Annotated in this window: 51 protein-coding genes (1 of these 51 running past the window's edge); 21 read left to right on the top strand and 30 right to left on the bottom strand. The window is 60.0% G+C overall.

From position 1 onward, the window contains the following. From ACIPV6_RS10355 to ACIPV6_RS10340, 4 genes are all read right to left on the bottom strand, one after another. Positions 1-108 carry the 5' end (the start) of a DUF5605 domain-containing protein gene (locus tag ACIPV6_RS10355; protein WP_400270790.1) on the bottom strand. Its footprint begins 1,638 nt before the window's first position, so 108 of the gene's 1,746 nt are visible here — the first part of the coding sequence; it begins with the start codon at positions 106-108; its stop codon lies off the left edge, out of view. A 4-nt stretch (positions 109-112) separates the two neighbouring features. Then, positions 113-1,612, bottom strand: coding sequence for a glycoside hydrolase family 43 protein (locus ACIPV6_RS10350; protein ID WP_400270789.1), 1,500 nt, complete (start codon positions 1,610-1,612; stop codon positions 113-115). Beyond that, entirely contained in the window at positions 1,609-4,425 is a 2,817-nt protein-coding gene (locus ACIPV6_RS10345) for a family 78 glycoside hydrolase catalytic domain (protein WP_400270788.1), read from the bottom strand. Before ACIPV6_RS10345 ends, ACIPV6_RS10350 begins: the two co-directional genes overlap by 4 nt. Positions 4,426-5,314: 889 nt before the next feature. Further along, complete coding sequence (locus ACIPV6_RS10340; protein WP_400270787.1) at positions 5,315-6,346, bottom strand: LacI family DNA-binding transcriptional regulator; 1,032 nt, start codon at positions 6,344-6,346, stop codon at positions 5,315-5,317. 283 nt (positions 6,347-6,629) lie between these two features. Between ACIPV6_RS10340 and ACIPV6_RS10335 the strand changes: the two genes are divergently transcribed. The 3 genes from ACIPV6_RS10335 to ACIPV6_RS10325 are packed head-to-tail and all read left to right on the top strand — an operon-like array spanning position 6,630 to position 10,892. Continuing rightward, positions 6,630-8,339 carry a glycoside hydrolase family 43 protein gene (locus ACIPV6_RS10335; RefSeq protein ID WP_400270786.1) on the top strand — a complete coding sequence of 570 codons (1,710 nt, stop codon included), beginning with the start codon at positions 6,630-6,632 and terminating at the stop codon, positions 8,337-8,339. 38 nt (positions 8,340-8,377) lie between these two features. Beyond that, the gene (locus ACIPV6_RS10330; protein WP_400270785.1) at positions 8,378-8,545 is read left to right on the top strand and encodes a hypothetical protein; all 168 of its coding nucleotides are present in this window, start codon (positions 8,378-8,380) and stop codon (positions 8,543-8,545) included. 7 nt (positions 8,546-8,552) lie between these two features. After that, positions 8,553-10,892, top strand: coding sequence for a family 78 glycoside hydrolase catalytic domain (locus ACIPV6_RS10325; protein WP_400270784.1), 2,340 nt, complete (start codon positions 8,553-8,555; stop codon positions 10,890-10,892). Between the two features lie 821 nt (positions 10,893-11,713). Here the strand turns inward: ACIPV6_RS10325 and ACIPV6_RS10320 are convergent. The 4 genes from ACIPV6_RS10320 to ACIPV6_RS10305 all read right to left on the bottom strand — a co-directional run bounded on the left by ACIPV6_RS10320 (position 11,714) and on the right by ACIPV6_RS10305 (position 14,897). Beyond that, positions 11,714-12,817: an FtsX-like permease family protein gene (locus tag ACIPV6_RS10320; protein ID WP_400270783.1), complete on the bottom strand. Its 1,104-nt coding sequence runs from the start codon at positions 12,815-12,817 to the stop codon at positions 11,714-11,716. Beyond that, positions 12,814-13,446, bottom strand: coding sequence for an ABC transporter ATP-binding protein (locus tag ACIPV6_RS10315; protein WP_400270782.1), 633 nt, complete (start codon positions 13,444-13,446; stop codon positions 12,814-12,816). Before ACIPV6_RS10315 ends, ACIPV6_RS10320 begins: the two co-directional genes overlap by 4 nt. Beyond that, positions 13,447-14,490, bottom strand: coding sequence for a peptidoglycan-binding protein (locus ACIPV6_RS10310; RefSeq protein WP_400270781.1), 1,044 nt, complete (start codon positions 14,488-14,490; stop codon positions 13,447-13,449). A 71-nt stretch (positions 14,491-14,561) separates the two neighbouring features. After that, positions 14,562-14,897 (bottom strand): hypothetical protein, encoded by a 336-nt coding sequence (locus ACIPV6_RS10305; protein ID WP_400270780.1) that lies wholly within the window; start codon positions 14,895-14,897, stop codon positions 14,562-14,564. A 1,712-nt stretch (positions 14,898-16,609) separates the two neighbouring features. Here ACIPV6_RS10305 and ACIPV6_RS10300 point away from each other — a divergent pair. Further along, on the top strand, positions 16,610-17,446 hold the full coding sequence (locus ACIPV6_RS10300) for a hypothetical protein (RefSeq protein WP_400270779.1): 837 nt from the start codon (positions 16,610-16,612) through the stop codon (positions 17,444-17,446). 443 nt (positions 17,447-17,889) lie between these two features. Here the strand turns inward: ACIPV6_RS10300 and ACIPV6_RS10295 are convergent, their stop codons facing one another. The 13 genes from ACIPV6_RS10295 to ACIPV6_RS10235 form a co-directional block, all read right to left on the bottom strand. Continuing rightward, the gene (locus ACIPV6_RS10295; RefSeq protein ID WP_400270778.1) at positions 17,890-18,183 is read right to left on the bottom strand and encodes a hypothetical protein; all 294 of its coding nucleotides are present in this window, start codon (positions 18,181-18,183) and stop codon (positions 17,890-17,892) included. 521 nt (positions 18,184-18,704) lie between these two features. Further along, the gene (locus tag ACIPV6_RS10290) at positions 18,705-18,968 is read right to left on the bottom strand and encodes a hypothetical protein (protein ID WP_400270777.1); all 264 of its coding nucleotides are present in this window, start codon (positions 18,966-18,968) and stop codon (positions 18,705-18,707) included. Positions 18,969-19,235: 267 nt separating this feature from the next. After that, positions 19,236-19,616, bottom strand: a complete 381-nt coding sequence (locus tag ACIPV6_RS10285) for a DUF4913 domain-containing protein (protein ID WP_400270776.1) — start codon at positions 19,614-19,616, stop codon at positions 19,236-19,238. Then, entirely contained in the window at positions 19,613-21,337 is a 1,725-nt protein-coding gene (locus tag ACIPV6_RS10280) for a type IV secretory system conjugative DNA transfer family protein (RefSeq protein WP_400270775.1), read from the bottom strand. The genes ACIPV6_RS10285 and ACIPV6_RS10280 overlap by 4 nt, the downstream gene beginning before the upstream one ends. After that, positions 21,334-23,001 (bottom strand): ATP/GTP-binding protein, encoded by a 1,668-nt coding sequence (locus ACIPV6_RS10275; protein ID WP_400270774.1) that lies wholly within the window; start codon positions 22,999-23,001, stop codon positions 21,334-21,336. Before ACIPV6_RS10275 ends, ACIPV6_RS10280 begins: the two co-directional genes overlap by 4 nt. Further along, a complete protein-coding gene (locus tag ACIPV6_RS10270) occupies positions 22,998-24,560 on the bottom strand; it encodes a hypothetical protein (RefSeq protein ID WP_400270773.1) in 1,563 nt (520 codons plus the stop codon). Before ACIPV6_RS10270 ends, ACIPV6_RS10275 begins: the two co-directional genes overlap by 4 nt. 34 nt (positions 24,561-24,594) lie before the next feature. After that, positions 24,595-26,421, bottom strand: a complete 1,827-nt coding sequence (locus ACIPV6_RS10265; protein WP_400270772.1) for a hypothetical protein — start codon at positions 26,419-26,421, stop codon at positions 24,595-24,597. Positions 26,422-26,455: 34 nt separating this feature from the next. Further along, positions 26,456-27,238, bottom strand: coding sequence for a hypothetical protein (locus ACIPV6_RS10260; protein WP_400270771.1), 783 nt, complete (start codon positions 27,236-27,238; stop codon positions 26,456-26,458). A 3-nt stretch (positions 27,239-27,241) separates the two neighbouring features. Continuing rightward, a complete protein-coding gene (locus ACIPV6_RS10255; RefSeq protein ID WP_400270770.1) occupies positions 27,242-27,586 on the bottom strand; it encodes a hypothetical protein in 345 nt (114 codons plus the stop codon). Between the two features lie 14 nt (positions 27,587-27,600). Continuing rightward, positions 27,601-28,773 (bottom strand): MinD/ParA family protein, encoded by a 1,173-nt coding sequence (locus tag ACIPV6_RS10250; protein ID WP_400270769.1) that lies wholly within the window; start codon positions 28,771-28,773, stop codon positions 27,601-27,603. Between the two features lie 41 nt (positions 28,774-28,814). Beyond that, on the bottom strand, positions 28,815-29,351 hold the full coding sequence (locus ACIPV6_RS10245; protein ID WP_400270768.1) for a hypothetical protein: 537 nt from the start codon (positions 29,349-29,351) through the stop codon (positions 28,815-28,817). Further along, the gene (locus ACIPV6_RS10240) at positions 29,351-30,427 is read right to left on the bottom strand and encodes a M23 family metallopeptidase (RefSeq protein ID WP_400270767.1); all 1,077 of its coding nucleotides are present in this window, start codon (positions 30,425-30,427) and stop codon (positions 29,351-29,353) included. Before ACIPV6_RS10240 ends, ACIPV6_RS10245 begins: the two co-directional genes overlap by 1 nt. After that, positions 30,424-30,642 carry a hypothetical protein gene (locus ACIPV6_RS10235; protein WP_400270766.1) on the bottom strand — a complete coding sequence of 73 codons (219 nt, stop codon included), beginning with the start codon at positions 30,640-30,642 and terminating at the stop codon, positions 30,424-30,426. The genes ACIPV6_RS10240 and ACIPV6_RS10235 overlap by 4 nt, the downstream gene beginning before the upstream one ends. A gap of 327 nt (positions 30,643-30,969) precedes the next feature. On the opposite strand from ACIPV6_RS10235, the gene ACIPV6_RS10230 reads away from it, so the two are divergent. Further along, positions 30,970-32,037: an alpha/beta hydrolase family protein gene (locus ACIPV6_RS10230; RefSeq protein WP_400270765.1), complete on the top strand. Its 1,068-nt coding sequence runs from the start codon at positions 30,970-30,972 to the stop codon at positions 32,035-32,037. Here the strand turns inward: ACIPV6_RS10230 and ACIPV6_RS10225 are convergent. The 3 genes from ACIPV6_RS10225 to ACIPV6_RS10215 are packed head-to-tail and all read right to left on the bottom strand — an operon-like array spanning position 32,034 to position 33,845. Next, positions 32,034-32,948: a hypothetical protein gene (locus ACIPV6_RS10225; protein WP_400270764.1), complete on the bottom strand. Its 915-nt coding sequence runs from the start codon at positions 32,946-32,948 to the stop codon at positions 32,034-32,036. The two genes, ACIPV6_RS10230 and ACIPV6_RS10225, sit on opposite strands and share 4 nt — an antisense overlap. A 6-nt stretch (positions 32,949-32,954) precedes the next feature. After that, the gene (locus ACIPV6_RS10220) at positions 32,955-33,398 is read right to left on the bottom strand and encodes a hypothetical protein (protein ID WP_400270763.1); all 444 of its coding nucleotides are present in this window, start codon (positions 33,396-33,398) and stop codon (positions 32,955-32,957) included. Continuing rightward, positions 33,399-33,845, bottom strand: coding sequence for a hypothetical protein (locus ACIPV6_RS10215; RefSeq protein WP_400270762.1), 447 nt, complete (start codon positions 33,843-33,845; stop codon positions 33,399-33,401). 680 nt (positions 33,846-34,525) lie between these two features. Between ACIPV6_RS10215 and ACIPV6_RS10210 the strand changes: the two genes are divergently transcribed. The 7 genes from ACIPV6_RS10210 to ACIPV6_RS10180 all read left to right on the top strand — a co-directional run bounded on the left by ACIPV6_RS10210 (position 34,526) and on the right by ACIPV6_RS10180 (position 40,959). Further along, positions 34,526-34,771, top strand: coding sequence for a hypothetical protein (locus ACIPV6_RS10210; RefSeq protein ID WP_216926695.1), 246 nt, complete (start codon positions 34,526-34,528; stop codon positions 34,769-34,771). 338 nt (positions 34,772-35,109) lie between these two features. Further along, on the top strand, positions 35,110-36,861 hold the full coding sequence (locus ACIPV6_RS10205; protein ID WP_400270761.1) for a hypothetical protein: 1,752 nt from the start codon (positions 35,110-35,112) through the stop codon (positions 36,859-36,861). 867 nt (positions 36,862-37,728) lie between these two features. Further along, on the top strand, positions 37,729-37,860 hold the full coding sequence (locus tag ACIPV6_RS10200; protein ID WP_400270760.1) for a hypothetical protein: 132 nt from the start codon (positions 37,729-37,731) through the stop codon (positions 37,858-37,860). An 84-nt stretch (positions 37,861-37,944) separates the two neighbouring features. Continuing rightward, positions 37,945-38,715: a ParA family protein gene (locus tag ACIPV6_RS10195; RefSeq protein ID WP_216926697.1), complete on the top strand. Its 771-nt coding sequence runs from the start codon at positions 37,945-37,947 to the stop codon at positions 38,713-38,715. A 1-nt stretch (position 38,716) separates the two neighbouring features. Beyond that, entirely contained in the window at positions 38,717-39,070 is a 354-nt protein-coding gene (locus tag ACIPV6_RS10190; protein WP_400270759.1) for a hypothetical protein, read from the top strand. Between the two features lie 237 nt (positions 39,071-39,307). Continuing rightward, the gene (locus tag ACIPV6_RS10185; RefSeq protein WP_400270758.1) at positions 39,308-39,757 is read left to right on the top strand and encodes a peptidase inhibitor family I36 protein; all 450 of its coding nucleotides are present in this window, start codon (positions 39,308-39,310) and stop codon (positions 39,755-39,757) included. Positions 39,758-40,611: 854 nt separating this feature from the next. Next, the gene (locus tag ACIPV6_RS10180) at positions 40,612-40,959 is read left to right on the top strand and encodes a hypothetical protein (protein ID WP_400270757.1); all 348 of its coding nucleotides are present in this window, start codon (positions 40,612-40,614) and stop codon (positions 40,957-40,959) included. Positions 40,960-41,058: 99 nt separating this feature from the next. Here the strand turns inward: ACIPV6_RS10180 and ACIPV6_RS10175 are convergent, their stop codons facing one another. Continuing rightward, on the bottom strand, positions 41,059-41,295 hold the full coding sequence (locus ACIPV6_RS10175; RefSeq protein WP_400270756.1) for a hypothetical protein: 237 nt from the start codon (positions 41,293-41,295) through the stop codon (positions 41,059-41,061). A gap of 645 nt (positions 41,296-41,940) precedes the next feature. Between ACIPV6_RS10175 and ACIPV6_RS10170 the strand changes: the two genes are divergently transcribed. Together ACIPV6_RS10170 and ACIPV6_RS10165 are read left to right on the top strand one after the other, a co-directional pair. After that, complete coding sequence (locus ACIPV6_RS10170) at positions 41,941-42,252, top strand: hypothetical protein (protein WP_400270755.1); 312 nt, start codon at positions 41,941-41,943, stop codon at positions 42,250-42,252. Positions 42,253-42,468: 216 nt separating this feature from the next. Beyond that, entirely contained in the window at positions 42,469-42,936 is a 468-nt protein-coding gene (locus ACIPV6_RS10165; RefSeq protein ID WP_400270754.1) for an ankyrin repeat domain-containing protein, read from the top strand. Positions 42,937-43,148: 212 nt separating this feature from the next. Here the strand turns inward: ACIPV6_RS10165 and ACIPV6_RS10160 are convergent, their stop codons facing one another. After that, positions 43,149-43,727: a recombinase family protein gene (locus tag ACIPV6_RS10160; RefSeq protein ID WP_400270753.1), complete on the bottom strand. Its 579-nt coding sequence runs from the start codon at positions 43,725-43,727 to the stop codon at positions 43,149-43,151. A gap of 759 nt (positions 43,728-44,486) precedes the next feature. On the opposite strand from ACIPV6_RS10160, the gene ACIPV6_RS10155 reads away from it, so the two are divergent. Further along, complete coding sequence (locus tag ACIPV6_RS10155; protein ID WP_400270752.1) at positions 44,487-45,614, top strand: EcsC family protein; 1,128 nt, start codon at positions 44,487-44,489, stop codon at positions 45,612-45,614. A gap of 104 nt (positions 45,615-45,718) precedes the next feature. Here ACIPV6_RS10155 and ACIPV6_RS10150 read toward each other — a convergent pair whose 3' ends face one another. Beyond that, the gene (locus tag ACIPV6_RS10150) at positions 45,719-46,345 is read right to left on the bottom strand and encodes a hypothetical protein (RefSeq protein ID WP_400270751.1); all 627 of its coding nucleotides are present in this window, start codon (positions 46,343-46,345) and stop codon (positions 45,719-45,721) included. Positions 46,346-46,892: 547 nt separating this feature from the next. Here ACIPV6_RS10150 and ACIPV6_RS10145 point away from each other — a divergent pair. The 3 genes from ACIPV6_RS10145 (at position 46,893) to ACIPV6_RS10135 (ending at position 48,813) form a co-directional block, all read left to right on the top strand. Beyond that, the gene (locus tag ACIPV6_RS10145; protein WP_400270750.1) at positions 46,893-47,360 is read left to right on the top strand and encodes a hypothetical protein; all 468 of its coding nucleotides are present in this window, start codon (positions 46,893-46,895) and stop codon (positions 47,358-47,360) included. A 344-nt stretch (positions 47,361-47,704) separates the two neighbouring features. After that, complete coding sequence (locus ACIPV6_RS10140; RefSeq protein ID WP_400270749.1) at positions 47,705-48,037, top strand: hypothetical protein; 333 nt, start codon at positions 47,705-47,707, stop codon at positions 48,035-48,037. A gap of 113 nt (positions 48,038-48,150) precedes the next feature. Then, the gene (locus ACIPV6_RS10135) at positions 48,151-48,813 is read left to right on the top strand and encodes a hypothetical protein (RefSeq protein WP_400270748.1); all 663 of its coding nucleotides are present in this window, start codon (positions 48,151-48,153) and stop codon (positions 48,811-48,813) included. A 141-nt stretch (positions 48,814-48,954) separates the two neighbouring features. Here ACIPV6_RS10135 and ACIPV6_RS10130 read toward each other — a convergent pair whose 3' ends face one another. The 3 genes from ACIPV6_RS10130 to ACIPV6_RS10120 all read right to left on the bottom strand — a co-directional run bounded on the left by ACIPV6_RS10130 (position 48,955) and on the right by ACIPV6_RS10120 (position 51,789). Beyond that, a complete protein-coding gene (locus ACIPV6_RS10130) occupies positions 48,955-49,857 on the bottom strand; it encodes a hypothetical protein (protein ID WP_400270747.1) in 903 nt (300 codons plus the stop codon). Positions 49,858-49,952: 95 nt separating this feature from the next. Further along, positions 49,953-50,744, bottom strand: coding sequence for a DUF262 domain-containing protein (locus ACIPV6_RS10125; protein WP_400270746.1), 792 nt, complete (start codon positions 50,742-50,744; stop codon positions 49,953-49,955). Positions 50,745-50,964: 220 nt separating this feature from the next. Then, entirely contained in the window at positions 50,965-51,789 is an 825-nt protein-coding gene (locus ACIPV6_RS10120; RefSeq protein ID WP_400270745.1) for a GIY-YIG nuclease family protein, read from the bottom strand. A 242-nt stretch (positions 51,790-52,031) separates the two neighbouring features. On the opposite strand from ACIPV6_RS10120, the gene ACIPV6_RS10115 reads away from it, so the two are divergent. From ACIPV6_RS10115 to ACIPV6_RS10105, 3 genes are all read left to right on the top strand, one after another. Continuing rightward, positions 52,032-52,352, top strand: coding sequence for a hypothetical protein (locus ACIPV6_RS10115; protein WP_400270744.1), 321 nt, complete (start codon positions 52,032-52,034; stop codon positions 52,350-52,352). A 155-nt stretch (positions 52,353-52,507) separates the two neighbouring features. Continuing rightward, the gene (locus ACIPV6_RS10110) at positions 52,508-54,607 is read left to right on the top strand and encodes a site-specific DNA-methyltransferase (protein WP_400270743.1); all 2,100 of its coding nucleotides are present in this window, start codon (positions 52,508-52,510) and stop codon (positions 54,605-54,607) included. An 8-nt stretch (positions 54,608-54,615) separates the two neighbouring features. After that, the gene (locus tag ACIPV6_RS10105) at positions 54,616-57,414 is read left to right on the top strand and encodes a DEAD/DEAH box helicase (protein WP_400270742.1); all 2,799 of its coding nucleotides are present in this window, start codon (positions 54,616-54,618) and stop codon (positions 57,412-57,414) included. Positions 57,415-57,671 lie beyond the last annotated feature (257 nt).

Raw genomic sequence — 57,671 nt, 5'->3', positions numbered from 1 at the left:
TGACCAGTCGTTCCAGGTCAGGAAACCGGGAAAGTGCCGGTCGAGAATAGCCGACGCTTCAGGATCGGCCAGGATGTCTGCCAGGGTTGCCTGGCGCGTGAATGGCATCGACTCAATTCCGCGTGATTGGTGTGTATTTGACGGGCCGGAAGGTGCCCGTGCCGTCGACAGCCTGCAGGGCAAGCATGCGGCCTGTGAATCCGGATGCCACTTCCGTGGAGAGGTGGCGCCCATCCAGTCTTCCGAGCTCAACAGGTCCGGACCCTTCCATGACGGAGAGGACAACGTCGTCCGGACCCCCGTGCCCGAGTGGAACAGGAGGTGAAGACGCCGGAACGCTTTTCAAACTGAGGACCACCGGCCCGTCCGCGGGAACGGACCGTTGCCCTGTCGAATGCCGCATGTCCCCCAGCTGGGCCCAGGCCGAGACCTGTCCACCATCGAGCGTCAGCCCGAAACAGTATCGGTCGTCGATCCGCAGCACTAAGCTGCCGGCGTCCTCTACTGTGGCTTCGGCGGCCCAGCTGAGATCGCGGATCCGTGCGCATAGCAGCCCAGGCGATCCGTCCGGCAGCGGCTTTAACTGGATGCCGCCACCAGTATCCCGGACGACCACGTTCTCAGGTTCACCGGCAGGCACCACCCACCTGGCGTCCAGGACGTCTGACGCAAAATCCTCCTCGAAGGCGGTGTCAGTGACGGGAACTTCGAAGCGTGCCTCATTAAAGACTGGCCACCCGTCCACCCAGTCAACACCGGCAAGGAAGGTTTCCCGGCCGAGGACATGGAATCCCGGGGTTGACCCCCGGGGCCGGACGCCGAGATAGACGGCTGCCCAGTTTCCGCTGGCTGTCTGGACGAGGTCGGCGTGGCCGACGTTTTGTACGGGATGGATGAGGCTTCGGTGCGTGAACACGGGGTTGTTCGGACATGGCTCAAATGGACCGGATGGATGGGCGCTCCGGGCCGCGGTTACGCAGTGCCCCCGTTCAGTGCCTCCCTCGGCCAACAGCAGGTACCAGTACTCACCGATGCGGTACAGGTGCGGAGCCTCAACAGCGCCCAGGCCACTGCCCTGCCAAATGGGGTACGGTTCACCGATCAGGTTGCCGTTGTCGGTGTCCAGGCGCGCCTGCAGAATGCCGACTTCGCCTTCGGATAAACTCATGGCCTTCCAGCTCAGGTAGCAGGTGCCCTCGTCGTCCCAGCATAAGTCCGGGTCGATGCCCACGGCGCCGCTCACAAAAACAGGGTCGCTCCAGGGACCGGCCAGGTTCTCGGCGTGCACAAGGACCTGGCCGGCTTCGTAGTCGCTGACGTTTGTCGTGACGAACCAGAACGTGCCGTTGTGGTGGCGCAGCGTTGAACCGTAGATGCCCGTGGACGGCAGCGCATTGCCCAGACGGAACTGGCTCCTGCGGTCCAGCGCATGGCCGATCTGAGCCCACGAAACGAGGTCACGGCTGTGAAAGACGGGGGCGCCCGGAAAATACTCGAAGCTCGACGTGGACAGATAGTAGTCCTCCCCGACCCTGCAGATTGTCGGGTCTGGGTAGAAGCCGGGCAGGACCGGCTGCAGAGCAGAGCTGGCAGTCAGGTTCGGTCCGCTCATGACGTCGATGCTGCCAGGATTTCGGCCACACGTTCCCGCAGGGGCACCTTGGCGCTGATCCAGGGTTCGGGCACCAGCGCCGTTCCGAGTTTGCTGGCCGGCTCATCCAGGTACCGGCTGATCTTGTCCGCTGCCTGCGCTTCACCTTCAGGGGTGATGCCGGTTTCAACGGCGGCAGCCACCACAGCAGACCAGGTGTCGGGCAGGTAGTCCAGCACATCACGAATGGTGGCGGCCGAACGGTTCCCGGCGCCCGCAGTCGGGTCCGCGACATCCCAGGTGTGCACGCCGTGGCTCACGGTCTCCGTCTCGGATGAACCTGGAACGTGCACGGCCGCCGTGGCACCCACGGGTACTTTGACCCTCAGTGCGAGCCGACCGCCGGCGCGTTCCCACTTGACCTCTGCCTCCCCGTACGGGGTGAGGTGCCGGGCGGATGCGTAAGTAAGGGCGGCTGTCGGGAAAGGCCGAACCTCCAGCGCGCGGTACCCGGGTGCGGCAGGAGCGAGGCCGGCCAGGCTGCGGTGCATCCAGTCAGCGACCGCACCCAAAGCGTAGTGGTTGAACGATGTCATGCCGCCCGGGTTGACGCTGCCGTCCGGCCGCATGCTGTCCCAGCGTTCCCAGATAGTGGTTGCACCCATGGTCACCGGGTACAGCCACGACGGGCAGCCTGTTTGCAGCAGGAGCCGGTAGGCGGTGTCCACGTGGCCGGCCGAAGTGAGGGCGTCACAAACCAGCGGCGTGCCAACGAAACCTGTGCTGATACGGAAACCGCTCACCCGCACCAGGTCAGCCAACCTCCTGCCTGCTTCCTGCCGCTGGTTTTCACTTGGCAGCAACGCCCATTCGAGGGCCATCGCATAAGCGGTTTGCGTATCCGAAAGGATCCGTCCGGCCGGCGTAACATAGGTCCGGGCAAACGCGGCACGGATTTCGCTTGCCAGCTTGGTGTAGCGGGCGGAGTCGTCATCACGGCCCAGGACCGCGGCAGCTTTGCCCAGAACCTCGGCGGAACGGGCAAAATGGGCTGTCGCGACCACGTCGGGATCTGTCTGGGCGCGGGCGGCGTCCTCCGGCGGTGCGCTGGGGTCCAGCCAGTCACCATACTGGAAACCGCCGGTCCACAGCCTGTCGTTGCCCGCCAGTTCCGAGACCTTATCCACCCACGCGCACATGCTGCTGTACTGCCGTTCGAGGATCTGCTGGTCCCCCGCCCGCTGGTAGAGCGTCCAAGGAATGAGCACGGCGGCGTCTCCCCAAGCCGCCGTGGGGGTGTTGGTCAGGTCTGAATGGACGACATCGGGTATGACGTGCGGGACCGAGCCGTCGGGCAACTGTTCGCTTACCAGGTCGGCAAGCCAGGTGTTGAGGAAGCCTGCTGTGTCGAACAGGAAAGAGGCCGTGGGCGCGAAGACCTGGATGTCACCGGTCCAGCCGAGTCGTTCATCGCGTTGAGGGCAGTCAGTGGGAACGTCGACGAAGTTGCCCCGAATGCTCCACACAACGTTCTCGTGAAGCCTATTGAGCAGTTCGTTCGATGATGTAAACCAGCCTGTGCGCCGAAGGTCGGAGCCGATCACGACAGCGTCAATATCTTCGGCCTTGAGATCCGGGACACCGTTGACCTGTGCGTAGCGGAACCCGTGGAGGGTGAGGGACGGCTCCAGCGTTTCCTGCTCAGCGCCGGAAACGAGGTAGGTGTCTGTTGCCTGCGCCGAGCGCAGGGGTTCTGTGCAGAGTTCGCTGTTTTCCAGGACCTCGGCGTGCCGGATGATGACTTCGCAACCAGCTGGCAGGTTATGTGTTCGAAGGCGGACCCAGCCGACGAGATTCTGGCCAAAATCCACCAATGTCTGCCCTGCGGGGGACGTGAAGACTGAGACCGCGGGGATAACTTCCGTAGGCCGCACGGCCGGACCTTCCGGGGCGACGAAACGGGAAGGATCCACCTTGATCGTTTCGACCCCTCCTGTCGCTGGGGCACTGGCAATGGAGATTCTTAGGTCGGTCCGCTGGCCGTCGTAGAGGTCGTCGGCCAGAATGTTGCTGTTCGTGGCCGTCCACGAACCGTCCGATAGCAGGACATATGCTGCCCCGTCGGTTGTGATGACCTCGAGCTGGACGAGCACGGCGAGCCGGTCGCCGTAGAGTGCTTTCTTGTTTTCGAAGCCAAGCCGACCCCGGAACCAGCCGTTGCCCAGCAGCATGTCCAGCGTATTGATGCCCTTGCGCACCAGGGCCGTGACGTCATAGGTGTGGTACCGGAGTCGGTTCTCGTAGGATGTCCAGCCCGGAGCCAGGACGCTGTCGTCGATCGGTTTCCCGTTCAAGGTGCCGCTGTAGATTCCGTGGGCAGTGGCATAGAGGCGCGCCTTGCTGACTTCGCCGGGAATGTCGATGGACCCGGAGAGGATCGGCGCGGGCATGTCGGGTTTGCCCAGATCAGTCGGGGTGATGAAATCGGCGATCCAGTCGCTTGCTTCAAGCAGCCCCGCTTCAACGATGGCGTGTTCACTCCATCCGCTCCAGTTCCCGGCGTGGGCAACACGAACCCTTACTTTGGCCTGCTCCCGGGAACTCAGTGCGCGGGCCGGCCATGGCACAAGAACCTGCTCAGGACTCTCCACTGTGAACACCTCGGAAACCCCGTCACGCGTCACCTCGAGCTGGTAAGCAGTCTGCGCATATCCTGGCTCAGCCTCGGTGACCGCCCACGACAGGCGCGGAGCGCCGGTTCCTATGCCAAGGACAATGTCCGTTTCGGTGCGGTGCTCAAACCGGGGTGCGTCGGGAGCGTAAGCCAGCGCCATAAGTGTGTCTCCGTAGGGTTTAATCCGGGCGGACCCCCGGCCAGATGGTCCGCAGAGACGTCGTCCGTGAAACGTTATTTAGAAAATGGTATGACGTGCGGGATTCGACGTCAATGGTGGGGCTTGCCCAAGCATCCCAGGGGTCGCCCCCTCCAGGCGTCGAGATAAATGCATAAACAAATCAACCGGTTGACCAAAATTGTTAGCGCTCATATTCTTGTTCTACCCTGCGGATGTTGCTGCAGATCTCGCTACAGCCCGCCTCGAGCAGAGTCGCTATCCATGCGGATCTTCTCCCCTCCCCCGCTGGTCCACGCACCTCCCCGGAGAGAGGTCGAGACGACAAATAAAGGAGGAAAACATTGACAGAGGGCGTATGGGCTCCTTGGAAACCAGCTGACGACTGGACCGCATTACGGGGCTGCGATGTGGAATTTTATGATGGCGGAAGACTCCTTGACCGTGGAAGGGTCGAGACCGTTGCTGCAGATGGCAGCATTCTCTGGCTTATGCAGGACGGAGCACTGCCCCGACGAATAGTCGAGAAAAGTCCGGATCTTCATGCCCGGATCGTTTCACCCTCCTTACTTGGCCTATAGGTTGAGCACCTCAAGCCACATACACACACGCTGCACGGGGGTCCCCGTTGGCGTCTACTACAACGGCGGCGCCCGGTCGCTTGGTGGCATCCCGGGAACGTCACTGTTGCCCGATCGGGCCGGAAGAAACTAGTCCGAACGCATGGCCTGGGCTACTCGTCCTGAGGACTGTGAGCCCCTTCCGCCGGAGGACATCCATGCGCCAGAACCCCGTCGAAACATCAGGCAGCAGCTAGCTACCCCGAGAAATTTGGCGATTCCGACTCGGGTGCTCGTGCGGTAGGCGGGTACTACTGGGGTGGGGCTGCCGTTGACGCTCGGATTTCCAACGAGGTGGAGAGTTGGATGTGCCTGAATTCCAGGGGATCACCTTTGTGTAGCTGCAGCACAGTTCGAAGCGCCATGCGCCCCATGGCTTCCAACGGCTGTCGGACCGTAGTTAACTGCGGCGATGACCATGACGCAAGCTGGGTATCGTCAAAACCGACGATACTCAGCTCGTCGGGCACAGCGAGACTAAGCGATCTCGCCGCCTCAATTACGCCAAGGGCTATCGTGTCCGAACCGGCGAAAATTGCCGTTGGCGGATTGTCTAGCTGAAGCTGCCTACTGCCCCACTTTATACCTGACTCGTAGGTAAAGGTTCCCCAAGAGGCCAAAACAGGATCAAGCTCAAGACCGGCACTCTCCAGAGCTGCCCGAAACCCGTGGTAGCGCTCCTGGTTGGAACCCGAAGTCCTCGGGCCGCCGATGAATCCCATCCGCTGGTGACCAAGGTCAATGAGATGTTTCCCCGCTTCAAGACCACCGGCCCAGTTTGTCGCACCTACGCTGACAACATCTGGTCGAGCGAAATTTATTGGGTCAACTACTACCAGTGGAACTGAAGCGCGGGCCAGTGCGCGCAGGTGCTGACTAGTCATCTGCGACGTCACGACAATCAGGCCCATACGGCCTTTAGCTCGCACCTCGCGACCCCAGCCGGCATCCTCGCTTGCCCCAGGGGGAATGATCCTGACCACCACATCAACGTCTTTGTCGGTGGCCCCGGCAACGACGCCTTCGAGGATCTGAGTGGAGTAGGGGTTGGTAATGCTGTCGAAAACGACGTCAACTGCAGGGATTTGGGAGTTCGAACGAAAAGTGGTCGGGGAGTATTCGAGCGCCTTTGCAGCTTCCATCACCCGCTGACGCGTCTCTTCCGACACGTCATGACGCAAGTTGAGAACCTTGGATACCGTGCTAACGGAAACCCCCGCCAGTCCAGCGACTTCGTTCAGGGTCGCACGCCCCGGGCTGCTCGCCGGCTTAGCTTTCCTCAAGCCTGCCTCCAATTCTTTCCAACAGTCCCGCAACAGTTTCGTAATGACGGCCAAGGATATCACTCACGCTTAATGCTCTGTTTGCTACTCAATGTTCCCCTGTTGACCGATTCGCCTACGCCGACTAACCTTCTGGCGGCAAAATGAGCAGCAATTTCGAAAAAGTTTCGAAAACTTCGGCACGCAGAAGGAGAATCATGGAGTGCGCAGAAGATCCCCACAACACGGCGGTCGCTGGTGTCCGGCGGTCCGTCGGTCTGGTCAGCAAGGGAGTGATCGGAGCATGAGCCGGACCGCAGCGGAGGAAACGGCGGTTCTGACCGCCGGAACGGGCGCACTGCACAGAACGGCAGCCGCAGCGAAGATCCAGAATCCCGTGCTCCGTGGCTTTAACCCAGACCCGTCGATCGTCCGTCGTGGAAATGACTATTACATGGCCACCTCGACGTTCGAGTGGTTTCCGGCCGTCCAGATCCATCACTCGAAGGACCTCGCCAACTGGGAGCTTGTGGGCCACGCGGTAGAAGACGACCGGATTGATCTGCGGGGGGTGCCCGCGTCGGGAGGCGTCTGGGCGCCCTGCTTGAGCGTAGACCCTACGACGGGCCGTTTCTATCTTGTCTTCTCCATCATGAAGAGCCAGGTAGCCGAAGTCTTCGATGTCGACAACTACGTCATATGGGCAGATGATATTTCCGGCCCTTGGTCGGAACCGCTATATCTGACGAGTGTGGGCTTCGATGCTTCACTTTTCCACGATGACGACGGATCTAAATGGTTGGTCACCCTGGAGTGGGAGACCCGCGATGGACGCGAGCATCCGGGCTGGATCGTCATCCAGTCATTCGATGCAGCCAGCGGACACGTGGGAGACCCCATCCGCATCAACCACGGCGTAACGGACCGCGGAGCGGCCGAGGGCCCGCACCTGTACAAGAAGGATGAGTACTACTACCTGATGACTGCTGAAGGAGGAACCGGATTTGGGCACGGAGTCTGCCTGGCGAGGTCAAAGGTCGTCGAGGGACCATATGAACCCGACCCGAAGAGTCCCTTCATCACCAGCTGGCCACTGCCGTACTTCGGCCGAGACAACCGGGCCTATCTGCGGGAGGAGTACTTCAACCCGGCCACACGCCTGCAGAAGGCAGGACATGGGAGCCTGGTGGAAACCCCCGACGGCGACTGGTACGTTGCACACCTCTCCTCGCGAACCCTTCCGGGCACCAAGCTTTCCCCGCTGGGTCGGGAAACCTCGCTTCAAAACGTCACATGGACCGACGACGGATGGCTGAGGCTCCAAGCTGAGGGAAACCTCGCCTCGGAAACTTACACAGTCCGGGAAACCGCTCCCGGAAACCCGTCCGGAAACCTGGCGACGACGTTTGACGGCGGCCTCACCCGGCAGTTTGCTTCACTGCGTGGCCCAGCGTCCCCTTTGTGGTGCCAAACCGGAAAGGACGGTCTACAGCTCGTGGGCCGGGACTCACTATTTTCAAGGTTTGATCCTTCCCTCATCGCCACGAGGCTGTGCGAGTTCAACGCCGACGCGGAGACGCTGTTGCGGTTTAACCCGATTCATTTTTCCCAGACGGCCGGCCTGACTATTTACTACGACAACCTGAACTTCGCCTATGCCCGCTTGACCTGGGACGAAGCACGAGGCAGCCATGTTGTTGGCGTCGTGCTGGCCAGGGGGGGCCAGAAATTTGAGTTTCCCCTCGAAGAGAAGACTGTTGAATCGAAGCAGGACATCCGCCTACGCGCCGAAATCAGGGCCGGCAACGTCCAGTTCTGGTTTGCCCCGGAGGGACAGTCGTGGGCGACGCTGGGCTCGCCCATCGATATCTCCCACCTCTCTGACGAGATGGCAGGAGGATTCACCGGAACTTTCGTGGGCATGGCAGCAACAGACGGTGTAAGGAAAACACGGACCGCCACTTTCCGCGCCTTTTCCCTCATACACCACGATACGGAACGTGAACAGCGCTAGGACCGGTAGCACGTGTCCGGCCGGGAGACTACCGACTCGTGGCTCGTCCGGCGGACCGGCGCCCGGTCCGTGAACCACCCACTGTAACCAGCAACCGGCTGCTCACCCTCTGCGTCGCCCCGCAATCCGTGGCACACCTGATCACCCCCGCACCCAACTACAAGTGCACCCCCACCCACATCGTCGTCACCAAGGTCGGAAGCTAGAAGAACCATGAATCAAATACAAACTGCCTACAGCTCACCATCACGGGCTGCTGCCGCACGTCGCCTGCAAGGTGCCGCGTGGATCAGCTTTCCCGAAGAGGTGGTGCCACCGGCGGGGAAACGGCCCGCCTACGTCTTCCGCAAAAACTTCACGCTTGTGGATGTTCCTTCGTCCGCCGAGATTCATGCCACCGCGCATGGCCTATACGAGCTGTTCATTAACGGCGTGCGGGTGGGCGATGAAGAATTGAGTCCCGGTTTCACCAGCTACCACTCAACACTGCATGTTCAGTCTTTTCTCGTGACAGACCTTCTGACGAGAGGCGACAACGAAGTGCGCGTGGTCCTTTCCGATGGATGGTTCCGGGGACGCCACGGCTACAACAGAGTTCCGGATTCCTACGGCGAGCGAACCGCGGTAGTTGCCCGTCTTGACGCTGGAAGCACCGTCTTGTTGACCGACGGCAGCTGGGAGACGGCCGCCAGTGAGATTGTCGCTGCCGACCTCATGGATGGCCAGACCGTGGACTTCCGCCGTATTGGTGCCGAACAATGGAAGAGCGCCGTTGTATCGTATGACCCTCTAACGGCAAACACCGCCCGGCTCGCCATCAGCCCGGCGCCTCCCGTGCGTTGCACAGAGCGCGTCGCTCCCAAATCGATATCCCGTCTCTCCTCCGGCCGTCAGATCGTGGACTTCGGAGTCATGCTGAACGGCTGGGTCCGCCTTACGGACCTTGGCCCGGCAGGCACATCCACCACGCTGACGCACGGCGAAAGCCTTGATGTGCACGGCGACCTGACCATGGGTCACCTTGCCGCGTTGACCTTCCCTGACCGTGACCCTTTGCCAACCGGACAAATCGACCGCGCGATATCCCGCGGCGTTTCTGGTGATGTTTTCGAGCCGCGGCATACAACGCACGGTTTTCGCTATGTTGCCCTAGACGGTCGGCAGGACGATGTGGATCCAGGAGCCATCGAGGGCGTGATGGTGCGGAGCGACCTGCGTCAAACGGCATCATTCGCCTGCAGTAATCCTGACCTTAACCGCCTCCACGAGATAGCCGTTCAAACCTGGCGGACAAATTCGTGCGACGTACCCACCGACTGCCCAACGCGTGAGCGCTATGGCTACACCGGAGACTTCCAAATTTATGCGCACACTGCCGCCTTTCTGGAAGACACTGCAGGCTTCTCCGCGAAGTGGCTGCGGTCCCTCGCCGACGACCAGTTTGCGTCAGGGTGCATTCCGAACGTCGCTCCGAATGCCGGCCAACTGAAGGACGGCGCGTTCAGTGTGGACGGCGCCTCCGGTTGGGGCGATGCGGCGACGGTAGTGCCATGGGAAATGTATCTTGCCTACGGTGACCCGGGAGTGCTCGCAGATTCGTTGCCCATGATGATGAGATGGGTTGACTACGCGGCCGACATCGCGGCAACCCAGCGTGATCCTGAGAGGGAGGCCCTACGTCCGGAGCCGCTTCCGCACGAGCGCTACCTCTGGGACACGGGATTCCATTGGGGAGAGTGGGCTGAGCCCGGGGTTGACGCAGCCTTCGGCCCGAGTGGGGACCAGGCCATTGTTGCATCGGCGTATCTGGCGCGATCAGCCCGCATCGTGGCAGAGGCCGCGGCGCTACTTTCTGATGACGAGACCGCCGGACGGTATTCGCAGATCGCGGAGGGCGCCGCGGCGGCATGGCGCCTCGAGTTCTGGCACAACGGCCGGCTCAATATCGAAACGCAGGCCACGTATACCCGAGGCCTTGCGTTTGGGCTATTCTCCCCCGAGGATGTTCCGGCCGCTGTCGCGAGGCTTGTAGAGCTGATTCATGGCGCTGATGAACACCTGGCCACAGGATTCCTTTCGACGCCAATGCTGTTGCCGGTCCTTGCAGATCACGGCCACGCGGATCTCGCCTACCGCGTCCTGCTTGCGGAAGAGGAACCCGGATGGATGGTCATGCTACGCCGCGGGGCTACCGCCGTATGGGAGGCCTGGGACGGGATAGCAGAGGACGGAACGCCCAAAGACTCCCTCAATCACTACAGCAAAGGTGCGGTTATTTCATTTCTCCATGAGTACATCGCGGGTCTCAGGCTCGTCGAGCCGGGCTGGCGGCGGTTCCGGGTACAGCCAGTCCCCGGTGGAGGGCTTACTTGGGCCACGGTAACCCACGAGTCGCCGGAAGGCACGATCAACGTCGCATGGCAGCTCAACCGTGATCGCTTCTCAGTCAAAGTTGTTGTGCCGTCCCAAGCAACTGTGGAGGTCATTCTTCCCAACGGTCGTATTAGTGAAGTGGGTGGAGGTACCCACACATTGGAGTGCACCTTCAAATAAGCCGCCCAGCCAAGCGGTGGCACAACATGGTGTTCGGTGAAGCCCCGGCTCTCAACGCCGTGTGGGAAGAGCACTGGTACGCAAGGCCAAGCCCCCTCCTGCCCCTTGGAAGAGGGCTCCAGTGTCCTCCCGATGCCGTCGTCATGCGACAGTCATCCAGCCGCCCTAGGATGTTCTCGATGCGGGGAGTCGATTCTGCATCGGCAGGGTTGAGTCAGTCACTGTCGATGCCGAACTTCTTTGGCGCAGCATGAAGGCTGCCTCGCGCCGATCACAGGATAAAGGCCTGCATACCACGGGAAGTTCTAGGTTGACTGACACTCTTTGCTCGCTTTGCATAGGTCGACCATGGTCTATGGCTTTATCCGGGCGACAGTCGTCCGTGTCTCGTGTCAAGATCACTTTGACAAAGGATCTCGCTCCTGCGAACTGTACTCAGGTACGAAGTTGCGTACAACCATGGTTCTGGACGATACATTCATAACCTAATGGCTAGCCAAGATGCGTCAGAACCCCGGAAATTCCTTGGGTCTCGTGCCGCCTCGTTGTAATGGACGCGAACCTGCTTCCCGGGGACCCTGCGTTCACATCGAATACACCCGTTACTGTGGGTGCAACGCCATTTGAGGGCAGCGCGTAGATGTGGGGTACACCCCAACCTGACGTCAGGCGCTAGCTCAGATCGTGTCAGGTTAGAGCCGAAATGGTGTTTACTGCACATGGTGGGGTGAGGGTCTTGGACTTCAACCTGACAGGCCTGAATGGCTGGCCGAGTCGGGCTCACAACGGTGCGCTTTATCGGTATGCGGTCGACAAAGGTGTCAGGGAATTCGGAGCTCTTTGACAGGATCGCGTCTTGCGGCCACTGATGCCGGAAGAAGGGCCGATGTAATGGCGATCAGAACTGAGAGGATGCTCAGTGCAACTGTAAACTTCCAGTCAGGGAGCGTATCTCGATTCAAGAGTAGAGCGATCACTGCAATTCCCGTCCCGACGAGCACTCCGATGGTGGCGACTAGGGATACCTGCAGGAGTTGGAGCGTCATGATCAACCCGCGGGTGGCTCCCAAGGCTCGACGCCGACCGAAATCCCTCCTGCGGAGAATGACGAAGGCGAACAGCAGCGTAGCCATCAGCGTTGCGGTGATTCCGAACAGAAGCCCTACAAGTTCGCGGCCGTACGACCCTAATTGTCCGCTAACTACAGAGCGTAATTTCGTGAGGTTCTCACTGGTCTCCATCTTCACTTTTCTCGGATCGTCCAAGTACAAGGTCGACTTAACTCCCGAGGACACGCGAGCGACTGAGCCCGGTGAGTCAGCAACAACTACAATGAGGCCAACGTCCTGACCCTCTGATCCTGCCTGAGGAGAAACGAGGATTGGCTCGAGAAAGTCCAGAGACGCGTTGGCCCGCAGTAGTCCGAGCACGCTGTATTCCGAGCCCTTCCCATCGGTGGCGCCACCGCTTCCTTTTGGTGATCCCAGCAACGTTAGCGCCAAGCGTGAACCGTAGATGTGCTTTGCCGCCGTTGTTCGAGTGTCGATACCCAGGTAAGAAGGTTTAGAGGTCCAGAGTTTCCTGAGAGGTACGAGCGTTCCTGCGGGTGTTGAGGCGTTCCGCACATCTTCCGCACGTCCAAACGCACCGACCCATTCAACGCCGGCGATGCGTTCAAGGTGCCTGACGACGCTGCTGTCGATTCCCGCTCCCGCATCGAGCCGCACGATGATTGACCTTGTGCCAGCCGTGTCAATGGAGTTGAGAACGGCCTTCTCGGCGCTTACTGTCCGACCTGTCGTTAGAAGCACCGCTGCGCACACGGCTGCAATGATGACAATTGTCGTTATCGAAATGACTGGCTGGTTAAGGGCTGAAACCCATGCTTCACGTGTTAAGGATTTGATCCGGTGGAAGGTGTTCAAATCTGAACCTGCCGATCACAGTGGTCGGTGACAGATTGATCATGGGTAACGACTATGACTGCTGAACCGGCTAAAGCGCGGCTCCTCAGGGCTCGCAGGACCACGTCGGCTGATTCTTTATCCAAGTTTCCGGTCGGCTCGTCGGCGAGCAGGATCTGTGGTTCGTTGAGAAGCGCCCGACAAAGCGCGATCCTTTGAGCCTGCCCGCCCGATACTTGGCCGGGTCGCGCGTTGGCCCTGAGCAAGACACCGAACTCATCTAATAAGGAGTTGGCTCTCTTAGCGGCGAGGTGCCTCTCGATCCCTGCATAGAGAGCTGTTTCCATAACGTTGTCGAGAACTGTTCGTGAAGGATCCAGCGACGCATCTTGGAACACAAAGCCGAATACCCTCGATCTAAGCTGAGATTTCTTTCTGTCAGTCATTGCGGCTGTCGGTGCCCCATCTAATTCAACGAGCCCCGATGTCGGTGTGAGCATTAGACCGAGCAGGTACATCAGTGTCGATTTCCCACGTCCTGACGGACCAGTGATTGCAACGAGTTCGCCTGGCAAGAAGGTTTCGTTCCAGTCGCTGATGATCTCCGGTCCGGAGGGATACTGAAAGCTCAGGTGAGAAGCGCGCAGCATTTATGGACCAGAACTAGGGAGTTTTACTGACAACCCAGCCTCAACTCCTTCGACGACCGAGAAGCCCCGGGCGGAAGCTAGAACCCTAACAGCGTGTTCCGTCGAGTTTGAATCTATGAGTGCTACGCCACCATTTGAAGTTGCTACGAGGGCTGCATTGGGCACGACAAGCCCTCGGACTGTTTCGACAATCACGACGTTTGCGGGAATCAGAGTTTTCTCTCCTACCGAGAGCGCGTCGCACTCCGTACCGCAGATGGAGGTATCGCCCGAAGGAACTAGGTTGACGAGAACTTGCTGCTGGTCATTTCTGCTGCGTTCTCCCACTACAGCAAGCCACGGGTCTCCGTCGGTTGCTTGCAACTTTACGGTGACGCCCTCGGCCATGGATGTGCCTTGAGCCTCAGTCACGTCCATGGAGAACACCGGCGCATCGCTGACTTGACGGAGGACTGCTTCTCCACCGGTTAGAATCCGGCCTCGTTCCACAAAAGTGGGGTCGAGTGACACTCGTGCAGGCAGTTTTGGGACGAAAATGATGTCCTCAGTCCGTACGTGCCCGTCAGCTGGAAGCCCTGTGCTGCGCTGCCAATTCATGACAGCCAGGCGCGTCTGCTCTCCAAAAAACCCGTCATTAGCGCCTCTGAAGTAACCTCCAGAACTCAAGAAGGTCTGAAGCTGAGCCACTACCTGGCTCTTCATTCCGTATTCCAACGTACTGAAGGCAGGCAGGGCTCCCTGTGCGATAACGACGGGTCTCAGGTTGACGGAATACAGGACGTTTCCCGAGATTACTTGCTGACCCGGCTCGACATTCACGGAGGTCACAGTTCCACTTGCTCGATTATTTCCGGCAGGCGTAGTTGTCCATTCGGCCGTGGCCACTAGGTTCAGACTGGACCCTATTTCTCCTTCGGACACTTCGATGAAGGCACTCGTATCGTTGTCGAGGCTCACGACCGTGGGCATGAACACCGTCTTCGCGGCCCAGCCACCAGCAACTCCAATCCCCAAGACAATGGCGACCGCCAGCGTAACGCGCACACGTCTCCAGAATCGACGGCGGCGGCTTACGCCCTCCAGCCCCAGGGGCAGAGGATTTCCCCCTAAAGCCATTACCAGAGTTGGGGTTGGGGGCAGACCTTCACAACGTCCTGAAACTGTGAGGGAGTGAGGTCTTTTGGCAGGAAGCTGAAGGGGGACCATTGAGCCTTGCTCTGAACATACACCTGATAGCTTGGTGCTTGGGGGATGTCATATCCTTCACGCTCAAGGCAATCAACAGAGTCCAGAACCTTTTGATAGACGGCCTTGTACTCTTCCTGGCTGATGTCCCTTCGTCCGTCGAGACCAGCCTTCTGCGAGCATTCTGCGATGTCTTGGCTGTACTGTTCGGCTTGGCTAGAAGGGTATTCACTAACGAGACTACCGTCGGCCTCGTTTACCTCCACCGTCCATCCTTTGTCGCCCATGCAGCTCAGAACTGACCGGACGGCGTCTGCAGCCGATGTTGGCCTATCCAGGCCAGAGGATGCCTGTGAACTACAAGCGACTAAACCCGATAGGAGTGCCATTACGGACCCAATGAATGCGATGCCCCGAAGGGCACGCGGGTTCATTGGCAATACCGTGAAGCCGACCATAGCCAACCTTGGCTTGTAACTGACGCGCTGTCTACAACAGACAGACCACCGGACCAGTAATGCGTTTCCAGAATTGGGCCGATCGGGTAGGTTGCGGATCGACTCACTCCACTGCGGGTATGCGTATGAGTAGTTGAACCATTTGAGTGTGACTGCGTTCCAAAGTAAGCCTGAGGAGCCCCATTGGGCCAACAGTTCATGTAGCCCCACGAGTCTGCCCGCGCAGACTGTTGTCCAGCGAAGAGTAGCGCAGCCGACGTTACAAGCACCGCGGTGAGCGCCACGGTGCGCCGTTTGAGGTCGGAACTGACATTCCGAATTTTGTGTTCTTGCAAAGTATCCCCATTCATATGTGGCATTAAATCTGGTACCTAAGAGAGTCGAACTCCCCATGTGCCCGTGAGTAGGCGACCTTGTGTCTCACCTTCTACGTCGATAACGGCGAAGTACCCCAGATGAATAACGGCAATTCGGACGTCATCGGGGATTTCGGCGTTGAGCGTTAGGGTTCCGTTGGCGTCAGAGTAGCTGCAAAATTTTTGGATCGGAGCAAGGCAATCGAATTCAGTTCCGACATTATTTAGTGGTATTCCATCGGAGTTGAGATCCCCGGACCGAAAAAGGGTGATGATCGCTTGGGCAGGAACCGTGGTTGACGAAACATCCACAGCGAGCTGGTTTGCCGGTTCAATTGTCTGCAGAAGGACGTCTTCCTGGCGTTCGGCAGACCGATAGGCCGTCGCCCTGCCGCCCGTCACCCAATCAAAGGCCGTTGGCCTTATGGTGTGCCCATTGACAGCTACTTCGGGCGGGTCAGTGGGTGCTGGCTCGAGAGGGGCGAATGACGTCGGTGCTGCGCTGGGAAGGTTGGGTGAGGAAACGACCGCCACCGGGAGTTCGCCCGACTGGTCGCTGGAGCAGGCAGACAATATGAGGGCTGCTCCAGCGAGAGCCAGAGAAAATCCTAGACGCAGTCCACGTGATGGTGGTCGGTGAGACCCTAGCAGCCGAAGCGCCATTCTGTTCCTGTGGTTTCAGCTCCGAAGGCGCCAGATGGCTCTGAAGACCAGTGGTACGAAACGCCCCTGTAGTTCTGCGAACCCCAGCCGCGGCAGTCCCAGTGCGGGTGCGCGTCCTGCGAAGTCTTGGAAGTCGACTTAGATGACGATTCCGTGAGCATGTTCTCCCACCAGAGCCACCCCAGCTTCTGGAGTGTCGTCGTCACACCTACAGAGTAGACGACGACGTCACAGGTAGTCCGACCGTGTACCGAGGCATAGATGCCGGATGGATGGGCCATATCGGTCTGACCTTGGCAACCAGCGGGACTAAATCGGAGAGCCATTGTCGTGACTCCACCTTCGCCGGACCCCGTGGATATCAAGCTGCCTTCTCCCGATGGTGCCTTCACTCGGGGATCGTAGCGCCAGTCACCGGCGCGAGGGTCGGCATCACGGCTCGCATTCGACTCGGCCTGGCCAACTACCTTACCGTTCGCAGGCTCAACCGCAGACGCCGAGGTGGCAAAGGTTGCGGTCAAAAGAAGTGTTGTACACAAAGCAGCAGCAAGCTTACGAAAATTCATGTTTCCCCCAAAGATTGAATTGACGCCCCATGATTACATGGTTTTTTACTATTTGCAAGCTGACAACTTTATGTCAATTCCTGTCATATGCATGGTTATACTGTTCGTTATGAAGGCGCTTGATCGCATTGACCCGAAGGCCGTTGTAGCTGCCTTCAAGAATCATGAGACAAGCCCGCCTGCTTCGTTGATCGAGTACTTTCCGCGGTCGTTTCCTGCCTATCGGCGGATATTGAACCCTGCTCACGGCGCCTTTCAGGAAATGGTTCCTTGGGCGCTCTTGGCTAGGGATGGGTTTGCTGTCGACTCCACCGTTCAGTGGTCAGACGTGAGTCCTTCGGCTAGCGACCGCTCAATTTCTGAGCCAAGTATGGGCTCCGTTGACGTTGAAGTCGCGGCGGTGCTTCAAGAGACTCTGGCTCGTCATACGAGCACTCCCGAAGAGATCTATTTTCTCGTATGGGAGGGCTATGCGGGTCTTAGTGACCGGTATCGCCTCTCTGCACCTGTCAGTGTTCCATACGGCCGGAAGATGCATGCAGTCTTGGGTTCGCTGTCTGAGGTGACCTCCACCGATGTGGCCAGTCCGCTGGGTGTTCCGTTGTGGTGGGTCGCGGCCGACGGTTCCTGGTGCGTAGGAAATGATGTTTACGCCAGAAGTGTGTTTGTCGGTGGGAGCATTGATTGTCTTCGCGACATCAGTAGCGATCCGAAGATGGAAAGCTACGCTGTGGATCCTGCTCTTACCCGAGTCGTTCCAGAGGATCTTTAGCTGTGGTCCTTTGACCAAGGACTTGGAGGGCAAGACGACCAGTTCGATCTCAACGCCGGTTAGCGCATCGTTTCCCAGCAGGCCAAGGAACGCGTGGGCCAGTGATGCAGGCAGCCGGTGTCAGTATCGGTCTTGGCAACTCTTGTGGGACAAGCTTAAGTCGCAGCTATGTTGAACGTATCCGAGGGGCTGTTGCTGGGCCGGTCGGCCTGACTCGGGCGCGACCCAGAGCGCGGCGACGAGTCCCTCATTGGGCAGGGTGGTTTTCGCGTCTGCGGGGAGCTTGTCGTAGGTACAGGCGGCAACCGCCATGAGCGAGTTGGAACGCCCGAGGCTGTACCGGACGCTGCGGTCGTTCGAGCGACAACAGTTCAGCACCCTGGTGGCATTCTTGATGTCCGGGCTCTTACCTGAGGCTGTCGCTTCGCCTGGCGTAGGGGTTGTTACCAGCCCATCCGACGGTTCATGGTTATGGCCCGATGGGCGCAACGGATGGCGTGAAAGTTAAGCCCGATCAGGCTCAAAGAACCAGCAAGCAAGCACAGGCCGGCCAAGAGATCCACGACGACAAACGTGGCCAAGGACAGCAAGACGAAAGCCATGAAAAGTAGAAACACCGACGCGCTGAGCCACTGACGCGTAGACCACCCGTGGACCCGTATGCCTGCTCCGTCGTGCAACCAAAGCCGCACGCGCTTGGTCAATGACAGCTTCTCTGTAAAAGGATTACGTTCCATGGCTCCAGCCTTCCATCAGCCACTGACATTCCATGGTTGAGCCAGCCACCCTCTGGGTCGGCAGGCTGAGCTGGACCTGATGACGGGCTGTCGGGAACGGACCCTTCTATGGCACCTGTGCTGGAGGTCTACCTCAGAACTCCCGTGACTTGCTATGGGCGTACCCGGTTCCTGCTCGAGGTGTCGAGCCCTCGTCGCTTGAGGGTTTCATTCATCCGTTGCTGTGGTCACGCGGATTTCTTGGCCGTCGAACTGTGGTGGGCGGCTTTGCCGGGAGAGTGAGGGAACCGCTGTCGGTGGTGAAGGAGATTGACGCCGGCGGTGCCGAGTTGGGTGAGAGCGTGCTTGGTTTGGGCGCGGTCCCATCCCATGCCGGTGCGGATTTCCGACCAGGTGGGTCCGTGGCCGCGCCGTTGCCAGGACGCGCGGATCAGCGTGCTGAGTTGCTCGACGACGGCTGGGGCGAGGTCTACGGGGGTGGTCTGGGCATTGCGGCGCAGGTGGGCGTTTTTGCGGGATTCTTAGCGGGCGGCGACTTTCTTGATGGTGGGGACTTCGTTGTTCTTAATCATCGCGTCTGCGATGATCTGGAACTTGGACCCGGGCCGGTACCTGTCGACGTGTTCTGCCAGCTGGTCCACACGGGCGTCGGTGATCCGTTCGGGCGGGACGAGACGCTCGAGCCACGCGCGGGCGTCCCGCTGCCGCCTGGCCAGGCTCTTTCGTTTCCAGGTGCCTTTGCTCTTCGGCTTGGTCGTCCTTGCAGTAGCTTCCCCATCGGCCATGTCCCCAGAATAACGTTGCGCGTCCCCGTATTCCGGTAAGCAAGTCCTTCGCGACAGCGCCACCGGGCCCGGGTTGGAACTCGGCTCCGAAGCCTAGGAATAACGGCCTATAACGTCTTATAACAAGGTTTGTTATAAGTCGTTATCTTTTGTTAGTGCCTGGGCGTGAAGCTGGGCCAGCGATTCGCTCTCCATCTTGTGCGCAGCCTTCCGTCAGAACGTAACCAACTTCTGATCAGCAGCGACGTCGTTGGCGGGGTCTGTCGTTCATGGTGCCCAGCCGGTAGGGACGGCTTCGGTGATCAGCCTTGGTGTGTAGGTGTCTTGGCGGTTGTAGAAGTGGTGTCCTTCCCGGCATAGCTCGAACGGTCCGGTGGGTGAGAAGAGTGTTTTGGCGTGGGCGTCCCAGTGGTAGACGAACCAGCCGGAGAGCGTGTTTTCCTCTTCTGCGCGCACGTATTCTTCGTAGAGGGCGCGGAGCCTGGTGACGGCTTCGGGGTGGGTCCACCATTGCGGGCACCAGTACCGGGTGTTTTCATCGTCCGTGACGGCTTCGATGTCGTGGATGAAAGCCTCGACCCAGTCCACGAAGTTATCGATCAGGTCCTGTTCGCTCAGTTCCGGGGTTTCACTGGCTGTTTCGCTCATGCTGGAACCTGCTGTTTCGGGGCCCGATCCGTGGCCGGTTGCGGTTCTCCTTTGGCGATGGCGGTGGCGGCATCCATGCCGGCTTCGATGGTTTTGCTCAGTTTCTTGTTCTTGTGCCAGGGCGTGAGCCGGAGCAACGCGGCAGGGGCTGCGTTGCTGCTGAGGATCCCGGAGAACTTCGCCAGTTCAGCGAAGTCCTGCACACTGACCTTCGGCAGGCGCTCCTTCCGGTCGGAGCCGTGTTCCTTGCGCTGGTAGGTGCCGATCGCTTTCGACAGCCCTTCGGTCCAGTCGGTTTCCTCGTTGCTGCCCACGAAGCGGGCACCGGACATTTGCCACAGGGTCTGCATGCCTTTGGTGCCCCATTCGCTGCAGCCTTGGGACCAGCCCTGCAGGTAGAGGGTGAAGCAGAGGCCGCGGGAGCCGTAGTGGCTGAAGTCCTGCGGCAACGTGGGCCACGGGACGATGTTGGCAACTTCGTCCAGTTCGCCGACCAGCGGCACGGTCAGCCGTGCTTCGCCCGGGGTTTTGCGGATCGCGGCGTTGCAGATGGCTTTAATCATCGCAGTGAGAACGGCCCCGGCCCCGCCAGGGCCACGCTCGGACAACAGGATCATGGTCTGCCGGCCCTCCATGAACTCTGCCGGGTCAAAATTGCGGATACCGGGCGTGGGTGTCGTCCAGGCGAGGATGGCATCGTGCACCAGGTCACGGCACATGCGTTGTGTGGTGGCCACCAAGGAACCGCGCGTGCGGTCGGGCCATTTGTCGAAGCCCCTCATTTCCGCAGCAGGCCGGGGGTAGTCGTCGGCAAGGATGTTGCTGACCTTCTCGAAGGATCCTTTGGAGATCCATTCGTGGACATCGCCCAGGGCCTTCCCGACCAGGGCCACGGCCAGCAGCGTCCACGCCAGGCACGACTCACCGGAGGGGCCGAACTGGGCGTCCTCGGCCGCCTCGGTTTCGGTGCGTGGGTTGTTCTTCAACGACGCGGTGATGATCCAGGAGGCCAGGCGCATGGCGTCCTCGGTGCCTTTCACTTCCCACAGGGGACTGAAGATGAAGTCGGGCTTGTCGGACTGCCGGTAAATCTTTCCGGTATCCCACACCCACACCGTCCCCAGCTGGTGGCGTGCGGCGATCACTTGGGCCACACCGTCGACCTTGTTTGAGGTCATCAGCGCCGCACCGGGGGCCGCGGCCAGGCGAGGGACCACCATGCAGGAGGTCTTACCGGACCCGGGCCCCATGACGCACACCCCCAGGTCCCGCCAGCCCTGATAGAGAACGGCGGGTTTCCCGGCAGCTGTCTGACCCAGCACCTGGCCAGGAGGCAGGCCCACGGCCTTGGGGTGCAGCTGCTGGGCGTCCTTCGTCCGTTCCTTCTCCATCAAGGGTGCAAGTTTGGCCCCTGTCGCGAGGCGGGACCCTAACTCGCGCTGCGCGGCGCTGCCCTTCCCGCCGCGGCCGGCGGACAGGAGGGCCACCCCGAATAGAGCTACCAGCGCCAGCACCACCGCGATCCACGTCGAGGCGCCCGGCCAGGCGAACGTGCCGGCCTTGACCCGTGACAGGAGTTCGGTGACGTTCGTCCACGGCATCCCCGTGGGCGTCAGGAACTCACCAAGAAGAGCGGAGACCCAGGCGATGGCGACAAAGCCGACAAGTACGCCGGCGAGGCCGAGTTTCATCAAGGTATCTGTCGAGGTGTGCTTGCTCATGCGCGGATTACCTCCAGGCCTTCATCAGTGGCGGCTTCGTCGGTGGCGGGTTCTTCGGTGAAGGCGATAGTCGAGGTGGACTTCATGGCACCGTCCGTGTCGGTCAGCTCCACTTCCAGGGGGCTGCGGACGTGGATGGCTTCGAAAGGATCGAACTGGTCGATCTTGAACAGGCACGTTCCCTTGACCAGTTTCGTGATCACCTCGGCCGTCCCGACAGGGAGGGTGAACATCTCTTCACAGGCGAGGGCGTCGGCGCTTTTTTGCTGCTTGTACAGCAGGACCGTGCCGCATTCCTTGAGCATGGAGATGGCCGGGCTGTCTACCGGGATGTCGGAGATGTGGTGGAACGCGAACTGGCAGGACAGGGACAGGGCGCGGGAGAGTTTGGTGTTGCGGCGGGTCACGGTGGCCACCGAGCCCTGGACGGTGTGCCAGGCCTCTTCGATCAGCAGGACGGTGGGGACTGCTTCGTCCTGCCGGTAGAGGGTGTTGGCCAGCCAGGTGTTGATGATCGTCATGACGATCGGCAACGCGGGCCCGTCCTCCGGGAGCAGGGACACGTCGAAGACGGTCAGGCCGGCGTTGAGCTGAATGTCCGGGCTGGTTTCCCCGTCGATCAGGCCGGCCAGGTCGTCTTCGATCATGCGTTCGAGTTCGAAGGCCGGGTCCTGGCCCCATTCGCGCAGTTCCTCCACGGTCAGGTTCGACGCTTTGGCGGCGTCTTCGCTGGGTTCGTAGAGGGCTGTGAGGACGTGCCCGATGTGCGCGACGTCCCCGCACCTTTTCGCGGCCGTCAGGGCTTGGCGGTGTGCCATGCGGACGGCTTTGCCTTCCTTGGGTGTCATCGGCCGGCGGAGGGCTTCTTCCATGACGGCACGGACCAGCATGGATTGGCCGGCCGGGGTGCGGGACGCTTCGGCGCTGTCGTGGTTTTCCTCGTTCAACCGTGCGGCGATGCGGGGGTCCAGGATGTTGATCCGGGATCCGCCGCCACCGATGCTGAACCGGACCGGGGCAACACCGAGCTTGCGGGCAAGGGGTGTGTACTCGCCGCCGCCGACGTCTTTCTGGTACTTCTTATCGATCACGACCACGCGGCGGCCGAGGATCAGCTGACGGAGCACGCCCCAGGTTTTCATGGCCGAGGACTTCCCCTGGCCGAGGTCACCGATGTAGCAGACGTTCGGGGATTCCAGGGTGTCCCCGTAGGCGGTGAATGGGTCATGGACGATCATCCACCCGGACCCGGCATCGACCCCGAACACCAGACCCCGGTGGGACGTGGGCGGGGAGGCAATCGCCATGTGGGAGAACTCCATCTGCCGGGTCGACGAGGGCACGCCCGGCGCTGCCGGGTCGTAGAACCCCAGCTTTGAGGCGAACGCCCATCTCCGGTCGTGGTGCCACCGCGTCGTAGCGTTCGCCGCGGCCTCTAGCTGTTCACGGTCCCTGGCTTCGCGCTTCTCAGCCTTTTTCACCGCCGACTTGCTCAGGGGTTTGTTCAAGGGCTTGTTGCGCCGCAGCCCGTCGGCCGCGGTATCGGTGGCGGCTGCTTCGAGGTCCAGTGTCCCGGTGCGGGCTTGGGACCGGAGTGTCCGTCGGGTTTTGCCGGCCACGGCCCAGGGAAGGGCCAGGCGTTTGAGACCGTCGGTGGTGGTCATCGGATTCCCCTCGTGAATGGCATGGTGGTGATCAGGGCGAGGTCGTTGCGGTGGTCCAGCCAGTCGATGAACTCGATCCCGGCATCGGAGGCTGCTGCCTCGACGATGTCGGTGGTGGACAGGATCTCGCTTGGGTTCTCGACGGCGAAGCAGATGTACAGCCCGTAGGCTGCGCCGTGGTGCCCGGAGCCGGGCTTCAGGTCCACGAGGCGCTGGTGGGAGGCTCCCAGCAGCACTTCTTCGGTGCCGTCGGTGACGACACCGGATTTGGCGACTTTGTTCCCGGTGGCCCTGTCCATCGCCGCATCGGTGCGGGCCCTGGAGCGGGCGCTGCGGGCGTCTTGGAGTTCCATCACCATGGACACCGAATGCACCACGGCCGGTTGGATGCCGCTGATGATCGCCTCCAGCGCCTCGACCGGGACAGGGGCGGGGCTGAACGCCGACGCGGGCACGTACCCGGTCCGGATGTGCCAGTGCCCGTTGACCACCAGGGAGATGGGAGAGGCTCCCCCGTCCAGGTGCTGCCAGCAGTCCATCAGGTCTGCGCCGTCATGGTCGTCGATGTCGAAGTCCGGGTCCTGCAAGTGGCGCAGCAGGGCGGCCATCGCGGCAGGGCCGAGGGGCCGGGAGCCCGTGATCGAGCCCATCATCGTGGCTTGGGCCATGGCGGAGCGGATTTCCTGGTAGATGGCGTGCCCGATGCCCTCATCCCCTGGACCGTAGGCTTCGGCCCGGCGGTACAGGGCGGCGGAGCCGGGGATCCGGAACGTCTCGTAGGTGCGGTGCTGTTCGGAGCGTGAACGGGTGGTCTCACACAGGTCCCCGTAGGACTCCAACAGGATCCGTGGCACGTTCTGCGCGATCCTGCGTTTGACCCACAGCAGGTGATCGGCCGAGTCCATCGGCACGGCCCGGGCCAGGGTCTGGATATGGGTGACCAGGGATTGGCGGCGGGCCAGGCGGGCGAGGTACTGGCCGCGGGCGACGTGCCCGGATTCTTGTCGGTGTTCCTCCCGGATCGCCGACGATGAGCCGATGACCTCCATCGTGGCCGTGTAGTAGGGCTTCTTCACTTTGCCCTGATGCCGGAAGATCACCAAGGGGCCTTCCGGGGTGTCGATGGTGAAGTGCCGGACGGTGCCCACCATGAGAGGTGCGTTGTCCTTGTGCCGGATCGGTACTTCGATCATGCCCTGCTTATCGGCCCGTTCCCGGTCCTTTTTCCCGGCTTTGATCATGCGTGTCTGGGGGCGGTCCTTGACCGGGACGTAGACCAGGGACTTGTTCCTGGCACGGGCTTGTCTGTGGCGGACCTCGACGTAGAGGGCGCCCAGGGAGCGGTGGCCGGAGAACTTGTTGGGCGTGGTCAGGATGACCCCGGCCAGGACCAGCACGGCGGCGGCGATCAGGGGGACGAGCTGGATGCCGCCGGCCACCGCGATCACCAGGCCGGCACCGATGGCCACGGACAGGCCGATCCATTCCGGTGCTGTCCGGTTTCCTCCGAACAGGCCACGGCTCTGGACTTCACCGCCGACAACAACCATTCTTCCCATGACTACCTACTCCCTTGTGTGCTACTGCTGCTGCTTAGCGGCCACTGATGTGGGCGGTATCCGGTGCCATCGAACGGGCCGAGCGCTGACCGCGCATCGAGGCCTGCCGTGCCGCTTCCCGGCCCGCCAGCAGGAACGCTGTTGCCCCGCCCGCTGCGACCTTCACCGATCCCCGGCCCACGGCCCCGGCCCCGGTCCTCAACGCCTGTGCCGTCCTGGCCCCGCCGGTCCCGACACGGTCGGCTTTCTGCAACTCGCCAATCGTGCGGGTCTCCGGCTGCCCCTGACCGCCCTGGACTGCGGGTGTGCTTTGCTCGTCGGGGATCCTCGACGCTGCGCTGCGGCGCCCGGAAACACCCGAACCATTCGAACCACGCCCCGCGCCGCCCTGGCCTTCTGCCGGGGTGGCCATCGACGACGACCCCGATGTTCCGGTGCTGCCGGGGCGTGCACCTCCGCCGGGGGTGCCGGACTGTACCTGCGCGGTCCTGCGCTGCCTGATGGCTGACGCGATAGCCGCTCCCGCGCCGGCGACCATGGCCGCACCCGCGACCGACTGCCGGCCCTCGCCCATGCTCGTTGATGACGAAGGGAGGATCGGGACGTACTTGTAAAGCATCGGCAACGCGAAGGCCAGCACCAGCATGGCCGCTGCGGCCAGGAACACTGAGGTGGCGTTGACCATGCCGTCATCGACGCCCTCACCGGCGAAGGCCGGGCGGGAGGCAACGTAGCTGAACACCGCACCCATGAGCAGCAGCAACAAGGGCTTGGACAGGGAAATCCCCAGCCACAACGAACCGACCTTGCCCACGCGTTCGCGGTACTTCGGGTGAATCATGAACCCGATCATCAACGCGATACCAACCCCGAGCAGGGACAGGGCCAGCGGCTGCAAGGCGAGCAACCCGAGCATGGCCCAGGCGGCGATGAACAACAGCCCGAACAGCAGGACAGCGGCCAACGGTCCGAAAGCGCCGCTGGATTCGTAGGACGCGAACCGGGAAATGGCCACCCCAAAATCTGTGACCCGGCTGGAGGTCCAGAACGTGATTCCCTCGGTGAGGCCGGTCATCCATCCGTTGATCACGTGCCCGAGCGCGGGTCCGAACAGCACCAGGATCATGGACAACGGCCCGTACCAGAGCAGGGATGTTCGTGCCGAGTCCATGTCGATCTCTTCGTTGGACACGTCTTTCCAGAGCTTGAAATACATCAAACCCATGACCAGGATCCCGATCCCCGCGAAAGCAGCCCACGTGGCTCGGAAAGCGTCGTCTACCTCGAACACGGAGACCTTCAACAGGTTGTTCAACACCTCATTGGTGGACTTAACGCCCTCGGCCTTGACCGTGTTGGCGAACTTCTCAAACCCGTCCTTGGCGTTCGCGATGAACGCCACGGTATCGACTGTGCCCAGCACGACCTGACCGCCCGGCATCGCTGAAAGGGCCGCCCGCATCGCCACCCCGGCAATCGGTAGGAACTTTTCGAAGGCAGCGCCTCCGGCGCACCACGTGGTGGCAGTAGTCGGCGCACCGGCACCGGGCAGTGCAGCACAGAAGGGGACTGTCTTTTTGGTGTCGTAATCCAGCACCTTTTCCGGCGTGGTCAGGAAGCTGCCGAACGCTTTGGCCGCAACGTTTTCACAATTGCTGCCGCCCATGGCTCCGAAAAACAGCATGTCAGCGCAGGCTGATTTACCCAGTTCCTGGTTCAGCCGGTCCCGGATCTTGTCGCGCTGATCCGCGGGCAATCCAGCAAGGCGCTTGAGCTGGTCCGCGTTCAATTTCTCGGACTTGCTTACGTCGTCCGCTGCCTGGGCAGGGCCGGCCGCGATCACTCCGAAGCTAAGGAACATTGCCAGCACGATCGCGACCAGACGGATGGCTCTGCTAACGCTTAGCGTTTGCATACTCGACCCACCCCTCGCGGCTGACATCTGCGAAGAAGTCGTTGATCCACTCATCTTTTAGCGCAGGGGCGGTCTCGTCGCCGTAAGTGGTCCCCAGACTGGTGGGCCCTGAGTCCTTGACTCGGCCGGTGAAATCCTGGCCGCTCTGAACGATGGCGAAATCTGAGATCTTCCAGTCGCCGGCCCAAGACAGTTCCAGCGAGACTGTCTGGAAGAATGCACTCGGTGCCTTGTTTACAACTGCCGTCGTACCACCAGTGAAGACCTGTACGACTGCCTTCTTTTTCGCGTCACAGCTTGCGACCCGGTAGAGACCGCCTGCGGCGACGTCGGAGCGGGAGTACCAGCCACCATCGAACGCTCCCGGGGGTAGGTCCTTGGCGTTGGCCATCAGATCCCCGCTGAATGTGGCTCGCTCCACCCAGGACCCCTGCTTGCCAACCTCCACCAAGGCCTTTTTCTGTTGCGCCCAGGTCGAGAGATTTACGTCCTTGACGAGCGGTGTGTAGTTGGCGGCGGCTTGGGCTGCGGAGTCGCAGGTGCCGTTGTAGCCGGTGATGGTTTTGCCGTCGCTGGCGGTTTTGGTGCCTCCTTCTCCGATTTTGATCCCGGAGACGGGGAACCCGTATTTCCCCGAGGCTTGCAGGGAGCTGGGTTCGTCCTTCGTGGGTGCCGGGGCCGCCGGGTTGAGGAGAACGACGGCCACGGCGATGATCACGATCACCGCCCCGAGCGCTGTGAGGAGTTTCCAGTGTTTCCGCATGGGTTAGGCTCCTGCTGCCGAGGCGAGTGCCAGGATGCCGCCGAGGATGACGCTGGCCCCGGCAGCGGCGCCGAAGGCGATGCCGGTTTTCTTGGCCCCGGATGCGCCTTCTTCGATGTCATCGGAGTGGCCGCGGTTGCGGGCGATCCCCCACTTCATGAGGTTCCAAATGAAGTATCCGGCCAGGATGAGCAGGGCAAGCGCCCAGAGACCGCCGAGGATCAGTTGGGCTGCTCCGGTGAACTTCACTCCGAACACGGCGATGCTGGGTACTACGCCCTCCAGCGGGTTGTCGATGAGGGGTACGGCGGACCGTAGGAGAATTTCGTTGCCGATGCTGCTGAACATGGTTCGTGGTTTCCTTATCGGTTGGTGGTGTGGGTGGTGGTGCGGTCAACGGTCAGGAGGCCTTCAGCGATTTGTGCTGATGCGCGTTCGAACGCGCGGCGGGCCGGGTCACCGACGAGCTGCCAGTCGATGATGGAGCCTGTATCCAGGGCCGGGTCGTAGGGGATGTCGATCATCACGCGCACAGCGGAGGCAAGGTTGGCGCGCAGTTCGGCCTGCTCGGCGGCGGAGACTTTCGCCCCGCCGCCTTGGGTGACCAGGACGACGGCGTTGGCCACGAGGTCTTTGTAGTGCGGGTTCCCGGTGCGTTCGGACATGGACTCGAGCTGTTCGATCATCCGCAGGGCCGAGACGACGGCGTTGCGTTTGAGCGTTGTGGGGATCACCAGCTGGTCGGTGACCTCGATCGCGGCCAGCCAGTTCGCTGACCGGGTGTTGTTCCCGGTGTCCACGATGATGGTGTCGTAGAAACGGCTCACGACCGCGTGGATGCGGTTGAATTCGTCAGCGCCAATGGACTTCATCCTGTCCGCGTCCTCGTCCGCGACCAGGACGGAGAACTGGTTGTTCCCCTGATGGCGCGTGTAGTAGGACAGCTCGCCCTTGCGGGCGGTGACCGTTTCGAAGGACTCCAGAACATTCAGCAGATCCCACACGGTCCGGGTGGAGTCGTTCGAGTTGGTGCGGACCCCGGCGGTACCCATCATTTCGTTGTTGTCCCACACCAGCGTCTGCTGCCCGGAGTGGATCCCGAAGGTAGAGCCGATACCGACGCTGCACATCGTCTTACCCACCCCACCGAGGGGCTGGACGACCGTGACCTGCATCGGACGGGAGTAGACGCGCTGGATCGCGGACAAATCCGCCCGGCGCGCCAACTCGGCAGCCCCCACCTTGGGGCTGATCAAACCGAAACTGACCGCCCGCAGGAACGCCTGCCAACCCGTGGCCGGCGGCAACTGGTCGTTCACGTTCTCCTTACGCAGCACGACCGCGCTGCGACGGCCACTGACCAACGGCGCTTCCCGGTGATCTGCGTCGGGCTTCGTCTCGGCCGCGGCCGGTTCGGCATCCGGTACGGCGTGGATGATCGTCGCCGGATCCGTGGCAGGCGTTTCGGGCTCGGGGGCGGTGAGGGTGATGGGTGCGCGGCTCTTCCGTTCGCTCCCTTGCCAGTTCGTGCTCATCGGATGATTCCTCTCGCTCGTTTTCGGTTCTGTCTGTGGGTTCATGGAGTCGGCTCTTGCGGGGAGATGGCGGTGACCAGCCACGGCTGCTGCTGCCCGGAACGGTGCAGGAGGACCCTCCAACGGCCCGCGTCGGTAGCGAACGTCGCAGTGACGGTCATCGGATTGCCGGCGTCCCTGCTGATCGCTGGCCCGTCCGTGATCTCCCGGATGGGCACCCGGGCCGGGTCGATGTACTTCGCGTCCTCCGCGTACTCAGGTGCAAGGTGCGGGGCCAGGTCAGCGAACCAGGTCGATTCGGGAACGTCGGGACGTGCGAACAGGGCCATGACCTTGGCCGCGGTGTCCTTGACCGATTTCTCGGCGGCGGCGTCCCACGTCACCTCGAGGATCCCGTAGTGCTCGTCGGCACCGTGACCGGCCTCGGCATGGTGGCCGTCCTGGCCGTCCTGGCCGGCCTGCCCGGTGGTGACCGTGGGGGTGGGGTCGGTCGCGGGTTCGGTGCCCGTCGTACCGGCGCAGGCACTCAAGGACAGCGCGGCGGCAAGTGCGGCTGTCAGTGCGAGGTGCTGGCGCATCAGAGAATGCCTTTCTCTTTCATGATCGGAGTCGGGTCGATGGTGGGATTGATCGGAACCATGGGGTTAGGCAAAGCCCCGGCGAAGAACTCCATGTGAAGGTGGCGGCCTGTGACGTTGCCCGTCGCGCCCTCTGTGCCCAGCGGTGTTCCGGCGGCCACGGTGTCACCTTCTTTGACCTTCACCGACCCGGCCTCCATGTGATACATGCCGATCGTGAGTTTCCCGTCCACGGTCTGCCCGGTCACGCCGGTGCCGAACAGGCCATCGAGGTTGCGGACCTTGACGATCTTTATGTCCGTCAGGGCCACGATCGTTCCCGGCCCTCCGGGGTGAACGAAGTCGATGCCGTAGTGGAAGTTGGCCAGCACTCCCCCAGCGGTCCCGGGAGGTGCAGGGCGGGGACCGTAGCCACTGCTGTTGATCGCCCCTTCCATGGGCTTGACCCACTTACCGGTCAGCTCGCCGATAATCTGGTTGCCCGCAGCCGGGCACACGCCGGACGGGTCCACGGCCGCGCCGGACTCCCCGCCCAAGGCTTTGAAGACCTCCGTGGCTTGGGAACGGAACTTCGTGTAGTGGTTCGGGTCCGCGTTCCGCTGCGTCCGGTGGATCGCGATGGTCGGTTCGAGAGTCTCCCAACCCTCCACCTTCTGAAGTGCCTTGAAGAAGTTCGTCGCCGAAATGGTCGGGTCCATCCGGTCCGCGTACGAACCCCAGGAGCCGTTGGCCCGCTGCTGGAACAAACCACGGGAATCCGGCCCGGCCCCGTCACCATAGTCAATGACGCGGAGCGTGGACTCCCCGATCGCGGCCTGGATCCCGATCAGCTGCGCCGCGACCGGCAACTTAAGGGACTTGGCCGCGTTCATGATCGCTCGGGCATTCTTCATCTGCTCGCCATCAAACCCGGCCACTCCCCCAGCAGGGGCAGGGCCGGTGGCCACGCCGGCGGGCGCGGCGCAAGAGGATGCTGCCTGGGCCGGGTCGCTGTCATCCAGGACCACAGTGACCAGCCCCACCGACAGCAGCAGCCCGGCAACCGAGGCGCCGCTGATCACTTTTCGTACGGTCACTGATGCGCCCCTGCACGGCCACACAGCGACGCATTCAGAGGTTGAGCGACGGACGACAGCCTGTTCTTCAAAACCTGTCCCTCCCCAATGGGCATTGTTTCCACTTCTACTGCCACCCACTGACCTAGAAGAGCAGGGAATTGTCGCATCAGATGCGGCTGCTGCTTCGCGAGCGGCCGTTCACCGATCACATCGGCCATGTCAGCAGCCGACATGACTCCCCCTTCCTAGCAACGACCTGTACTTCCAGCTCGAGGTACTTGCTTCCTGCGCTGAGCAGCTTTGCCTTTGGTCCACCACAGCCAGAAAGGCGACGGCTGGACAGTAAAAACCATACACGCATGCAGTGAACATGTTCAATGCTTGTAGCAAGCATGCCTTGTGCATGTGGCACTAGTTTGCAGGGCGTTAGTATGAACGGGCTCCGTTACTTCCTCGGAACGGTGCTGAAGGAGTTAGCCCTAATGATGATGAGAAGACGCGCTGCGGCATGGCTGACGGTCCTTATGCCGGCGGCCGCACTCTCTGGATTCGCTGTTGTCATGGCCCGCAAGATCGTCAAACGCGGCCCGAAGGATTACCGTCAAGCTGAACTGACGCATAGCGGGCTACTCCGCATCGACTTGGACGACTACACCAGAGCCTCGGGGGACTTTGGGGTTTTCGACCTGGCAACTGAGAAGTATTTACGTGTCGGCGAGGTCACGCTGATTGATGAGGATCAAAAGTATGTGGAGCGGCGGCTCTCCCCTTCAGGATCTGGTCCGGCAAATCTGGGGCCAGTGGTCGATTGGACCCCCGACGTTTTTTTCGAACCTTCCGCAGTCGGCGGACCCTATGAAGAGGTGACAGTCCCCACCAGCTACGGCTTTGCTCCTGCGTGGCTGTTCGAAGCTGAGAACAAGGACGTGTGGGTGATCCATATCCATGGCAGCTGGACCGACCGATCGATCATGTTTCGAGACGTCCACGCTTTCAAGAGCCTAGGCTTTACGTCTTTGGTTCCTTCATTCCGGAGCGACACGGAGGTGAGCCCACAACAGGCGGCGTCGAGTCACTTGGGACAAACCGAATGGCTCGACGTGGAAAGCGCTATGACCTACGCCGTCGCTCATGGGGCGCGAAGAATCGTCCTATCAGGCTGGTCAATGGGTGGGACTATTGCTTTGCTCACCGCGGAGCGCAGCGTCCATCGGGATCGCATCGTTGGAATTGTCCTGGTTGGGCCTGTGACGAGCTGGCGCAAAACCATCACAGCTGGAGCAGCGCGGGCAGGCGTCCCGGCGATTGGAGCGGGCTTTGTCATGCGCCTGCTGCAGGCTCCCACCTTCGCAAAGATGCTCGGTCTAGGCGAAGCGATCAACTTCACCGCGCTTGAATGGGTCGATGTACCAAACCGGGTGGTGGTCCCAACTTTGGTCTTACACTCCATCAAAGACCAAGAGGTTCCTTGGGAGATTTCGCTGGCATTCCAACGCGCCAATCCTGAAACGGTCACACTGATCGCAATGCCCGAGTCCCACCACACTCAGGAGTGGAATACATCGCCCCTTGTCTTCACTCACGAGCTGACGAGCTGGGTCAGGAAGACGATCGCTGGGTCTGGCTAGACTCGCACGTCTAACTTGGCTTCTATGTGGCTGATCCTGCGTTGGGTGGATTCCGGGAACGTCATCAGGTTCCCGCGTTCGTAGTTGTGTAGGACTATGAGGCTTTTGTAGACGCCGTTTTCGAGCGTTTCATTGAAGAGATCCCACGCTGGGCGGACCCGTGATGGATCTGAATGAACCCGCATCCTCAACGCGGTGAGCCAGAAAGCATCGGCCATCCAGAGGCGTAGTCTCGGTATCTGCTTTGACAGGAAAAGAACTAGCCAACCCGCGGCCGTCACCGAAAGCCCCACATAAAAAAGGCGGTCGAACCAGGAACCGACCGCACGGGCCCAGGCATGCCATGGAGAGAAATGGAACAACACCACGTAGGTGATATGGCATGAGACGGCTGCAGCAACCATGAGCAGGCCGGCCGAGAATGTTGCGTACAGGCTCTTCGCCTTATGGCGAAGCATATAGATGATTCTGAGCACGGTGAACAACAATGCAACCATGTAAGTGCCGCTGTAAACGACAGTTGCGAGTTGGTCCATGCGGGTGTCGATGAAGTCCGCGGCCGTTGGACCTTTATTCTCAACGAGAGCGAAGCTAAGAATCATTATCGGAATGCTCAGCAGCGGAGCGTAGTAGGTCCATCTGACAATGGGTACGTTAGCCAGGCGCCGCACGCTGTCGTTGAAGAAGAAGATTGCCAGCAGCGCGAAGATGGCTTGGAGCAGGTTTGTCACGTTGATGCCACCGAGGTAGCTATCAATCACATCCAGGGGTGTTACCGTTCCCAGGACGTAAAGCGCAGCGAGTCCGAAGACCGATGCCACCCACGATGCCCGTGACTCCGTCACCTTGAGCACGGAAGGGACCCGAAGCAGGCATAAGGCGCTAAGCAGCGCAAAGAGCAGCAGTTTCATGGTCTATCAGAGGAAAGGATCGGGACCCGAGCTGCGTGAACGGGTCTTTTTCGACATCTCAAAAGCAAAATCCTCCACCCACCGTTCGACAGGGTGGTTCGGAACAGTACGGCAGCTCATGCTTATCGCTCCGGCGGCTTCCTTTAGCATCTCCTTGGAGAACGTGGGCCCGGAAACTGGAATCTGGAGACTCTCCAGAAAGATGTGTCCGAGTTCGTGATAGATGCAGTGAAGCTTGTACTGCGTCGATTTTTGCGGCGGGAAAAAGATCTTGATGCGATCTTCAGCATCCAACTTAAAAGCTGTCAGCGTTCCCCAGTCCCAGTCCTGCTCAACTAGCTCAATCGGCTTCTCGCGGATCTCCGCTAGACGCTCAACGACTTCTGTCAGAGATGCAGTACCGTCTCCGCATAATTCCCGCACTTTATCCTGAACGAGTGGGAGGGCCATTCACTTTTCACCCTTCATCGAAGCATCAATGATTTCAGTGATCGTCCTGAGCGTTTCAGGTGACATCTCTCCCAAGTTCCGGGCAGCGAAATTCCTTACCTTGAGCTTGCGCATCTGGACGAGGAAGTCCCTCCGGGCCTCCACCTCAGGCGGAGTCTCGCTGTTGAGGTCACATAGATAAGTACCAGGTACTGCGAAGACGAATTCTGCGATCGCCTTTAGGAGGTCTTGATCTGTCACTAGGCTGCCGTTGCCGTTGATCAGGTAAGACCAGCGGGTCCTCGACAGATGAATTCCTTGGGCAGAAAGGGCGTCCTCGACGTGAGCGTAGGTGAGCGCGGAGTTGTGGTCGGCCTCCCAAATATCCACGAGGATCGCCATGCGATCCGCCAGCCGCTCCTTCTTCTGCTGCTGCGTAAGAAACACGCTGCGGCCCCCATCTGCCATCGTTATAGCTCCTTCAGCCAAGCTCGGCTACCTGTATAGACCGCCAGAAAGAGCAGGCGGACAGCTGACTCAGAATTTTACCTGAAACTGCGCGGCGAGTGCAGGCAATGAGTTGTGCATGTGCGAAGCGTGTAGGTAGGCTGTCACCCAATTGGCCTCAAGGAGATGCTGCAGGTGCGCGGCCGCGACAGGACCTGTATGGCTACAGTTCTCTCTTAAACCGGACTCAGGGAGATTCACATGGAGGAATACCACCCACCCAAGCTAATCGGAAAGAAGGCGCCAATGAACTGCCTTGTACTCCCGCACCAGCACTACAACGCCTGGAAGGCGACTCAGCGATACGACATGTCTTTCGGCGAGTACGTGGGAGCTCTGATAGATCGAGCGGAAGGCCGCCCCAATAAACTCGACGGGATGATACGTGCCACCTCGCAGACAGAGGGGCTTTAGCAGGCGTTGAAGCGATCCTGGCGCTTTGGACGCAACCTTTGCGTCTTTGGTTCCAGGCACGGAGGTGGACTACTCATCCTCAGAAAGGAGCGGTCACCATGAAAGAGGCAGCTTCACGTCCCTCATGCTCTGGCTCTTGGGTCAGCGAAGGGGCCACCCATGCCAGACACGACACGCCCAGTAAGGCTTCCCACTTAATGCCTAGCGTTAACGCTAGTTTTACGACCATGACTACATCTCCCGTTCGCAGAAAGCGCGGGACAGGAATTGGCAACGTTCAGTTGGTGACGACTGTCCCTAAAACAGACAAGAAGCTAGTTGTCGATCTTGCCGAGCAACTGGGGCTGTCCCAGAGCGAGGCCATGGAAGTCATCCTCAAACACCTACGCACCGAACTTGCACAAGACGGTATCCCCGTCTGGTTCGATCGGAACCAGTTGCCGGAGGCTCTGCCTATCGCGCAAGCAAGTTAAAGTCTGAAGGCCCGCACTAGGCGGGCCTTCAATAAGTATTCAGTTCAGATCACGTTCTTGGCGGGACCAGATCCGAACTATTCGAAGCTTCCTCTTACGAGGACGCTCCCTTTGTTACATCCTCATCCACGATAAGGAGTATTGCCTCCATGGTACCGGATGCCGTTTTGGCGTCAACGCATACACGCGCGAGTGTCGGCGCGTCATCAATCGCACCCGAGCACGCTTGGAGCCTTGCTCCGTTGATTGCTGGCGCCCCGTCGTACCGTTTGGGGCGTTGGATTGGCCAGAAGTTTCAGTATCCCCGGCCGTCTAATGCGCCGAAGATCACACGGTCGTTGCCGGAGCGGCCTGCAGCGGTTGCTGTGCACGGGGTGGACGGCAGTGTCGCCACGCTGTGCCTGGACTTTGATACGTCCAAGGCCTTGAAGGGTGTTGTCGATGCGGACACTGCGCGAACAGGGCGGTTGTTGTCCGCCTGCGGCTTGGTGTTCGTGGAGGACTTCTCCCCCAGCGGTGGCCGGCACCTGTATGTGCCGCTGCAGGATCGTTTGGACGCGGCCGAGGCCAGGGAGCTGGTCGAGGCGCTGGCTCTGACCGCTTCGAGCCTGGACCCGAGTCCTCATCAGAACGTCACGGACGGGTGCATCCGTGTCCCAGGTTCGGTGCATAAGTCCGGTGGCCACCAAACCCTGATCACTCCCCTGTCCCAGGCCTACGACATTCTGCGCCGCCGCAACCCGGCGGCCGCGGTGGTGGAGCTGCGGGCTGCACTGGCGCCGGAGCTGGCCCGCAAGCGCGCCCTGAAGGCCCGTACCGCCAAGACCGTTGCCGCGCAGCGCACCGGCACCCTGCAGGCCCTTCCACTGGCTTCGGGTAGTGAGGCGCCGCTGCGGCGGGTGGCCCGGACGGGTTTGTATGACACGGCCCGGTACAAGAGCCCGTCAGAGGCCCGGATGGCGGTCTTGAACCACTTCAGCGCCTGCGGCTGGTCCCTGACCCAGGTCGAGAACGAACTCGTCGGCCAGTTCCCCGGCCTGGCAGCCCTCTATGGATCCCCGGAACGTCAGGCACGGCTGCTGCCGTTCGAGTGGGTCAAAGCCCAGGCCTTCACCGCCACCAACCCGGCTTCGCAGAAACCACTCCCCCGGAAACACGGGGAAAAGAGTGCACTTATTAACAACACAAGCCGGACTTTAATCACAGGGGGGCGGGAAGAACCCAGCACTGCTGCTGTGCACCAGCTCGTGAACGATCTGGAAAATATCCTCTACGCGGTCCTGGACCACAGACTGCAATCCAGGGGCCGGCAAGGCCTGAGCCTCCGGCTGCTGATCCGTGGACTACTGGGCTACATGAGGGCGAAGGAAACGGACATCCTCGACGTCGGCTGCCGTACTCTGGCCGCTGCGATGGGCAAACACCACGTCACCATTGCCCGGCTCCTGCCGATCCTTGCCAGCGCCTCAGACGGGATCCTGACCAAGATCGCCGACGCCCACTACAAAGCGGCCGACGTGTACCTGATTCAGCTCCCGGCGCAGTACCAGCAATTGGCCCGGGAATTGACCTGGCGCAAAGGCAAAATTCACGCGATCAGGCCTGTCTTTCGGGCTCTGGGCGACGCCACAGCCCTGGTGTATGAGGCGATCGAACGCGGCCGGTACTCCCCCACGACCGCGGATCTCGTCCGGGCCACCGGGGTTAGCCGGAACGCTTGCTCAATTGCTCTGGCCGAAATGGAAACCCTCGGTATGATCCAACGCCACGGAGGGTTGTGGAAGACCACCACTGCCAACCTGCGCATGCTCGCCGCCCGACTCGGCGTTCTGGATGACTACCTCGAACACATCGCCCGGAACCGCCGCGAACGCGCCAAATGGCACGCCTATCTCGACCGGTTCCGCGACACCCACATCAATGAAACCGATTTCCACGACGCTGAACGCGACGAACACTGGGCCCCACCAGACGACAACCTCCACCTTGGCACGCTGCCTGAGTCTCGGCGAGGGCCTTCCCCGCACGGCGAAATCCTTGAGCCGAGGGATTTTGCGGAGTTTAGTTACTTGCTCGCCCATCTTTCATGAGCGGCTTGCCTTGTCATACCGGTTTCGCGACCAATGTCTGCCCAAGTTGCACCGGCGATACGAGCTTCCGCGACGACTTGATCTAAACGCACGGAGGCTCGACGTAGACTGCGGGCGGCCATCTGAACCGCCCAGGTCAAAGCATGCCGACGCCACTCTCCTAGTGCCGATTGCTCTAGTGCGATCGGCGGGATAGCAGGAGACCCCAGGAGCGCTTTAGCTTCACGTCTCGTCCCCACTATCCGGAAGTGGCATCCAGCCCGATTCCAAGGGTCGCTCGCCCAACCGCATTCGCAGGAGGCCTGCCATCCCACGGTTGAATCCTCTGGGACGATTTCAAAGCCCGGCCGCTGAGGGTGTCGGTGGTAGTGGCCGGTTACCCCCTCGACGACGACGCCACCGGGTTCGTACCGTTCTCCGAGTCTGCCATCCGCCAGAACGACTCCTAGACGGCCGACGTGTACACCGTCTCCCAAGTCCCACATCATCATTGCTCTCTGTCAGGAATTCTTGACAGGTTCATCATAGGTTGATGGCGCCCTTGAGAAGTCGGTCGAATTGTATAATGACAGAAATAAATATCTATTGGCATAAGCAAGCTCTTGAATCCTGGCGGCATCATCACGTCAGGCCAGACGGGCCCTAGAGACCGGGCCGTGGGTCGGGTGCTTAGAAATGCTGGGAGGTGAAGAAGCACTGGTGTTATGGGGGGACCTAACGGGGCTTGCTCATGGACCCCGCCGCCTTAAACGCAGTCCTCCGGCCTTGCTTAATTTCAATCAATATTTCTGTCATGACAGAAATATTGATTGATAGATGCATGGATTGACGTATGGATTGACGTATAGATGGACCTACGGTTGCGTCGTGCGCACTCCCCTGGCCGAGCCGGCCAGTGCCCGGCATTTAGCCATCCATCTTTCTGTCTTGCTAGAAAGAAATATTGCCGACCACCAATCTATCAATCAATATTTACGTCATGACAGAAATATTGATTGATAGATTGGCGGATGGACATACGTAATGATTGGTTGATAGATTGACGGAAGGAACGATCATCAAGAAGACCAGAAGGGTGCTGGCGTGAAGGTAACAGCAATCGGAAACCGCAAGGGCGGAGTTGGTAAAACCTCCGTCACACTCGGTCTAGCCACCGGTTTGAAGCTGATTGGCAGGCGCGTCCTCGTCATCGATTTGGACCCTCAAGCTAATGTGTCCGAGGCCCTGGAGGGGGCAGGGGAGTTCGATGTCTTTGACGTTCTCTACGGCGGCGAGGCCGGCACACTTGGGCAGGCAATCACCGAAACGACCTGGTCGGGGATCGACCTGATTCCAAGCTCCGAGGCTCTGGCCCGTTTGGAGTCTGAGGCTCTCATGACTCCGGAAATGCGTCTCAAGACTGCTGCCTATGGGGCGGCGGAACTTGAAGAGTATGACCATGTGTTGATTGACCTACCGCCAGCGTTGGGTCGACTGACACTCAATGGTTTGATCTGGGCGGATCGAGTGCTGGCCGTGACCGAGCCGGCCGCCTTTTCCGTAAAGGGAGTGACAGAGTTTCTCGAGACGGTCAAGAAGGTCAAATCACTGCCGCACTTGAATCCGGCGTTGGATTTCTTGGGCATCATCATCAATAAGACGAGCTCGCCGTTGACCTCTGAGCATGCCTTCCAGATTGGGGAACTCCAGGAAGCATACGGTTCCGAGGTTCGTGAACCTCATTTGCCCTTGCGGACGGCAATGCAGGACTCAGTGAGCATGAAATCGCCCCTAGCGAAGATGCCGGGAAGGGGAGCGGCGATTATGACAGAAAAGTTCGTTGCTCATGCGCGATACCTGGACGGGGTCAACTGAGATGGCACTCGAACGCAAATCCGCAATCCGCAAGGCGCCCGCAGCCGACGTGGTCGATGTGTTGACGACGGCGAAGCCCGCTGACGCGCAGATTGACGACGAACAGTCATTCGCCATGAAGCCAGAACCATTGGCGGCGTCATCGCCGGAAGGCTCCATCTCGGGGCCGCGTCGACCGGGTCCAGGAAGGCCGCGTGGGAAACGGCGGATGGAGCCCTTCTCATCGAAAATCGAGATAAACCTTCGTGATGACCTGGATGCATACCTCGCCGAGACTGGTGTCACCATCACTGATTTCCTTGATGAGGCAATCCGAGAGAAGTTGGCCTCAATAAATACGTCTGGACAGAAATAAAGTTTTCGCCAGATGAGGTCCGAGAAGCACAAGAAGCTGATGTATGGCGCTGCGTCACTTCCTGACGGAGGCCGCCGGGCAAGAGCTGGCGACCTCCGCAGCCATTGATGGGACACCTGCCGCGGGTTAGGGCAGATGTCCCCATGGCGCGTGATACGGAGGTGCCGGAGAATCATGGAGGCGCCTCCGGTGGGCACCCGGATGATGAGTCCGCGAACAAAGTGACTGGGGAACTTCATGAAACTCGCGATGCGTAAGACGGTTACTGCAGGCGCTGTGCTGGCTTTGGGTGCTGGTGCATTTTTGGCGGGCGCTCCCGCTGCCAATGCTTCAGGCTCAGGGACAGCGTGTCCGTCAGGCCGGGCATGTTTCTACTTCAATTCCGATTTCCAAGGTGCTCGGGCCGACTACGCCAACAGCGACGCCGGCATGGGAAACGAGCTGTTCACCGACGGCCCGGCTGGACGGAACGGATGGGGCGTCCAAGTCAACAACAACTCAGCATCCCTAATCAACAACACCCACGCGTACATCACCATCTACGACAGCCCCGACTGCGTCGGCTACGCCTGGTACATCCAACCGGGGGACCGTCTCAACCTGGGCGAGATGAAAAACAGGGTCAGCTCAATCTACGTGGCCTACAACGGCGGGGCCTGCATCTCCCGGGACCAGTCCTGGGCTTAGCCCTGCAGTAGGCGGGGGGAGGCCCTGCCACGCTCTTGAGGCAAGGCCACCACCGTTGATCCACCCAGCAGGGGGTATTCGTTTGGATGCGAGGGTCCCCCAGAAGAAACGCAACTCAGCTTCTAGCCAAAGGTACCGGCGTCATCGTGAGGTGCGATGGAGGAAGCCTGAACACACGAGGCCTACATTTGTGGGCCACGTGAGAGCGGCGTCCGACGGCGCCTGACATGGGCAAACGACGTCGTTCCGCGCGGAAGCCGTAAGGGGATCCTTCACCGTACTGATGATCGCCGCGGCGCTTCCTAGCTTTGCTCATAACTTCCACGTGGCGTGAGATTGCGGCGGGCCGCAGGGGCCTTTCACTGGTGGGGGATCCCATGGGATCGGGTCCAGGACCTTTTCAACCACTACCTCTTGGGATGCTTTCTTATATACAAACAACCGCACGGCACGGACTCCGATCCACATGAATACGGCATTGTCCTTTGCCACGCTATAGCGGTGTCCAGCGGGGTATTCCGTACAGGCGGCCTGGTCAGTTCGGTCCAAACAAGTTACTTCAAAGTCAAGTTCGCTGGCATTCGGAAGGGCTGAAAGGTCTAATTCCAGAGTGCTGAAGCGCATTGCGGAGTCGCACGATGCAGCCCCACAGCCGCTCATCAGCGAGCCGACAAGTATCAGAGCACTAAGTACATGACTTATCCCTCTGGTCATGCTTCACCATAACCGAACCAGTCCTGCTCCTCCTGTCTCGGCCAGCTCCTGCCTCAGCAGAGTCGGTGTCGGCTAGGGGGATCCTTTAACGTGCAGCTGGCCCCGATCTGTGTGGCGGGCTGGTATGGCAGCATGTGGTTATGAGTGCCCAGCTGGAAGTTCCAAGGCTTGAGGACCTGAGTGATGTCGGGGTTGGTGTCGAGACGTCTGATCAGCCTGGGGTGGTCTCCCTGATGGCGTGGGCGAACGACGGAAGCACAGTAACGCTTACCTGGGACGAGATCGCTGGGTCAGCGAGCATCCGCTGGCTCAACGGTGACGAAGAGCGCCTTGTTCTTGAACGAGAGACCCCGGTGAAGATCAGTGTCCGAGACAAGCGCGGCGTCATTGAGTTCCACGTCTGGTCCCGCTGGGAAGGAATGGCCGGCGAATTGGTCGTGCGGGTTGGAGGGCAAGTGGCGGTCCACGACACGCTCCTACGTACTTAGCAGCCGTCTTGCGTTCGGTCGGGGATCCCTCGATCGGCGTCGTCGTTGACCAGTCTGGTGCAGCCCTTCGGTCAGGCACCAGACCGCTGGAGACAAACCCTAAGGGGCAGGGTACTGGATACGGCTCCGCGCCTCGTCCAATAACGATGTGTAGTCGCCTGAGAACACCTGGACCAGCACTGATTCAAGAGAGCTTTCGATGTCCCACAGGACGCGTTGCGCGGCTTGGTCCGTGAGATTAGAGCTGTTGCTCTTGTTGAACCGCGCCAGCCAGTCGAAGAGCACCAAAGCTTCGTCCCCGCTGAGCTTGACGCTGATGTGCTCGTTCTCGCCCATACCGTCTCCTCGATCTTGAGTCATTCACATAGACGCTATCCTCAAGTGAACCCGAACTCTGCCGGCCTATCCACGGCATCTCTCGATGCATCTCAGCGTTTTGCGACTTGGAGACATTGTCTCTGACCGCAGGCGGAAGCTGTGAAGACCGAACTGCCTGGTGCGACCGTAAGCCGCTTGGTTGGCGGACGCTTCAGCGCCCGGTGCGGGATCCTTCACCGGACACAGTGAACTAGGGCAGGTCATGCCACGCCTGTTCGAATTCTGCCTCGGTAATAGCCCATGGGTCCCACTCGTCTAGCGGGGCCAGCGGCTCCTGGGCCAAAAGACCAAATTCGTCCTCTTCATGTCCAGGGTCATAACGAAGAGTCGGGCCGGAATCGTAAACCTCGATCTGGCGAGTCGGCCGGCCGTCGTCACCGACTTCGAATAAATAAGTGGCGGGACCCCAAGACGAGTACTGGTCGCCTCGAGACTCGTTCCACGACCTCCGGTAGTACTGAGTTGCCATGAGAGCAGTGTGCCCTATTTCCTGTGCCCCAAGGGACGGCTCACCACGTAACGAGGACTTGTTTGAGGCAGAGAAGCGCGCGGCAGTTGTCCCGCGGGGGTGCCTCAATCTCCTAACGGGACTAGCATGCGGTCATGCCCGACAAACCCGCTCGTCGCGTTATTCGTCTGTTCCCTGACTATGGGCACTTGTGGCCGCTCTGGGAGAACAGCACGCCCGAGCATCCAACCAAATACACCATTGAGCCGGCGGACTTGGGACTCTCACCGGCTCTCATCGCCCGGCTTCGAGCATGGTATGACGCCTGGGAAGCGGAAAAATTGCACGTGCGCGGTTGGAGTTCGCCGGATGCCCAGAACGCATGGAGAGCTGAGGGAGCGAAGATTGCGGAGCAGCTTCGCGACGAGGTCGGAGCCTTCGCTGATGTGGAATACGGGGCTTATTAACCGCGGCAAAGAAGACGGCATTGCCCTCAGTTGCGCGCCCGGTAAAGGATCCTCCACCGGACGCTCCCGACGCTCTGAACCAAAAATTTGCCTGCAGGGATTGGGGGCGCCCCGCCGAACGAGCCAGGACTCATGGTGGATGCTTAGAACATGCACTCGAAGCCCAGCACCCCACGGACCCTAGGTTTCGCCGTGTGGAGCGACAATTAAGCTCTTGTGCGCGAACTGCTGGACGCCGGTGCCCCTGTTGACGACTACGGATCTGACACGGCGGCCGGTGTGACGCCCCTGATGGAGTCCGTCGACGAGCTTGAATCCTTCTATGACGGTTCCCGGCTCGTTCTGACACAGCTTCTCCTTTCGGCCGGTGCCGACGTAGCGAGGCGCGACAACACGGAACGGACTGCAATGCACTATGCCGTCGGGGCAGGGCGCATGGCGGTCGAGGTTCTCCTAGCGGCCGGTTCAGATGCGAACGCCGCCGATGACCGAGGGGTCACACCTCTACACGAAGCCATCCTCCGTGGGAATACCTCAGCCATAGAAGCTCTATGCCTAAGCGGCGCCAATTGCGGCACTCCAGACCACACAGGTCGCACTCCCGCCGACCTACTGTCCGAGAACGAGCGTGTGTTCACGTCTGAGGAACTAGCGGCTGTGAGTCTTCTGCTCGGGTCCACCTAGGCTGCGCCGTAAGCCGGTCGCTCACCGTATGTATCGAACGCCTGGATAAAAGTTGCCAGTTCCTGGATCGCGGAACGTACGTATAACCCGTACGGTGAAATGCACGGTGATGGGGGGATAACTGCAACTGTGTCTGGCACTGGCATGAAGGTCCGTCCGGGTTGGCGAGAACGTCGCGACTGCGAGTGAGCAAGGAGCAGCGTGAAGTGCATCTACTCCGGAATTGATAATCGCGGTGGCAGGTGCCGATACAAGGTCGTACGGGCCAGTCCAGTCTTTGCGGTGATCTCCCGCATGGGTATTCCTTTTTCGCGGAGCATGACGGCGTGCTCGAGCTTGTCGGGGTCCACTACCGAGGGCCGACCAGTGCGGCGCCCGTTAGCGGTTGCGACGGCGCGAGCGTGGGCTACCCTTTCGGCTGCGTAGGTTCTCTCCATCTCAGCGAAGAGAGCGAGCATGATCACGGCCAACTGCGCCATCGGACTGTCTGGGTCAGAGGTGTCGATGGGCAGGGGGTCGGCAAGTGTCCTCACGCCTATCCCACGTTCCTTGAGCCCGTGCATCAGATTCAGTGTGTCGCGGACTGTTCGGCCCAATCTGTCGAGGGTGTGAACTACGACGACATCACCTTCTCTGGCATGGTCCAGGGCGGCCTGAAGGCCTGGCCGGTCCCTGGTTGCTCCGGATTTCTTGTCGGCGAAGATTTTGGTGATGCCTGCCGCGGCCAAGGCATCCAGTTGCCGACTGAGGTCCTGCTTGGCTGTGGAGACCCTCGCATATCCGATTTCCATGCTCGAACTGTACCGAAAGTTGTCTTTGTGACGGTGCGTTGTTGGTCGTTTTTTGGAATAACAATCGGGACAAAATATGACACGAGATCCTACGGCTTCGAACTGATAGGGGAGTGTCCCGCCGATGGTGTTCCACTTCCAAGGAAGTAGGACTCTCCTTTATGGCGATTTGCTCGGCGGCAAGTGAACGATTCACTAGCCATTAGCTGATGGCTGTCATCTGAAACTGGGAAGCCAGTGGCTCCCATGGCGTCACGAACGTACGGTGCTCATCCCCACTGACAGGAGTTTCGTCATCTAGTTCCTAAAGCCGGTCGGGAGCGCAGAAGGGGATGCCGTGGTGCATATGCTGGGTCGGTGTATAGACTCCAAGGAATGTGGGCGTTAGCTGCGGCGTTCTCCCTGTGCGCGCTATGCGCCTGTGCTCCTGCGCGAGACCTGACAGTTGCTGAATCCTGTTCTACATATAAGAAGCTCAATGCAGGCGGGGATGCCGCGGCACGTGCCGCAGATATACGTACAGCAGAACCAAGGATGGACGAAGCAGTTGCCCGCCAGGTTCGCCAGTTCTTGGACGCTACGGCTTGGACTGATTCGCACGATGCGAATCACCCCGAGGCGATGGCTCACATCGAGCTTGGGCTGAGTGCACTGGATCGCCTGAATGAAATATGCGGCCTGTACTAGACCCCCGGTTCCATTGTCTGGATACAACCACGGCCGTCTGCGCCCCTACTGATGGTGGGGCATAATTGCGGCATGACTGAACCCTCGGACTACGAACTCGATGCGTGGAACAACATCCAGCGCTTTAAGGGTCGCCCAATTTCACAGGCTCTGAGAAATGCTGGCGAACAAGTTGCTATCCGCGCTGAGGAAATCGGTAAGCGTGCCACGCATTACCTTGAGAGTCATCCAGGAGCCCATTCTGTCGTCGCTCGTGGGCAGAAAATCGTAGCCAAGAGCGCTCATGCAGTCAGCGCCGGGGCACGCAAAGCCAAAGACTCCATTCCCGACGGTATCAGCGACTGGGGTGGCGCTGCGTTTGGCTCGATAAGGCAGACCGCGGGGCGGATTTCACGGGCTGGACTCTCTCCAAAACGGGTCGTTGCGAAACACCAAAAGAACGGCCACGACGTTAAGAGGCTCTCCGACTTGCGTCACCTCGACCTTGAGCAGATCGACACTGTCCGCGGGAGAGGAATGAGCTGGGGCTACCCTCTTGCTGCAGCACTTTCGGGAGCGGGTGCGGGCCTGGTGATTTCCGGAGGGGAACTCGCCGTCCCTGTCACCGGCGGGGCCGCAGCTGCGCCTTCCGGGGCAGCTATCGCGGGGGCATTCGTCGGCGACGCTGCATTTGTTCTCGGTCTCGCGTCCCGCTCAGTCGGGCACATTTCTCTGCTGTACGGCTATGACCCCGAAGAACCGGCGGAGAAACTTTTCGTTATGTCTGTCGTCAACGCCGGCACGGCGATGTCAGCCAGCGCGAAGACTGCCGCGATGGCTGACATTTCACGGCTGACCCAGGCACTCGTGCGCGGCAAGAGCTGGGCGGCCCTCCTTGATATGTCGCTTGTCGCCCAGGTCTCTAGGAAGTTCGCGGAGAAGTTCGCTTTCCGTCTTACCAAGCAGGGGCTCGGCAAAGTCGTACCCGCAGCCGGGATTGTCCTGGGCGGCGCTTTTAATTGGGCCACTCTGGAATCGATTGTCGATGTCGCAAACATTGAGTACCGGAAACGCTTCCTTCTTGAGAAATACCCACACCTCGCTAACGACGAGGCGGTCGAATCGTTTGCCGATGTCGACCACGACGCCCAGGACGGTTCCGACGAGGCAATCAGCGTGCTAGGCGAACTCGCCGAGACGGGTGGGCCAGATCTCCGCTGACACGCTGATCTGGATGTCTTGTCGAGGGCAATCATCCATCCACCCCGTAAGATCGCGCGAGGGTTTCTGGCAAGCACCACTGCGAGGGTCAGTTATTGTCAGCGCTACTTTGCAAATTCGAAGACGACATCGGCGTCGGGATCGACACCTCTGATGATGCCGTAGTAGAACGTCTTGGTCTGCTCCTGGAGCGCGCCCTCGTTTTGGGCGATGTATTTCTGCTTGTTCTCGTTGCTGAGAATGTTGTTGATCATGCGGGTCTGAACGGCAGACGGCGTCAGCCAGCTGAGCGCCTCGCTGCTCTCCATGGGGTCTTCGAACACGGGATCGTCGAAGCCGATGCCGGCGAACTGAGGAACGGTCACCCGGAACGATGCAGGGCCAGTCTTTTCGATCTTCACCTGTGATCCATCGAGGCCCAGTTTTGCATTGAACTTGTACTGGATCAGTGTCGTTTTCTCGCTGGCAGGTACGGCGACGCCGAGAATCTCCCCAGTGCTTTCGTGCCTCGCAACACCCTCAATGTGAAGACTGACTAAGGCAACCTCTTGCACGCGTGTGACCGCCTGGACTACTTGGGAATCGCGTTCGTTGGAGCTGCTGCCGAGCATTGAACTGAGACCCAGGGCATTCAATCCGCCCGTTGCTAAAGCCGGGCCCAGGACCGCAACACCCAAACCTATGATTAGTAGGACGGACCAGAGCCGAACCTTTACCCTGAAGAATTTCATGACAATTCAACCCCCAAGTCGTGAGCCGCCGAAATGCCCTCTACATTCCGTGGTGTGAAGTGACTGAAACGGATGACCCCGTCACGTCTTTTCGAACCCTATACTCAAGCGGAAGCCGTCTGATAATCGCACACCCCAACGACCATTCTTAGGTTTTATGACCTCGGCGAGGCCATCGGTCCGCGTTACGTCCGCAACGCGTTCAGGACCACGACTTAAATGTCAGAGGTTGGCTGTACCGTGCACGATGTCGGCTACGAGCGAAGGAAAAACATTGTCACCTGAGGGCTACCCATACCCGGTCGCGATCTCGCGGCTTAGCGAAGGCGAGATGTCACGCGAATCCCAGAATATCCGTGCGATCAATTGGCTGCTCGGGCAGCCAGGTGGACCCGTTGTCGTCGTGACGCCTGGACGGAAAGTCGAGGGATCTAGCCTCAAGCGGCTTGTTGAACGCCCCGGAGTGACGCATCGGACCTGGCGGGGTTTCTCGTCTGGGGTCCTCTTCGGCGCCCGGGTTCTTTACGCTTGGCCGGACCGTCAGCACTTGGACGACCTTTGGCAGTGTGGAGCCGATGCCGTCGCAGTTATCGAGTGGGACGAACGGGCCACAACGGGGTGGATTGCAGATGCCAGGCCTGTGCAGCTTTTTCGCGACAACACAGTGGAACCCGACATGGTGGCCGCCGGTGAGGAAGCACATGAGGCGCTTCCGAACGGAGTGGAGGGCATCTTGGAGTACATCGCGGACATGGCTGCCGGGTACTCGTCTCGTCTGAAGTGGAACGAACAAGACAAGCTCAAAGCCGACATGATGAATAATCCCGGGCGATGGGCGCCGATCACAGTAGAGCAGGTTCGACGAAAGTGCCGCGACCTTGGAATGAGGCCCAAGGATGTCGACACGGTGACAGGGTTCCTCCAGCGCCGGAAAGAGGGCCGGAGGTTCAACGTGACTAGCTCCTACCGGGACTTCCAGTTCAACTCAGGGGCAACGAATGAATCTACGCATTGATGGGTCGTGGACGGGATGGTCCGGTGACACAATCGCGACTCTAACCGATGGTTCAGTCTGGCGACAGACGGAGTACCACTACGAATATCACTATGGCTACCGTCCCAGAGTCACGATTTCGGGAGGGAAGATGATCGTTGAAGGTATGAGCAGGCCGATCCGCGTCCGCCGTCTCTGAGGATCGCATTTCATCCGCGTATTCCTGGCCTCAAGCTCGCGGCACTTCGGACCCCGCTCCTGCGCACCCAACATGGCGCCAACACCTGCTTTACAGATACCTAGATACATGTATACTCCTGTTCAAGTAATCAAGTAATCAAGTATCTAAGTATGGAGGATTTGTCGTGTTGCAGATCAAGCTGGCAAACAAACAGGACGTACAGAACGACCCCTTGGGCCGTAGTTGGGTAGGGGCGGTGCAGGGCATGAGCGAACGTGATGCTTGGGAAGCCGGCCGTGGATGCTGGGTGATGAAAGCCAGCAGAGCCATCGAGGAAAACGAAGTACGCATCGTGGATCCCGCTGGCACCATTCTTGCTGTAGCAACCATGAGAGGGCTGATCAAGCACGGCAACCGCCTGGAGGTTGTGGGTGACCTGCTGGAAGGCGATCCCCGGGTTGGATCCCAAGTCGAGCTAAGCAAGTCACAGAACCCCATCTCATACCATCAAAGCTGATCGTAAGAGGGCAACATGGTCGAGGGCCGGACACACGTCCGGCCCACCGTCACGATCAGGCCCCGCCGCAACGCGAACCCGCCAGTGCCATCGGGCACCGATATGATCCGGGCATGACTGAATTGGATCTTCTCCTGCAAGCCATCGCAGACGATCTCGGTGATCACACCACCTGGAGCGCCCCCGTAGAGTTTCCTAACTCGCTTGCCCTGTGTGCTCTAAACTCCGCATACTCACTCCGCGGAAGTTCGGCCGCAGCGACAAACGTGCTTGCCCGGTACCGGGCGTTTCGTTCCACAGCAGACACCGATACCGGCCCAGACCTGATGAAGGCTATTGACGACGCCGGCGGCCCAACAGACTTTGCCCGGGACATCCTGGGCAATGAAAGCAAGCTCCCCGGCACAAAACGGGTGAGGCCCGAAGGCGTCTACGAAGGCCTTTCCTTGCTTGCGGCCTTGGACGCGCCAGTCACCAGCACAGAACACCTTCGAGCCGCTGCGACCGACGGGGATACCTCCGCTAAGACCGCATGGTTGTCAGTCAAAGGCTTCGGCCCGCTTGCCTGGTCATACCTGATTATGAACGCAGGAGTCGGCACCGAGACAAAGCCCGACGTTATGGTGCGCCGCTACCTCGCTAAGGTTCTCAGCAATGGCAGCACACTAACCCCGGAGCGGACGCGGCACCTCCTCCAGCTCGCCGCCGCGAAACTCGACGTCGAACCCCGAAGCTTGGACCGAGCAATCTGGTTACACGAAAGCCCGTCGAAATAGGTTCGTGTAGTCGATCGTTCTGCCGGTGCCTCGTACAGCCCGACCTGACGACTGAAGGAGAAGATGATGACAACCTTCACTTCATCGGGTCCCTAGGCCTAGGGGTTACCTACGCCCGCGTCTTGGGCTCGCCTGGACTCGTCAGAGCTGGGTGAAGTAAGCGCGGATGACGGCGGCAATGAGTTTGCGCCGGGCTGCAAGGAACTCCGGGTACGATCCGGCAGTCACTTCCGTGAGGTTCGGAGGTATGGCGTTTTCGATGAAGTTTCTTTCGAGATCGCCTGTGCTTGTGATTTCACCGAGGGTTAGCTCTCCGGAAGCAATTTGCGCGGTGACCTCAGCCATGTACTCGGCCGGTGGCTTGTTCCCGATGCTTATGTTGATGGAGGTTTCGGTCAGAGCATAGTTTGCGACCTGGTTGTAGTCTCCGCGGTCGGGGAAACCGTTTTTCTGCAGGTAGTCCTTCGGGACAATGTGATGGATGTCCCCTGACTGCTCGTGCATGGATGCCACGGTGATGCTCTTGGAAAGAAAACCACGAGTTCCGGCGGCAACTTGGGCGGCGAGGAACGTTTGGAAGAAAGGGCTAGCCGAACTGGTGGTCTCCAGTGCATTGGGCAAAGACACCTCCCAGAAGCCGTCCGTGAGTTCTGATTCTTCGATCTGCTTGAGGTAGGCAGCAGCGCCCTGGGTCCCGATGCGCCGGATGTCTTGTTCCCAAATTGATTCGAAGCTGCCGGAGTGCCGGCCGGTTAGCATCGACAGCACGAACCAGCGTCGGACGATACCTTTGCGCTCACCCTCTGAGATGGTGGCATCAGCACGGAGGCGGAGGTAGAGGGCGTAGGCAAAGTTCAGGGCGTTTTTTGAACCGATCATGCCCGGTGAGATAAACCCTGCTGATTTGATGATCATCAGGAAGTTCTCGAAGTGGTACTTCTTCACGATCTCAAGAAGGGCCGCCTCGAGCTTGTCGTAAGCGACAGGGATGCGTGCTTCATCGACCTTTCGCGTTTCGGGGTCACGGCCGGAGAGTTCACTCACGATGGATGAGGCTTTTCCGCGGCTGAAACCCAGCAGCCCCGCCACGCGAATGATGTCGCTGTACTCGGGATCGTAAAGGTCCTCGGAGTCATCCTTCAGCCAAGAGATCGCTTTGACGTATGGTGTCGCGGCGAAGTCCGAATCGTTTCCTCGATGTCACTGTAGGCGTGGGGAGCTACGGCCAGTTGGCAGAAGTAGTCGATCAGCTTTCGGATGTTGCGTCCGCGTTCGCCGTACGTGGCGATCTTGCTCATCGCGAAGTCTGCGCTGCTGAGCGGGACGCCTTTGGAGTTGATGCGGATGAAGATTTCAGCGACCGTCTCGACGTCCAAGTCGTCGTCGAGGGAGATGATGCCGATTTGTGCGTTCTTGATGGCCTGCAGTCGGTCGATGTTCGCTTCAGCTGCTGCGTGGTCTATTTCCGGGTTGGCATCGAAGTAGGCTTTGACGAAGGCGTACGTTGAGGTGGCGTTGAACAGTTCGCTGATGTCCGAGATCCATTCAGGATTCTTTGCAATGAATGGTGTGAGAGTAGCGAACTCCTCACGAACTGGGTTGAACGCAATGACAATGCGTACCTGCTTGTAGCGCTTGTTCACCACCTTCATTCCGGCCACGGCGGCTCTAAGGGCGGTGACGCGCTGCTGCCCATCGATCAGGATGTGCTGATGTGCTGCCGATTGCCCGCCCTTGAGGTAGGCACCAACGGACTGCCAGGTGATGAGGTAGCCGACCGGGTATCCCTTGTAGAGCGAATCCACCAGATCACGCACTTTAACGCTGTCCCACACGAACGGACGTTGAAGCTCAGGGATAGCAATCTGCTCTCGCCGAACATCCTCCAGAAGCTGCGTCACAGCAGATTGAGTGACCTTGTACTTCGCCATCTGACTCCTCGTCCTCTACCCAAAAATGCAATCAGCACTTGTCGCCCAGATGTCATGGCGACAATGGCTCGTTGCTCGGAACCAGAAACCACGCTGATCACTGCATGACGCCATGCTAGCGGCAGCAAGGCTGGGCCATTCCGCCACCATGCCGTATCGAGAATTTCACCGAGACGGGTTACCAATACGAGACCACTCCCGCTGAAGAGCGATGCCGTTTCTAGCGGAAGCGTATACGGAGGTAGTGTTCTTGCTCGGTGGTGAGGGCGCCCCAACGGGCGCCGTCAAATGGCAGCCTGCCGTATTTGTCGCGTAGTGCCTGCCGGACCGTTTTTGGGTTCTTGCCTAACTCTCGCGCCAGCTCGACGGGCGTTAGCCCGTTCGTCGCCTGGACGTGTTCAACGCCTGGAGGGACAGCTGGCGCCGGATTTGCTTGGGCTGATCCTACGGAGGCGTGAGCTGATGCCTGTCGGGCCATCAATTCGCGCGCCAAACGGAGGCGCGGAAGAGAATGGGGGTTGTTTTTGATGTTCAGCGGTGGCGCCCAATGTTGGATGACTTCGATCTCGACGGCAGCAAGTTGGCCTGCCAGCCAAGCAGGCATCTCCCAAACGGCGAGTGACAGGTGCTCATGCATCCATGCCGTGAGCCTGGCGTCCCCGTCCGGCGTCAGCCCGTAGTTCGAGAAATGTCCTGGCTTATCTGGGTTCCGCGGGACAGCATCCAGAGAAAGCGGATCACGTAGAAGCGCAGCGAAGGATCGCCGCACTGTGGAGCTGCCGGTTGCGGGCTTCTTGGCGGAGTCTGCAGCGAAATGAGTATCGACTTCCCGTCGAACAAGGTTGTCTTCACTCTTCCCCACATACAGCGCAGTTCCCGGTTGCGGGTCGAGGCCTAAATCGATCCAAGCCCCGATATTTCCGTAGATTGCATACAGGCCTGGCACGGGTCGCACCCGCTCTTTCGCCCGAGTAATAGGCCAGTGCTCTCCTGAAAGCGTTCTGAGAATTTCGTGTAGATGCCGGGAGGGTTCGGGGGCGGTCATGAGGGGACCCTAGCAGGTACGTCCAGCTGCCCCAGGCCCGTCGTTCGAAATGGACATAGGGCAGGAGATATGGGGAACCGTGGTCGTGGCCCATGAAGCAGCCACCTGCATACTCCCGCGAACTCAAGAGGACCAGCGCCAGGGACTTAACAATGACAAAGACGAGCCGGACATGTTCCACCCCAGGGCTGTCCCACTTCCAAGGAATTGGGACAGTTGCAGTCGCAGTATGATCGTCGACTATGTATGACGAAGCTTTCTCGCTGTTCGAGGTCGACAAACCTGCCCCGTCTCCCAACGTCCTTGTTCCGCTCCCGATCAAAACCGAGCAAGTTCAAGCGATCCGTGATGCGTTTGAGGGGGCTGGGGTGGTTAGCCAGGACGATCGCAAGGCATTGATTGAATCCGTCGTCTTCCGCGACGTAGCCAGCCTTCGCGAGCTTAAGGCCGTCGAGGCCCGAAGGATTCTTCAGCGCATCGAGAGTCTTCGCAGCCTCAAGAAAGCAAGCCCCGGATCGGCATGGGACAACCGTGAAGAAGATACTTGGATCGACAAGCTCTAGCAGGGATCCTTTTTCGTTGAACTTCCTATGCACCGTGACTGTAAGGCGTCGTCTCTTCACCTTGAAGCGTCAGTTAAAACGCACGGCGGGTAAAGTCAAGTAAGCTGCGGCGCCTTTTGGGTCAGCCCGGCCTGACTGACTTCAAGGAGTAATAAGTGGCACACCTCGACACGCTGATCGATAGGATTTCAGATCCGAAGTTGAGGAGTGAGATCCAGGAGCAGGTCAATAAGCTGGCGGCCAAGACCAGCTTCGGCCTGGTTTTCGAAGAGCATCGCCCAGAGACGGTAACGCTTCCCGGTTTCGAAATCGCCCGTGGAGGCAAGGTTGCCTACAAGGATGGATCGAGGCCCGGTATCTGGACAGTCCTCAGGTTGGTCGATGGCGTGGCCACGATCGTGAGAACAGGGGACACCGGTGAGCGAGCGACTGCTCAGGTTGATGAGCTTGTCGTCATTCGTGAATTCGGCGATCCGATCTACCCTGGTTTGGAGCCGATGGGTGCGGTCTCTCGTGGCGGTGACAAGCCGTTTCATACGGTCATCAATGCCGAAAACTACCACGCGCTCCAAACCCTGCTCTACACCCATGAGGGGAAGGTCGACGCGATCTACATCGACCCGCCCTACAACACAGGGTCACGGGACTGGAAGTACAACAACGACTACGTCGACGGCGATGACCAGTATCGGCACTCCAAATGGCTCGCTTTCATGGAGCGCAGGCTCAAGCTTGCGAAGCGACTCCTCAACCCAGCAGACTCCACCCTCGTCGTAACCATTGACGAGAAGGAAGTCCACCGTCTCGGCCTCCTGCTGGACAAGGTCTTTCCCGAAGCGCGGCGCCAAATGGTTACGATCGTCATCAATCCAAATGGATCTGCGCGCGGTCAGGAGCTTTCACGGGTCGAGGAGTACGCCTTTTTCCTTTTTTTCGGAGAAGCCGGCCCTGGGCTCGTGTCGGAAGACCTTCTGAGTGGCGAGGAGACGGTGCCTGTTCGTAAGGATGTCCGCTGGGAGTGGCTGCTACGAGGCGGTGCCAACTCTCGGCGACAAGATCGTCCGAACCTCTTTTATCCGATATTCGTTGACCCACAGACAAAGCGTGTCACTGAAGTCGGGGAACCCCTTCCAATCGATGGCAACCGTGCGGACGTCCGGCCGAAGAAGGGATTGGTCACCGTTTGGCCGCTGAAGACGGACGGCCAGGAGGGCCGCTGGCGTGCATCCGCTGAGTACATTCGGGAGCTCCTGGCTGCGGGGCATGCACGACTCGGTGCGTATGATTCGAAATTGGACCGATGGTCGGTCCTCTACCTCGGGAAGGCTCAGATACGCCGCATAGAAACTGGTGACATCGAAGTGACCGGCCGTCGGGAGGACGGTTCGGTCATCCTCCAAGAGCTCGTTTCGACGAGGCGCACGCCCAAGACCGTCTGGAACATGTCACGGCACACCGCGGGGGAGCACGGCAGTAACCTGCTCAAGCGGTTTGTGGGAGCTAGGTCTTTTCCCTTCCCTAAATCGCTCTATGCAGTTGAGGACGCACTCCGAGCGGCGCTCGGGGGCAAGAAGGAAGGCGTGGTGCTTGATTTCTTCGCAGGCTCCGGCACCACAGCCCACGCCGTGATGCGGCTGAATCGGCAGGACGGCGGCCGGCGGCGGAGTATCAGCATTACCAACAACGAAGTGTCGGCAGAAGAGCAGGCCAAATTGCAGGCTGAGGGCCACCGGCCCGCAGACGCTAGCTGGGAGGCACTTGGCATTTGCGAGTACATCACGAAACCACGTCTCCAGGCTGCTATCACCGGTAGGACTTTAGCCGGTGAGCCCTTGAAGGGCGACTATCGATTCGTCGATCCGTTCCCGATGGCTGATGGCTTTGAGGAGAACGTCGAGTTCTTCAAGCTGACCTATGAGGACAACCAGTTGGTCCGGCTCGGTCGGAAATTCCACGCTATCTCACCGCTCCTGTGGATGCGCTCCGGTGCGGAGGGAACGCGCATCGATGAACTCCCAGACGACGGTTGGTCTCTGCCCAAGGACAGCTTCTACGGCGTCCTGACCGACATTGATCAGTGGGAGCCGTTCGTAAATGCGGTCAACGCGCGTGATGATGTCCGCTCCGTCTTCATCGTCACTGACTCGCAGGCCGAGTTCGAGGCCATCAACGTCCAGATCGACCAGGGTATCGACTCCGTCAGGCTCTACGCGGATTACCTACAGTCGTTCGAGATCAACACCAGACAAGGCTAAGCACCTCTATGAAATTCAAGCTCCGTGGCTATCAAGCAGTTGCCAAGCGCGATGTCCTCGAAGACATAAGCGAGGCACTGGAACGCTATATCGAAACCGCTGGCGAACGTGTCACTGCCGTGCAGCTGACCGCACCGACGGGATCGGGCAAGACGGTTATCGCCTCCGCCGTGATTGAAGCGGCCCTCTTCGGCTCTGATGACTTCGTTCCCAACCCTGACTGGACGTTTCTCTGGATCTCCGATGATCCATCGCTGAACGAACAGACGGCCCGCAAGTTCTTGACGGCATCGGACAAGATTTCGCACGGCACGATGGAGATCATCGAGTCAAGCTTTGACCAGAAGGTGCTCGATCCAGGCAAGGTCTACTTCCTCAATGTCCAGAAGCTCAACTCAAGTGCTCGGCTGTCCAAGGAGGGCGGGGGAGACCTGCGCGAGTATTCGTTTTGGTCGACGCTGACGAACACCATTGACATGCGGCCGGACAAACTGGTCATCATAATCGACGAGGCGCACGTCGGCATGAAGACGGAGCGGTCCCGCGACACCATCGTGTCGCGGATCATTGGCGGGGCGAAGACCGGCCGTCCGCCGGCGCCTGTCATTGTCGGTATCACTGCCACCCCTAAGCGCTTCGAGAAGGCGATGGACACGATGAAGCGTCGCGTCCGCGCCACGCGCATCGGTGTAGACCAAGTACAGGCATCGGGCCTCCTGAAGGATGGGCTGGTGTTGGCCTCGCCGCAGCAGATCGCAGCCAACTTCAACGAGTCTGCACTGCTTCGCCACGCCGTCGCGACCGTGCGCCGATACGAGCAGGATTGGGCGACGTATTCAGCACAGAACAACGAGCCCCAGGTCTTGCCGGCCCTGGTTATCCAGGTCGGCAATACGCCATCTGATGACGAGCTGTCCGCGATCATCAGTGTGGTTCTTGAGTCATGGCCAGGCCTGAAGACCCACAACATTTGCCACACCTTTGGCGAGCATAACGTCCTCAAGGTTGGCGCCTACGCGATTCCATACTCCAATCCCGAGGACATCCAGGACGACCTCGACATCCGCGTGGTGCTCTGCAAGCAGGCCATCACGACCGGTTGGGACTGCCCGCGGGCTGAGGTGCTGTTGTCGTACCGTGTGGTCGAAGAAGAGGACGCCATCACCCAGATCATCGGCCGTATGATCCGGACGCCGCTGGCCCGTCGCGTCTCGCAGAATGAAGCCTTGAACTACGTGCACTGCTTTTTGCCCAGGTTCAACAAGGCCGGCGTGAAGAAGATTGCCGACAGGCTCAAGCTCGGTGACGACAGCTTCCGCCAGGAATGGTTGCACCCGGAGACGATGGATAAGGATACCTTGCCAGAGCTCGTCCCGGCCGTCCCGTCGACCGAGATGACGCTTGCCGGTAGTACCCTGGCAAAGCGCGCCACGACCTTCAACACGGGTCTGCGTGACGAGCTGATGCGTCGACGTGACGCCGAGCTAAAGGACCCCAAGCTATTTGACGACGAAGCCGAGCAGTCCTTCACGCCGCCGGTGGAGCCCGCGGAGGTGCCCGAGCCCGAGGAAGAGCTGATCATCGTCGAGGAGCAGGAGCTCACCGACGGCCCCGGTCCGACCGGCGTCAACGTCATCACGCAGGAAAACGTCCGGCTCGGCCGCAACCAGCGTATCGATGCCAACGTCTTCGAGCAGCTGCTCGAACTACCGTCGTACGTTATCCCCGGCGTGCAGTACCGTACCCAAGTCGATCGCTTGAAGAACTTCGCAACTTTGCTTACCGGCGGCGGCAAGAACGCCATTCTCCAGGGCGCATCGAAGATTGCCAATGAAAGGCTGCTCCAGGTGCTCAGGGAAACGCGGCTACAGCTCGACGCCAGCGAGAAGTTCCAAGAGCAAGCGGACAAGCTGGCACACTTCTTCATCGAGAACGAAGTGACGACACTGTTCGACGGTAACGCCGTGCTCGAGATCGAGCAGCTGGAGGAAGTAGAGATCGACACCAAGGGTGTCGAGCAGCTGTTTGCCCAGGCGGAGCGCCGTATCGGCCGTACCATGGCCAACGCCTACCTGAACGAACGCTACGAAGCTGACGGCGAAACCTTCACGATGATGATGTCCGTTGCTGTCGTTGCCCACCAACCAGGCGTCAAGGACAAGCTGGAACACGTTGCCAACGCCACAATCGTTGAGTGGTTCAAGGAATACCAGACTCAAATCAACAAGGCACCGGCGGCCCTGAAGGCGCAGATCGACGAGGTGCGGTCTGAAGCCACCGAGCCGGAGCCAACTGTGATCTCGCTCGCCGAGAACAAGCCCTTCCCCGTGGCCGAAGTTGTATGGCCCAAGCACCTGCTGTCCAGCCCCACCGGTGACTATCCCGTGAAGCTCAATGAGTGGGAGATTCACGTGCTCGACAACGAGCTGCAGGACGACAAATGCCTGGGCTGGTACCGGAACCCCTCGACCGGTTCTGGTGCACTGACGGTGCCGTACACGATGAACGGTCGGCACCGCGGCCTGACGCCCGACTTCGTGTTCTTCCATCAGACCGACGACGGAGTGGTGGCTTCCATCCTTGACCCGCACGCGCAGAGCCTGAGCGATTCAATTCCGAAGCTGCGGGGCCTCGCTAAGTACGCAAAAGACCACGGCGACGAGTATCAGCGCATCGAATCGATCATCAAGATCAACGACGTGTTCTACTCGCTTAATCTGAAAGATAAGGCAGTCCAGACGGTGGTGGAGGCGTACCGCGAGGCGCGTCCTGAAGCACTGTATCTGGAGCACGCCGGGAAGTACTAGAGGCGCACGTCAGCAGCGGGAAAACTTTCAACACGGAAGTGTGACGCCTTGGGTGAAAGCGCCAATGGTTGGCTTGCGCAGCAAGCGAAGGCAGGGGAGCCGGCCATGACTGACGCGACCAATGAGAGCTAAGTAGGCTACCTGCTTGCGGCCAAGGCCAATGTGGCTGTGACAGGTTTGGATGGCCCCGGTAGGACGGTTATTTCTGGCCCCATTTTGTGACTCGCCGGGTTTCGGTGACGGTTATATGTGGCCCC

Source organism: Paenarthrobacter sp. NPDC089988 (assembly GCF_044748465.1).
GTDB lineage: Bacteria > Actinomycetota > Actinomycetes > Actinomycetales > Micrococcaceae > Arthrobacter.
The sequence above is the reverse complement of the archived record's forward strand: the minus strand, read 5'-3'. Positions and strand labels throughout refer to the sequence as shown.

Excerpts from the sequence above, each read along its gene's own strand:
- ACIPV6_RS10350 (WP_400270789.1), bottom strand. The coding sequence starts at position 1,612 with ATGAGCGGACCGAACCTGACTGCCAGCTCTGCTCTGCAGCCGGTCCTG.
- ACIPV6_RS10210 (WP_216926695.1), top strand. The coding sequence starts at position 34,526 with ATGACTACATCTCCCGTTCGCAGAAAGCGCGGGACAGGAATTGGCAAC.
- ACIPV6_RS10285 (WP_400270776.1), bottom strand. The coding sequence starts at position 19,616 with ATGAGCGAAACAGCCAGTGAAACCCCGGAACTGAGCGAACAGGACCTG.
- ACIPV6_RS10235 (WP_400270766.1), bottom strand. The coding sequence starts at position 30,642 with ATGTCGGCTGCTGACATGGCCGATGTGATCGGTGAACGGCCGCTCGCG.
- ACIPV6_RS10215 (WP_400270762.1), bottom strand. The coding sequence starts at position 33,845 with ATGGCAGATGGGGGCCGCAGCGTGTTTCTTACGCAGCAGCAGAAGAAG.
- ACIPV6_RS10155 (WP_400270752.1), top strand. The coding sequence starts at position 44,487 with ATGACTGAACCCTCGGACTACGAACTCGATGCGTGGAACAACATCCAG.
- ACIPV6_RS10295 (WP_400270778.1), bottom strand. The coding sequence starts at position 18,183 with ATGGAACGTAATCCTTTTACAGAGAAGCTGTCATTGACCAAGCGCGTG.
- ACIPV6_RS10185 (WP_400270758.1), top strand. The coding sequence starts at position 39,308 with ATGAAACTCGCGATGCGTAAGACGGTTACTGCAGGCGCTGTGCTGGCT.
- ACIPV6_RS10190 (WP_400270759.1), top strand. The coding sequence starts at position 38,717 with ATGGCACTCGAACGCAAATCCGCAATCCGCAAGGCGCCCGCAGCCGAC.
- ACIPV6_RS10260 (WP_400270771.1), bottom strand. The coding sequence starts at position 27,238 with ATGCGGAAACACTGGAAACTCCTCACAGCGCTCGGGGCGGTGATCGTG.
- ACIPV6_RS10105 (WP_400270742.1), top strand. The coding sequence starts at position 54,616 with ATGAAATTCAAGCTCCGTGGCTATCAAGCAGTTGCCAAGCGCGATGTC.
- ACIPV6_RS10290 (WP_400270777.1), bottom strand. The coding sequence starts at position 18,968 with ATGGCCGATGGGGAAGCTACTGCAAGGACGACCAAGCCGAAGAGCAAA.
- ACIPV6_RS10245 (WP_400270768.1), bottom strand. The coding sequence starts at position 29,351 with ATGCGCCAGCACCTCGCACTGACAGCCGCACTTGCCGCCGCGCTGTCC.
- ACIPV6_RS10170 (WP_400270755.1), top strand. The coding sequence starts at position 41,941 with ATGCCCGACAAACCCGCTCGTCGCGTTATTCGTCTGTTCCCTGACTAT.
- ACIPV6_RS10255 (WP_400270770.1), bottom strand. The coding sequence starts at position 27,586 with ATGTTCAGCAGCATCGGCAACGAAATTCTCCTACGGTCCGCCGTACCC.
- ACIPV6_RS10220 (WP_400270763.1), bottom strand. The coding sequence starts at position 33,398 with ATGGCCCTCCCACTCGTTCAGGATAAAGTGCGGGAATTATGCGGAGAC.
- ACIPV6_RS10120 (WP_400270745.1), bottom strand. The coding sequence starts at position 51,789 with ATGACCGCCCCCGAACCCTCCCGGCATCTACACGAAATTCTCAGAACG.
- ACIPV6_RS10230 (WP_400270765.1), top strand. The coding sequence starts at position 30,970 with ATGGCCCGCAAGATCGTCAAACGCGGCCCGAAGGATTACCGTCAAGCT.
- ACIPV6_RS10160 (WP_400270753.1), bottom strand. The coding sequence starts at position 43,727 with ATGGAAATCGGATATGCGAGGGTCTCCACAGCCAAGCAGGACCTCAGT.
- ACIPV6_RS10280 (WP_400270775.1), bottom strand. The coding sequence starts at position 21,337 with ATGAGCAAGCACACCTCGACAGATACCTTGATGAAACTCGGCCTCGCC.
- ACIPV6_RS10115 (WP_400270744.1), top strand. The coding sequence starts at position 52,032 with ATGTATGACGAAGCTTTCTCGCTGTTCGAGGTCGACAAACCTGCCCCG.
- ACIPV6_RS10315 (WP_400270782.1), bottom strand. The coding sequence starts at position 13,446 with ATGCTGCGCGCTTCTCACCTGAGCTTTCAGTATCCCTCCGGACCGGAG.
- ACIPV6_RS10125 (WP_400270746.1), bottom strand. The coding sequence starts at position 50,744 with ATGGCGAAGTACAAGGTCACTCAATCTGCTGTGACGCAGCTTCTGGAG.
- ACIPV6_RS10250 (WP_400270769.1), bottom strand. The coding sequence starts at position 28,773 with ATGAGCACGAACTGGCAAGGGAGCGAACGGAAGAGCCGCGCACCCATC.
- ACIPV6_RS10135 (WP_400270748.1), top strand. The coding sequence starts at position 48,151 with ATGACTGAATTGGATCTTCTCCTGCAAGCCATCGCAGACGATCTCGGT.
- ACIPV6_RS10270 (WP_400270773.1), bottom strand. The coding sequence starts at position 24,560 with ATGGGAAGAATGGTTGTTGTCGGCGGTGAAGTCCAGAGCCGTGGCCTG.
- ACIPV6_RS10180 (WP_400270757.1), top strand. The coding sequence starts at position 40,612 with ATGAGTGCCCAGCTGGAAGTTCCAAGGCTTGAGGACCTGAGTGATGTC.
- ACIPV6_RS10175 (WP_400270756.1), bottom strand. The coding sequence starts at position 41,295 with ATGGGCGAGAACGAGCACATCAGCGTCAAGCTCAGCGGGGACGAAGCT.
- ACIPV6_RS10345 (WP_400270788.1), bottom strand. The coding sequence starts at position 4,425 with ATGGCGCTGGCTTACGCTCCCGACGCACCCCGGTTTGAGCACCGCACC.
- ACIPV6_RS10325 (WP_400270784.1), top strand. The coding sequence starts at position 8,553 with ATGAATCAAATACAAACTGCCTACAGCTCACCATCACGGGCTGCTGCC.
- ACIPV6_RS10335 (WP_400270786.1), top strand. The coding sequence starts at position 6,630 with ATGAGCCGGACCGCAGCGGAGGAAACGGCGGTTCTGACCGCCGGAACG.
- ACIPV6_RS10275 (WP_400270774.1), bottom strand. The coding sequence starts at position 23,001 with ATGACCACCACCGACGGTCTCAAACGCCTGGCCCTTCCCTGGGCCGTG.
- ACIPV6_RS10265 (WP_400270772.1), bottom strand. The coding sequence starts at position 26,421 with ATGTTCCTTAGCTTCGGAGTGATCGCGGCCGGCCCTGCCCAGGCAGCG.
- ACIPV6_RS10150 (WP_400270751.1), bottom strand. The coding sequence starts at position 46,345 with ATGAAATTCTTCAGGGTAAAGGTTCGGCTCTGGTCCGTCCTACTAATC.
- ACIPV6_RS10225 (WP_400270764.1), bottom strand. The coding sequence starts at position 32,948 with ATGAAACTGCTGCTCTTTGCGCTGCTTAGCGCCTTATGCCTGCTTCGG.